Here is a 57,671-nt window from a genome sequence, read left to right on the forward strand (position 1 = left end):
CCGGCGCGCCCGCGACCGCCAGAACCGTACGCTCTCGCCGGTCGACGCACTCGGTGCCGTCCTCACCGGTTCGACCGAGATCGACGGCCGCCGTGTCGACGTCGAGGCAACCGGGTGGATGGCGCAGCTGCGCGACCGGCTCGCCGACCCCGAGGGCGGTACGCAGGAGATCGGACAGCCCGCCGCGCTGACGGCGACCCTGCGCGACTACCAGCTGCGCGGGCTGAACTGGCTGAACCGGATGACCTCCCTCGGTCTCGGCGGCTGCCTCGCCGACGACATGGGCCTGGGCAAGACCATCACCCTCATCGCCCTCCATCTGCATCGGCAGACCGACGCATCGGCCGCCGGTCCCACCCTCGTCGTATGTCCGACGTCGCTGATGGGGAACTGGCAGCGGGAGATCGAGCGGTTCGCCCCCGGCACGCCCGTGCGCCGGTTCCACGGCGCGTCCCGCAGTCTGGAGAACCTCGTCGCCGGCGAGTTCGTGCTCACCACCTACGGCACGATGCGGCTCGACGCGGCCCGGCTCGGGCAGACCGCGTGGGGCATGGTCGTCGCCGACGAGGCGCAGCACGTCAAGAACCCGTACTCCGCCACCGCCCGGCAGCTGCGCACCATCGGCGCCAAGGCCCGGGTTGCGCTCAGCGGGACACCCGTCGAGAACAATCTCTCCGAGCTGTGGGCGATCCTCGACTGGACGACACCGGGGCTCCTGGGACGGCTCGCCACTTTCCGCAGCCGTTACGCGCAGGCGGTGGAGGGCGGGAGCGATCCGGCTGCGGCCGGCCGACTCGCCGCGCTGGTACGGCCGTTCCTCCTGCGCCGGCGCAAGTCGGACCCCGGGATCGCACCCGAACTGCCCCCGAAGACCGAGACCGACCGGGCCGTGTCACTGACCGTCGAGCAGACCGGGCTGTACGAGGCGGTGGTGCGGGAGACCCTGGCGGCGATCTCCGAAGCCGACGGCATGGCGCGGCGCGGCCTGGTGGTGAAGCTGTTCACCGCTCTCAAGCAGGTCTGCAACCACCCGGCGCAGTACCTCAAGGAGGAGCAGCCCCGGATCGCGGGCCGTTCGGGCAAGTTGGAGCTGCTCGACGAACTGCTCGACACGATCCTGTCCGAGGATGCGTGCGTGCTGGTCTTCACCCAGTACGTCCAGATGGCGCGGTTGCTGGAGCGGCATCTTGCCGCGCGCGGTGTACGGACGCAGTTCCTGCACGGCGGCACGCCCGTCGCGGAGCGCGAGGCCATGGTGAACCGCTTCCAGGACGGTGAAGTCCCCGTCTTCCTGCTGTCGTTGAAGGCCGCGGGCACGGGGCTCAACCTCACCCGCGCCGGTCATGTCGTGCACTACGACCGCTGGTGGAACCCGGCTGTCGAGGCCCAGGCGACCGACCGCGCCTACCGCATCGGGCAGACACAGCCGGTGCAGGTGCACCGGATGATCACAGAGGGGACCATCGAGGACCGCATCGCCGAGATGCTGGCGCGCAAGCAGGAGCTGGCCGACGCGGTGCTCGGCTCCGGCGGCGAGGCCGCGCTGACGGAACTGACCGACGCCGAGCTGGCGGATCTGGTGGAGCTGCGAGGGGGCGCGCGATGAGCGTGGGGGACGACAACGAGCGGACGTTCGCGGCGCTGCCGCCCGAGCGCGGCCGCGGCTTCGCCTGTACGTGGTGGGGCCGGACCTGGCTCAAGGCACTGGAGGACACGGCGCTCGACTCCGGGCAGCTCAAGAAGGGCCGGCGGCACGCGCGTGAGGGTGCGGTCGGTGCCGTGTCGGTGCGCCCCGGACGGATCACCGCCGTCGTACGGGACCGGGACGGCACGGGGCAGCGCAGCGATGTGCTGCTCCAGGAGTTCGACGAGGCCGCCTGGGACCGGTTCCTGGACATGGCGGTCGACCGCGCCGGGCACATCGCGGCGCTGCTCGACCGGGAGATGCCGCCCGTCCTGGTGGAGGACGCCGCCGCCGCGGGTCTCGAACTCCTGCCCGGTATCGGCGACTTGGAGCCCGAGTGCACCTGTGGGGCCTGGGACCTGTGCCCGCACACCGCTGCCCTCTGCTATCAGGTGGCGAGGCTTCTCGACCAGGACCCGTTCGTCCTGCTGCTGATGCGGGGGCGCGGTGAGCGCCCGCTGCTGGACGAGCTCCAGGTACGGAGCATGGCGCGGGCTTCGGGCGACACACCCGAGGAGGACACCGAGCCGGCACCGGAAGGAGTGCGGGCCGACGAGGCGTTCGCGGCCGGAGGCATACTCCCGCCGCTACCCGCTCCCCCACCGCTGCCGGACGAGCCGGGTCAGCCGCCGTCCTTGGACACCGGGACGGAACCGCCGCCCGGCATCGACCCCGGCGCGCTGGAGTTCCTCGCCGCGGACACGGCCACCCGAGCCCTCCGGATGCTCGCCGAGGCACTCGCGCCGGATCATCGAAGTCCGGCGCTCGAAGAGACGTTGACGACCGAGCAGGACCTGGTGCGCCTCGCGTCGTCGGCGCCCGCAGGGGTGATCGCGTCCCGTCTCGCATCGGCCACCGTGCGGCAGCGCGCCGTTCTGGATCTGGCGGTGCGCGCCTGGCGCACGGGAGGCCCGGCCGCGCTGTCCGTGTTCGACGAGGAGTGGGACCCGGAGCCGGCGGATCTCGCCCGGGCGACGACACTGTTGGAAGAGGCCTGGGAGGAGCCGGATCGGCCCCGGTTGCGCGTGTCGGGACCGGGACGGTGGGTGGTGCCGGGCTCCGGTGCGCAGTTGCGTCTGGGACGTGACGGCCGCTGGTGGCCGTATCGCAAGGAGAGCGGCCGCTGGGCCCCCGCCGGGCCCGCGGACCACGATCCCGCTGCGGCGCTCGCGGGGGTGCTGGACCAGGCCGGGCCGCCCGGGCAGGGCTGAGCCGGGCGGCTCTCGCGCGCGGCCGAGGGTGGGGGGTGCGGCCGACCGCTCGTGGCCGAGCGCGGCAGCCCACCCGGCCGGGGAAGCTGAACAGACCAGTCCCGTACGGGCGATGGCGGTATGTCAGGCCGCGTTCATCCGGATGCCTCATGGCGTTCGGCGTGAACGCACACTCTGTCCGCTGTCAGTCGATCTGTAGGCCAGGAGGCCCGATGTCCCCGTCTGCGCATGTGTTGCCGCGTTCCGTACGCCGTTCCCTTGCCGCGGGGCTGCCCATCGCCCTCGTCGCGGCGATCGCCGTGGCCGGCACCGCCACGGGCGCGCCCGGTCACGCCGGCGGACACGGAACGGCTCCGCGCGTGACGGGCACCGCCGTGCTCGGGGACATCGCGCTGGGCCGGTTCAGCAATTCCCTGCTCAAGGGATCGGTCGTTGACGATCGCGGGTCGACCTGGGCGGGATCGGCAGCGACATCTTCCCCGCAGGCCGCGAGGGCGAGTTCTGGACGGTGACCGACCGCGGGCCCAACGGCCAGATCAAGATCGACGGCACGAAGCGCCGCACGTTCCCGGTGCCCGGGTTCGATCCGGCCATCGTGAAGGTGCGGGTGTCCGGCGACCGGGTGGAGGTGCTGACCGCATTGCCGATCACCACCTCGCGGGGCAGGGCCGTCACCGGTCTGCCGAACCAGCCGTCCCGCGACGAGGCCCCCTACACGTACGACGCGTCCACTCCGCTCTCGTACGACCCGAACGGCCTGGACACCGAGGGCATCGTCCGCGCGGCCGACGGCACCTTCTGGCTGGCCGACGAGTACGGGCCCTCGCTCGTCCATGTCTCGTCCCGCGGCCGGGTACTGGCGCGCTATGTGCCCAAGGGTCTGGGACTGCGGGGCGCCGGTTACCCGGTCATCGAGGCGCTGCCGTCCATCCTGCTCCAGCGCAAAACCAACCGTGGTTTCGAGGGGCTGGCCCAGCTGCCCGGCGGCGATCTCGTCCTCGCGGTGCACAGCCCGCTGTCCGTGCCGGACGAGGACGCGGGTGAGGCGTCGCGCAACGCCCGCCTGCTCCGCTTCTCGCCCATAAAGCGCGCAGTGACCGCCGAGTACGCCTACCGCTTCGACGCGGTGGACGTCGTCGACCCGGGTGAGGACGATCCCTCGGAGCTGAAGATCTCGTCGCTGGTCGCCCTCGGCCGCGACACTCTGCTCGTCCAGGAGCGCACGGATGCCTCGTCCCGGGCGCACCGTGTCACGTTGCCGCGCGGCGCGGGCATCCTCGGCAGCCGCTGGGACAGCGCCGCGACCTCCCCCTCCTACGAGCAGATCGAGGACCCGGCGGCAGCGGGGGTCCCGGTGCTGCGCAAGAGCCTGGTCGCGGACTTCGGCAAGGTCGCGGGTGTCCCCGGGAAGGTGGAGTGCATCGCCGTGACGGGCCGGAATACGCTCGCGCTCATCAACGACAACGACTTCGGCATGACGGACGGGCCCGAGGCCTTCGACGCTCAGGGCCGGCTGGTGGACAGCGGCATCGAGACGACCGTGACGTACGTGCGTCTGCCGCGCCCGCTGCACGGCTGAGCCCGCCCCATCGGGAGCCGCCCCTGCACTGAGCGGGGGTGGCTCCCGATGGTCAACGCCCCTTCCCCGTTTGGCCTTTGACCGCGCGCGACGTCTTCCGCCCCTCGCGCGGTGTCCGACCGTACTGTGCTCTCGCGGCCGGTCCGCGCCGGCCGGCGGACGGGAGAGTGGACGGAAGCACCGGACAATCAGCGACCCGCGGATCGTGACCGTGCGCCGGCGACTGGACGCCGTCGACGACCATGCCGCTGTTCGGGGCGCTCACCGCCACTCACGCCACGGTCACGTTTCAGGACCCACTGCCCGCGGTGGTGTGGATGCCCGGACCGTCGGCGTCGCGCCCGGTGCGGTCCGCACTGGTCCCGGACGCGCACGGCGGGACCATGGACGCGCCCGAGATGCGCGCCGGCGTCACCTGCCACCCGGTCTTCCACGTGCCCGGCGCGCTGCCGAGCCCGGGTGAACGGCACGCCCGGCGGGATAAGGGCGAGGCCAGCGGCGTGGCGGTCGAGTGCGCATGAACACGGTGGTCGTGGCCGCGCTGCCCAAGGGCGTGCCGACGCCCTGGCCGCGTATCGATTTCACACATCACGTCAACGTACTCCGCGCGCCCGCTCGAAGACGGGTTTCCGGATCTCCCGGTTGGACCTGGTCCAGCGGCCGGCCGGGGACTACGGACCGTGCCGGCCGGATGCGCACCACCTGGTCGACCAGTCGGGTGAGGCACCGCTCGCCGGTGTCTGCGACACCAACCACACCCGCGTCGCCGAGATCCGCAAGGAACGGCTGCCGGCAGGAGATCCTCAGGGCGGCCTCCACCCCTCACCTGCGGGAGGTCGCCCCGCACTGCCCCGCTTCTGACACCCCCACCAGGAGAGGCCCCATGGACCGTAGACACCTGCTCAAGGGCGCCGCGGCCGTCGCCGCCACCGGCGTCCTGCTGCCCGCGGCCCGCGCTCAGGCCGCCGACGATGACACCGACTTCCCCACCGCCGAGTGGCTCCCGGCGACGGCGTCCAACTTCACCCCGTCGAGCCGCCCTTCGTCGTACCCGGTGAACTTCGTCGTCGTCCACGTCACGCAGGAGACCTTCGGCGACACCATCGACATTTTCCAGGACTCGGCCCGGCAGGTCTCCGCCCACTACGTCGTGCGCTCCGCGGACGGCCATGTGGCGCAGTGCGTGCGGGAGCGGAACGTGGGCTGGCACGCGGGCAATTGGGACTACAACACCCGCAGCATCGGCATCGAGCACGAGGGCTGGGTCGACAGGCCGGAGTACTTCACCGACGTCCTCTACGAGCGGTCCGCGGCGCTCACCGCCTCCATCTGCGACCGCTACGGCATCCCCAAGGACCGCACGCACATCATCGGCCACCACGAGGTCCCCGGCTCCACGCACTCCGACCCCGGACCGCTCTGGGACTGGGGCCGCTACATCCGCCTCGTGAACTTCACCTGACGCCGGGACGCTTGTCGCGCCCCTCCGCCTGAGCCACGATGGGCCGGGGAGGCCGAGTTGAGCGACGCATGGGTGGCTCTCGAACCTGGCGCGGACCCGTCGGAGCGCATCGCCGCGCTGCGCAGGGCCTACGACGCCTATCTGACCGCGGGCCGTGTCGAGCGGCCCGTGCGATCCGTGGTGGCCGACTCCTGGAAGCGCTCGGCCCGGGCCCGTGTCAGCCCCGACGGCACGGCCGGCGTCGAGCTGGACGACGACGCCCTCACCGCCTGCCGCGAGGATCACCCGCTGGCCCGGGTCATGCCGCTGATGCGGGAGCTGATGGGCGCGTACGCCATGGACGGCGAACACCTCGTGGCCGTCTGCGACGCGCACGGACGGCTGCTGTGGGTCGAGGGTCCACCCACCACCCGGCGCAGGGCCGATCTGATGAACTTCGTGCCGGGCGCCCGTTGGGCCGAAGCCGTCGCCGGGACGAACGCCCCGGGCACGGCGATCACGCTCGACCGGCCGGTCCAGGTCTTCGCGGCCGAGCACTTCCGCCGTCCGGTCCAGGCCTGGACGTGCGCCGCGGCCCCGATCCACGATCCCGCGACCGGGCGGCTGCTCGGGGCGGTGGACATCACCGGCGGCGACCGGCTGGCGCACCCGCACAGCCTCGCGTTCGTCGGGGCCGTCGCGCGGGCGGCCGAGTCCCAGCTGGCACTTCTCGCCCCACCGCCGTCCGCGCAGAGCGTGCAGCTGTCGGCGCTGGGACGCGACGAGGCGCTCCTGGTGACGGGCGGGCGCAAGCTGCGGCTTAGCCGCCGGCACAGCGAGATCATGGTGCTGCTCGCCCACCGGCCGGAGGGTGTCGGCGGCGACGAACTGATGATCGAACTGTACGAGGACGAGTCGGTCACCCCCGTCACCCTCCGGGCGGAACTGTCCCGGCTGCGCGGACTGCTCGGTCCGGATCTGCTGCTCTCCCGGCCCTACCGGCTGGGCGTGCGCGTCGACGCGGACTTCGACGCGGTGGCCCGGCGGCTCGCCTCGGGTTCGGTGACCGGGGCGCTCACCGCGTACGCCGGTCCCTTGCTGCCGGCGTCCCAGTCGCCGGCGGTGGCGCGGCTGCGCCGGCGTCTGGAGGGTCAGCTGCGGGCCGCACTGATCGCCCGCGGCGATCCGGGCCTGCTCGCCGACTGGGCCTACAGCCCCTGGGGCGAGGACGATCTACCGGTGTGGCGGGCGCTGGCCGGCGCGCTCCCTTCGGCCCAGCGGCCGTCCGCCCTCGCACGCGTACAGGAACTGGACGCCTGGCAGCGGTCCTGACGAGAGCCGGGCCGACAGCCCTCGCTTACCCCGTCGGGCGCTGTTGCGCGACCGAATGACCGCTCCGTACTGCGAATCCCGCGCTACCTCCTTACTGTCGGTTGGAGCACCAAGGTCCGACCCCGCCGCGACGGGGTCGCCCGGCCGTTCGACCCGGAGGAGCACGCCATGCCGGAGCTTTTCATCGGCGGCAAGTGGACTGCCGCGCTCGACGGGCAGGTGCGTGAGATCCGCTGCCCCGCGGACGGCACCCTCGTCGCCACCGTCGACGAGGCCGGCCCGAAGGACGCGGCGGCGGCGATCGCCGCCGCCCGCGACGCCTTCGACCGGGGCCCGTGGCCCCACACCGCGGCCGCCGACCGCGGCAGGGTGCTGCTGCGCGTCGCCGACCTGCTGGAACGCGACAAGGACGCGTTCGCCCGAGCCGAGTCCCTGGACACCGGGAAGCGGCTCGTGGAGAGCGAGTACGACATGGACGACATCGCGAACTGCTTCCGGTACTTCGGCAACCTGACGGCCGCCGGGGGCGAGGACCGGATCGTCGACACGGGCAACCCGGAGGTGGACAGCCGGGTCGTGCACGAACCCGTCGGGGTGTGCACGCTGATCACGCCGTGGAACTATCCGCTGCTGCAGACCGCCTGGAAGGTCGCTCCCGCGCTCGGTGCGGGCAACACGTTCGTCCTCAAGCCCAGCGAGCTCACTCCGCACACCTGCATCATGCTGATGCGGCTGCTGACCGAGGCGGGAGTCCCCGCCGGCGCGGCCAACCTGATCCTCGGCGCCGGTCCCACGGCAGGTGCCCCGCTCAGCGAGGACCCGCGGGTGGACATGGTCTCGTTCACGGGCGGTCTGGTCACCGGGCGGCGCATCATGGCGGCCGCCGCACCCACGGTGAAAAAGGTCGCGCTCGAGCTGGGCGGCAAGAATCCCAACATCGTCTTCGAAGACGCCGACTTCGACGCTGCCGTCGACTACGCGGTCATGGCCATTTTCCTGCACTCCGGCCAGGTCTGCTCGGCCGGTGCCCGGCTGCTGGTCCAGGACGATCTGCACGACAGGTTCGTGGACGCGGTGGTGGCCCAGGCCAAGGAGATCAGGCTCGGTGGCCCCTTCGACCAGAACGCCCGTACCGGACCGTTGATCTCCGCCCAGCACCGTGACAAGGTCGAGGCCTACGTGGCGGCAGGTCTCGCCGAGGGCGCTGTGCTGCGCTGTGGCGGCAAGCGTCCCGACGACCCGGCGCTGCAGGACGGCTTCTACTATCTGCCGACCGTGCTGGACGAATGCGCTCCGGGCATGTCCGTCGTCCGTGACGAATCGTTCGGTCCGGTGCTGACCGTTGAGCGGTTCCACGACGAGGAGGAGGCGGTCGCCCTTGCCAACGACACTGTCTACGGCCTGACCGGCGCGGTCTGGTCGCAGGATGTCGGACGCGCCCACCGGGTGGCTTCCCGGGTGCGCGCCGGAACCGTGTGGATCAATGACTTCCATCCGTATGTTCCCCAGGCGGAATGGGGCGGGATGAAGCAGTCCGGCTTCGGCCGCGAGCTGGGCCCCGCGGGTCTCGCGGAGTACCAGGAGGCCAAGCACATCTGGCGCAACCTCAGCCCACGTCCCCAGCGGTGGTTCTCATGAGTGTTCATGACGGCAGCAAAGGTGGTGCCCAAGGCCAGGAGGACGACGAGGCGCTCGGCGCACTCGGCTACAAACCCGAGCTGAAGCGCACCCTCGGCAACTTCCACACCTTTGCGGCCGGCATCAGCTACATCTCGATCCTCACCGGCACCTTCCAGCTCTTCTACTTCGGTGTCTCCTTCGGCGGGCCGGCCTACTGGTGGTCGTGGCCGATGGTGTTCGTCGGGCAGCTGATGGTGGCCCTCTGTTTCTGCGAGCTGGCCGCCCGCTACCCGGTGGCAGGGTCCGTCTACAACTGGGCCAAGAGCATGGGCGGCCCGCACGTGGGCTGGCTCGGCGGCTGGATGATGATGACGGCCACCATGGTGACGCTCTCCGCCGTGGCCCTGGCGTACCAGATCACGCTGCCGCAGATCGACAGCTGGTTCCAGTTCGTGGGTGACGGCAGTGGCGAGAACGACGCGGCGGCCAACGCCGTCCTCCTCGGCACGGTGCTCATCCTGTTCTCCACCCTGGTCAACGCCTTCGGCGTCAAGCTCATGGCACGCATCAACTCGGCAGGGGTGTTCATCGAACTGGTCGCCGCCGTGGCGCTGATCATCTTTCTGGCGGCGCACATCACCCGCGGTCCGAGCACCGTGCTCACGGAGACCTACGGGCTCGGTCAGGGCCAGACGCTGGGATACTTCGGCGCGTTCCTGACGGCCTCACTGGCGTCGGCGTACGTGATGTACGGCTTCGACACCGCCTCGTCGCTGGGCGAGGAGTCGCACGACCCGAGCCGCAACGCACCCCGTGCGATCCTGCGCGCGCTGGTCGCCTCGTTCCTCATCGGCGGTCTGATCCTGCTGTTCGCCCTGATGGCGGTCCCCAACCTCGCGTCCAAGGAACTGTCCACGGCCGGACTGCAGTTCGTGGTCCTCGAGACGCTCGGTTCGACCATCGGCGAGATCTTCCTGTGGTGTGTGGTCGTCGCCATCACGGTCTGTGTGCTGGCGGTCCAGGCGGCCGGTATCCGGCTGATGTTCGCCATGGCGCGCGACAACAACCTCCCGGCGGGCACCCATCTCGCCAAGGTCAGCCCCCGCTTCAAGACGCCCGTGGTGCCTGCGGTGGTGATCGGCGTGGTGGGCGTGGTCATCCTGGTGATCAACATCAACCAGCCGCAGATCTTCTCGGTGATCACCAGCATCGCGATCATCATGATCTACGTGGCCTATCTCCTGGTCACCACACCGATGCTGATCAAGCGGCTGCGGGGCCGGTGGACCCCTGCCGAGGGCAAGTTCTCGCTCGGCAGGTTCGGTCTCCCCGTCAACCTCCTCGCGGTGCTGTGGGGTCTGGCCATGTCCATCAACCTGGCCTGGCCGCGCGCCGAGGTGTACAACGCCACCGGTCCGCAGCACTGGTACCTGCGGTGGGGTGCGTTCGTGTTCATCGGCATCGTCGGGCTCGGCGGCTTCGCCTACTACTGGTTCGTCCAGCGGCACCGCACCGGTGTCCTCGAGTCGCACCGTTACGTCGCGTCGACAGGCGCCGGTGAACCGCCCGTCCCCTCCGCCTGACTCTCCCCACGAACGACTTCTGGAGACGCCATGCCCGCACAGAGCCCCGACCAGGAGTTCGACTACGTGGTGGTCGGCGGCGGGACCGCTGGCGCCGTCATCGCCGCGCGCCTGTCCGAGGATCCGGACGTGAGCGTCTGTGTGCTGGAGGCGGGCCCCTCCGACGTCGGTGACGACAACATCCTGCGGCTCGACAAGTGGATGGCTCTGCTGGAGTCCGGATACGACTGGGACTATCCGATCGAGCCGCAGGAGAACGGCAACAGTTTCCTGCGGCACGCCAGGGCGAGGGTGCTCGGCGGCTGCTCCTCGCACAACTCCTGCATCGCGTTCTGGGCCCCGGCCGAAGATCTCGACGAGTGGGGTGCGATGGGCTGCACGGGCTGGAGCGCGAAGGACTGCTTCCCGCTCTACCAGCGACTGGAGAACAACGACGCCCCCGGTGACCACCACGGGCGCACGGGCCCGGTCGTCATCCGCACGGTGCCGCCGATGGACCCCTGCGGGGCGGCGTTGCTGGAGGCGTGTGCCGCCGCCGACATCCCGACCACGCCCTTCAACACCGGAAGCACCGTGGTGCGGGGCGCCCACTGGTTCCAGATCAACCGGCGTGAGGACGGCGTCCGTTCGTCCGCATCGGTGTCGTATCTGCACCCGGTCCTCGGCAAGCGGCCGAACCTCGACGTGCGTACGGGACTCCAGGCCAGGCGGCTGCTGTTCGGTGACGACGGCGGGTGCACCGGGGTGGAGTACCTGGAGCCCGACACCATCCACACCGGATCGCTCACGGCCCGGCGTGAGGTCGTCCTCTCCTGCGGCGCCATCGACTCGCCCAAGCTGCTGATGCTGTCCGGCATCGGCCCCGCAGGTCATCTTCGGGACGTGGGGATCGATGTGCGCGTCGACTCCCCCGGTGTCGGCTCCCACCTCCAGGACCACCCGGAGGGCGTGATCATGTGGGAGGCCAAGCAGCCCATGGTCGACCGGTCCACCCAGTGGTGGGAGATCGGAATCTTCACCAACACCCGGCCCGGCCTGGATCGGCCGGACCTGATGTTCCACTACGGCTCGGTGCCGTTCGACATGAACACCTACCGGCGGGGCTACCCCACCACCGACAACGCGTTCTGTCTGACGCCGAACGTGACCCGTGCCCGGTCGATGGGCACGGTCAGGCTGCGCACGCGCGACTTCCGGGACAAGCCCAGGGTGGACCCCCGCTACTTCACGGACGAGCACGACATCCGGGTGATGACCCACGGCCTGCGTCTCGCCCGCGAGATCGTCTCCCAGTCGCCCATGGCGGACTGGGCGGGCACGGAACTGGCCCCCGGTCCGGCGCTGCAGAGCGACGACGAACTGTTCTCCTACATCCGCGAGACACACAACACCGTCTACCACCCCGCCGGGACGGTGCGGATGGGCCCGGCCGACGACGCCGACTCCCCCCTGGACCCGCAACTGCGGGTGAAGGGCGTGCCGGGACTGCGCGTGGCCGACGCCTCGATCATGCCGTTCCTGACGACGGTCAATCCGTGCATCACGACCATGATGATCGGCGAGAAGTGCGCCGACATGATCAAGTCGGGCTGAGGCTCCGCCGCACGTCCCGTGCAACGTCCTCGCAACCTCCCGGCCCCTAGCCTCCCGTCAGGCGCCGCCCAAAGGCGGGCGGCACCCTCACCGGGAGGCCCTGGAGATGACCCGATACGCAAGCCCGGGCAGTGACGGCGCGATCGTCTCGTACCGCCCTCGCTACGACCACTGGATCGGCGGCCGCTACGTCCCGCCGGCCCGCGGCGAGTACTTCGAGAACCCGAGCCCCGTCGACGGCCGCCCGTTCACGGAGATGGCACGCGGCACCGCCGGCGACATCGAAGCCGCGCTGGACGCGGCACATGCCGCGGCGCCCGCGTGGGGCCGCACCTCGGCGGGCGACCGTGCGGGCATCCTGCTGAAGATCGCCGACCGTATGGAGGCGCATCTGGAGGAGCTGGCGGTCGCCGAGAGCTGGGAGAACGGCAAGCCGGTCCGCGAGACACTGGCCGCCGACATCCCCCTCGCCATTGACCACTTCCGCTACTTCGCCGGGGCGCTGCGCGCCCAGGAGGGGTCGCTGAGCGAACTCGACGACGACACCATCGCGTATCACTTCCACGAGCCGCTGGGCGTCGTCGGCCAGATCATCCCGTGGAACTTCCCGATACTGATGGCGACGTGGAAGCTCGCCCCCGCGCTGGCCGCCGGCAATGCCGTGGTCCTCAAGCCCGCCGAACAGACCCCGGCCTCGATCCACTTCTGGCTGAGCCTGGTCGCCGACCTGCTGCCGGACGGTGTCGTCAACATCGTCAACGGCTTCGGTGTGGAGGCGGGCAAGCCGCTCGCGTCCAGCCCGCGCGTCGCGAAGATCGCGTTCACCGGCGAGACCACGACGGGGCGGCTGATCATGCAGTATGCCTCCGAGAACATCAAGCCGGTCACGCTGGAACTCGGCGGCAAGTCGCCCAACATCTTCTTCGACGACGTCTGGGCGGCCGACGACGACCTGCGCGACAAGGCGCTCGAAGGCTTCACGATGTTCGCCCTCAACCAGGGCGAGGTCTGTACCTGCCCCTCGCGGGCACTCATCCAGCGCGGCCACTACAGCGAGTTCCTCGAAGCGGCTATCGCCCGCACCGAGATGATCGTGCCCGGCCACCCCCTGGACACCGACACGATGATCGGCGCCCAGGCCTCCAACGACCAGCTGCAGAAGATCCTTTCGTACCTCGACATCGGCCAACAGGAGGGCGCGAAGATCCTGACGGGCGGTCAGCGCATCGAGCACGACGGGGAACTGGCCGGCGGGTACTACGTCCAGCCGACGATCTTCGAGGGCGACAACCGTATGCGTGTCTTCCAGGAGGAGATCTTCGGCCCGGTCGTCGCTGTCACCTCCTTCTCGGACTTCGACGACGCGATCACGACCGCGAACGACACGCTGTACGGCCTGGGCGCTGGCGTGTGGACCCGCGACATCAACACGGCGTACCGGGCGGGCCGCGCCATCCAGGCGGGCCGGGTGTGGACGAACTGCTACCACGCGTACCCGGCACACGCGGCGTTCGGCGGCTACAAGCAGTCGGGGATCGGGCGGGAGAACCACCGGATGATGCTGGAGCACTACCAGCAGACGAAGAATCTGCTGGTGAGCTACTCGCCGAAGAAGCTGGGCTTCTTCTAGAAGCGCGAAGAGGGGCGCCTGACCAGGCGTGATGCCGGTCGGGCGCCCTTCGCGACACGCGGGTGAGCGGTAGGTCGGAGATACCTTGCTCGCGATATCTCCGACCGGAGTCTCCGACCGGAATCCCAGCTCCGACCAGCAGCTCCGGGCATGCCGGCATGCACTGATCCATTCCGGCGCGGGCGCGTCCCTTTGATCGACATCGCTGCCTTCCTGGTTTCACCGCGTGAGTCCGGTGGCAGGAAAAGAGATCATGAACCCCGTGCCGACCACGGGCTGCCTCACGTCCCTGGGGACGACGACGCAGCCGGCGGGCTCTGCTTCGGCCGCACCTGTCGTCAGCTTCCCACCGCGGCGCAGATGCGCCCGAGCAGTCCCGCTCGTCCGGTGTGCCGCACGATGACGCCGCCGCCACCCGGCCCGCAGCGCCTGGTCCTTGTAGCCGATCCCGGCGTGCCCTCAGAGGTCGCCCGGGCTCTGGCCCCCCGTCTGCCCCAACACCTCACCCGGACAGTGAGCAGCCGGGTCGAGTGGGTGGTGGACACCGTCACCGCTCCGCTGGTCGGTGCGGAGCAGGTCGGCGTCTCCGACATCGCGGACGCCATCGACCGCCACCTGCAAGGCATCGAGTGGGACATCGCCATCTTCGTCACGGACCTGCCGCGGCGAGCGAAGCTGTACCCGATCAGCGTGGAAGTCGACAGGGAACACCGTGCCGCAATGATCTCCCTGCCCGCCCTGGGGTCCCGCCGACTCCGTCGGCGGGTTCGGGAAGCGGTCGTGGACATCGTCCGGCAGCTCGTCACACAAGAAGACGCAGTGCAGCACTCGGAGGTCATCGGCCGCCCACCTCACGAGGCGGTCCCCAGCACCGATGCCGCTGCCGACACGACGAGACGCTACGTTGTGCCCGGTCTGCGGGGACACATTCGCCTCGTCGCCGGAATGGTCCGCGCCAACCGTCCCTGGCGGCTGTTCGGCTCCCTGTCACGCGGTATGGCCGGCGTGTTCGCCACGGCGACGGTGTTGTTCATGAATACCGCCACCTGGACTCTCGCCACCCAGCTGGGTGCCTGGCGGCAGGCTGTCATCATGGCGGTGGCGGCGCTGGCACTCACCGCATGGATCATCATCGACCACGGACTGTGGGAGCGGGCCGATGACCTGCCTGACCGCCACAATCCCCTCTACCCCTACAACCTGGTCACTCTGCTCACCATCGCGCTCGCGGTTGTCGTTCTGGCAGCTGTCCTTTTCGCGGTTCTGGTCGCCGTGTCGTTCCTGTTGCTGACCACACCCGCCCTCCAGAGATTCACCGGACGCCCGGCGGGTGCCGACGACTACGTCTCCCTGGCCTGGTTCATCACCTCCATCGCGATGGTCGGCGGTGCCTTCGGCACCAGCCTGGAAACCCACGACCAGGTACGTGACGCGGCCTACGGACAACGCCAGCGGGCACGTCAGCGGCAGCTCAAGGAGCGGTCGGAACGGACCGACGACGGCACGGACACGCCACCGAGCAGCCCTGGTCGGTGATGCCGACAGGCCGTGGCCGCTCAGGGCGGGCACACGTCGCCGTCCGGCGGGACGCGTCACCGGTGAGCGGCCCGGCTGCCGTCCGCCGCCCGTGCAGGTGCACGGCGGCATGCCCGATGCCCCTTGGCGACGCGGTCGGCCTCGACGCCACCGCGCCCACCTACGAGCGCGCGAAGCGGCGCCGGACGTCGGGGCGTTCCTTGAGCTTCTCCGGGTAACCCGGGCCCATCCGTGCGGACGTGTTCTCGGACCGCATCGGGTCGCCGCACGCGGAGCACACCACCTCGGGGTGGGCGTCGTGGCCGCACGTGTCGTGGTGGAGGGTGATGGGAACGCCCTCCTCGCCCGCGAGCCACCGATCCCCCCACCGCGCCATCGCGGCGAGGACCGGAAAGAAGTCGCGCCCCTTCTCGGTCAACAGGTACTCGTGACGAGGAGGCTCGCTCTCGTAGAGCCGTCTCTCCATCAGTCCCTCGTCCACCAGCCGGCGCAGGCGGTCGGCGAGTGTGTTGCGGGCGATGCCCAGTTCCTGCTGGAACTCGTCGAAGCGACGGCTTCCGTAGAAGGCCTCCCGCAGCAGCAGGGACGTCCAGGCGTCACCGAGGAGATCGACGGTGCGGGCGATCGAGCAGGGCCAGTTCGCGAAGGACTTGCGCGCGCTCATGACTCGTCGCCGACCTCATGAACCAGCTCGATCGCTCTGCCCAGGGTGGCCAGCCGCGCATCCAGGGTCTCACCGGCCGGATAGAGACGGACGGTGTCCACACCCGCGTCGCGCCACACACGCAGGCGTCGTCGCACCATGTCCTCCGTGCCGATCAGCGTCGTCGCCAGCACCATCTCGTCGGTGACCAGGCCGGCCGCGCCGTCACGGTCGCCGGTCTGCCAGCGCTCCCGTACCTCCGCGGCCACGTCCGCCCAGCCCTGGCGGCTGTAGGCGTGGTTGTAGAAGTTGGTCGACGCCGAGCCCATCCCGCCGAGACTGAAGGCCAGTTCCTTCTTGCGGTCGGCGACCATGGCACCGAGCGCCTCCTCGTCGGGAGCGAACGCCACTTCGGCGCCCTGGCAGACGTCGAACTCCGCGCGGCTGCGCCCGCTGCGGGCCAGCCCCTCGTCCAGCGGGGCGAAGTAGGCCTCGCCCGCGCCTTCGGGGACGAAGCTGGTGCCGAGCCATCCGTCCGCGATGCGCCCGGTCAGCCTGAGCATGGCGGGTGACAGGGCGGCCAGGTGGATCGGAATCCGGTGCTGGGCGCGCTGGGAGATCCGCATGGGGACGGCATCTCCGCCGGGGAGCGGGATCTGGAACTCGCTGCCGGTGTAGGAGACCTTGCCGCCTTCCATCACCTGCCGCACGATCTCCACGGTCTCGCGGACACGGGCCAGAGGGCGGGCGAACGGTACTCCGTGCAGGCCCTCCATGACCTGGGGGCCGGAGGGCCCGAGGCCGAGCAGGAACCGTCCGCCGGAGAGGTTGGACAGGGTGATGGCCGTCTGTGCGAGGGCGACCGGTGTCCGCGTACCGACCTGCATCACGGCGGAGCCGAGAAGCATCCGATCGGTGCGTGCCGCGTAGAAGCCCAGGGCGGATGGGGCGTCGGAGCCCCAGGCCTCGGCCACCCAGCAGATGTCGAGGCCGAGTTTCTCGGCCTCGACAACGAAATCCGTCTGGTCGGACCATTCGGCCCCACCGGCCGCCTCGATCGTGGTCGCGGTCCGCATCACGCCTCCGCCAGCTTCTTGATGTGCGCGAGGACACCGGTCATGTTGCGCTCGAACTCCCGCAGGCGTACGAAAACGATCTTCTGCTCCTTGTCGGGCATCGCGTCGATGGCGAAGGACAGTCCGGAGCGGCCGGGACCCATCTGCATCCACTGCGACAGTTCGGTCCCGCCGTCCTTCGGCTCCAGCCGGAAGCGCCAGACCGCGCTGGGATTCTCCGTGTCCCCGACGGCCCACGCGAAGACGCGCCCTCGGTCGTACTCGATCACCTGCGAGGTGGTTTCCCACTCTCCGAACGAATCGTGCTTGTTGCGGCCGACGAACCTGGCACCGAGGGCGGGCCGAGTGGCGCCGTCCAACCACTCGACCGACTGGAGCTCATCGCTCATGGTCGGCATCAGGGTCACATCCGAGACCAGTTCCCACACCCGGTCCGGTGGAGCGCCGACCCGGGCCCGTACCTCGACCGTTGGCTTGTCGGCGTAGCGCGCGCCTGTCCATTCCACGATGGTCCAGCCTCCTCGTCCGCGACGTTGAGGCATGGTTGCGTAACGAGACTCAGCACGTCAATGGGATCAACGGCGCTTGTTGCGCTGTGCTGTGGACCGCGATCCCCGTGGCCGGCTCCTACGGCCGCAAACCGTCGATCTCGATGTGAAGATGGCGGGGTCCGCGCAGGACGGCGTTGCGGCGGTAGGGCGGAGGGTCTTCCACCAGGCGGGGGTTGTCGAGTCTGCGGGCGAGTTCGGCCAGGGCGACCTGGGCCTCGAGGCGGGCCAGCGGAGCGCCGAAGCAGGCGTGGATACCGCTGCCGAGTCCGAGGTGCTCGATGTCCTTCCGGTCCGGGTCGAAGCGGTCGGGATTCTCGAAACGTTGCGGGTCACGATTGCCCGACGCCAGCACCAGCCACAGTGACGCGCCCTTGGGGATGGTGACACCGTGGACCTCGATGTCGGAGATCGGTGTGCGCTGCGGCAGCAACTGCACCGGCGGTTCGTAGCGCAGCAGTTCCTCCACGATCGGCACGGCCATGCGCGGCTCGTCCCGCAGTCGTTGAAGGACATCGGGGTGACGCAGCAGCGTGAGCATCCCGTTGGTGATCAGGTTGACCGTCGTCTCATGGCCTGCGATCAACAGCAGGGCCGCGGTGCTGAGCACCTCCATCGTCGACATGGGTCCGCCCGGTCCCACGTTGGTCACCAGCGCGGACAGCATGTCGTCGCGCGGCGACTTGCGCCGCTCCTCGATCAACCCGGCCAGATACATGCCCAGTTGCGTCTTGGCCTCCTCGGCGACACGGGCCTGCTCGGAGCGGTCCTCGCTCGGAGCGGGGTCCAGGCTGGCAGCGAGGGTGTCGGCCCAGGTGTGAAAGCGCGACTCGTCCTCGCGCGGCACCCCGAGGAGCCGGCAGATCACGGTGACGGGGAAGGGGTACGAGAACTGATCGACCAGATCCACACGGCCACCGTTCGCGAGCCCGTCGGTGAGACCGTCGATGAGACCGGAGACGATCTCCCCGAGTTCGGGGCGCATGTCCTCGACGCGCCGCGGGCTGTGCGGCGGCCCGAAGGGTCGGTTGGTCATGCCACGCAGCCGGTCGTGCTCCGGGGGGTCGAGCCGCAGGAAGCTGGGCGGCAGGCTCGTCTCCTCGGGCTGTTGCAGGTCGTCGGCCACAGACGCGGAGAGATTACGGGCCTCGGAGCTGATCCGTGGATCGTGCAGCAGGCCCAGGATGTCGTGGTAGGTACTGACGACGTACGGGCCGTCCTCGTCGTGGATGACCGGTGTCTTCCGGAGCTCCGCGTAAAGGGGGTAGGGGTCGGCGCGGTTGGCGTAATCGGTGATCTGCTGCAGGAGTGACGTCATCACGGGTCCTTGTGGGCGTGGGCGCCTGCCGGGGAGGCGTTGCCGGAGACGGTTCGGGCGGTGGAGTGGTCCGGCCTCCGGACGGACCCGTACCGGGGGTGCCGCGGGACGGCGTGCGATCCTCGTGCGGACGGCAGTTGCCGTGCGTCCGGCAGTGGTCGTACGTCCGCCCATGGGCGCACGGTCGGCAGTCGCCGTGCGGCGGGTACCAGCCACACGGCCGGTACTCGTCGTACGGCCGGTACTCGTCGTACGGCGTGCGGACGTCGGCCTGTTGCGGTCGTCATCATCGGCCGGGGGTGAAGACCATCCGCCGGTCGGCGGGCGAGTAGCCGCTGAGGGTGACGGTCGGCGTGTGGGAGGGCACGGAGGGGTCCGGGAAGTCCGCCGGGAGCGGGCGCTGCCCGTCGGTCCGCCTGTCCAGGGTCGCGAACGGCGGTGGGAAGGGCGCGGTCGACTCGATCAGCCGCTGGTAGAAGGGCAGCCATCGCGCGCTGTCGAAGGTCACTGCGCCGATGACGCGCCCCTGGTAGCCGTACACGCCGGTGAACCTGCGCTCGGCAAGCGCACCCTGGCTGATGAGGATCTCCTCGCCCATGGACGGCACCCCGACCGATTTGATGTTCACGCCGAACTGGGAGGACCAGAAGGCCGGCACCCACATGTGCGGGCGGCGGTCCGCGGCGGCGCTGATCATGTTGTGGGCGGCGGTTTCGGCCTGCGAGACGGCGTTGCCCCAGTGTTCCAGGGACAGGAACTGGTACCCGAACAGCGGATGCGGGGACCTCGCCACATCGCCGGCCACGAAGACGTCGTCGGTCACGATGCCCCGGATGTCGAAGGCTCGGCATCCGGCGTCGCACGCGATGCCACGGGGGCCCGCGCCCAGTCCTGATCCGGCCAGCCATTCGGTGTTGCGGGTGGCACCGAGCGAGACGACGACGATGTCCGCCTCGATCTCGCTGCCGTCGGACAGATGGGCGGCTCGCACGCGTCCCGCGGAGTCGCCCTCCAGCGAGGTGACCATGACGCCGGTGCGCAGATCCACGCCGTTCTCGCGCTGGAGCTGTGCGGCCACGTCGCCGATCACACCGCCGAGAGCGCCGACCAGGGGCGCGGCGGCGCGTTCCGCGACGGTGACCGGGATCTCGCGCTCGCGGCACGCGGACGCGATCTCCGAGCCGGTGAATCCCGCCCCGATCACGAGCACTCTGCGTGGTCCCTGAGAAAGCCGGCTATGGAGCCGGGCGGCGTCGTCGCAGGTGCGCAGGACGAAGACTCCGTCGAGCTCCGCCTCGCCCTCGACCGGCCACGGACGGGCACGCACACCGGTCGCGATCAGCAACCGGTCGTACGGCACCTCGTCGCCGTCGGCGAGCCGCACCCGCCGGGCCGCCATGTCGAGACCGGTGGCAGCGACCCCGAGGCGCCACTGCGCGTCCGGGTCCCGTCGCCGGGGAAGCGCGGTGCGATCGGCGGTCGCCTTCCCCAGCAGGACCTGCTTGGACAGAGGCGGCCGGTCGTACGGCTCGTACGGCTCATCGCCGATGAGGGTGAGGGACCCGGCGAAGCCCTCCTCCCGCAGCGTCTCCGCTGCCCTCAGACCGGCCAGTGACGCGCCGACGATCACGATCCGTCCTTCGCGCCTCAACCATTCCAGCTGGTGCTCACCGTCCATGGGACGCCTCCTCGGCCTGAGCGGGGGCAGCCGGTTCGTCCAGACCCTCGACGAGGATGGCCTGGACGGGGCACGCGGCTACGGCACGCGCGACGTGGTCCTTCTGCTCGGCGTCGGCCTGCGGGTTGTACAGCAGTCCCTCGTCGCCATGCAGGGTGAAGACGTCGGGTGCGAGGAACGCGCACTGCGCATATCCCTGGCAGCGGTTCAGATCGACGACAAGCCTCATCAAAGGGCGCCCTTCCAGTGGTTCCGAGCCCAGCTTGCGGCTGCTGTCCGGTTGTCGCGAGCACAGAGGGCCAGAAGCGTCATGGGTCCACCGACACCGGGATCGGGGTCATGGTGAGGGAGCGGGTGCGGTGGGCCGGGGACGCAGACTGCCCACGAGGATGTGCAGGCTGACGATCAGTGCCCACAGCGGGAAGACCAGCTCCGACCAGGCGATGCTGTCCGTCACGAAGAGCAGCGTCAGGGCGACGAGATAGCCCAGGATCGACAGCCATCGGGGAAGGACGCCGAGCTGGTGCCCGATGGAGGAGGTCGCCAGGGTGAACACCGCTGCCATGCGCATCGAGTAGGTCGTCAGCAGGCCGAACGTGAAGTGCAGACCGAAGGACTGCAGTTGCGAGCCGGATGCGGTCCCGGGCGCACTCGCCGCCGCCAGCAGGCCTCCGGCTGCCGCCGCCGCGCCGAAGAGGGTCGCCACGAAGAGCAGACCGCTGCCCAGGAAGACGGTGGAGACGAACTTGTCCTCGGCGTCCCCGATGCGTGCGCGGACGGTGCCCATGAACCAGAGGAAGAAGATGCCCGCGAACGGGATGATGCCGAGGGCCGTCTGCACCGTCTCCCGCCGTGAGGCGTCGGAGATCCACGCCTTGCTCACATCGTCCAGGTCCTCGGGCAGCGTCAGACGCATCAGAACGATGGCGGTGCCGAGCAACAGAGCGAAGACGACGCCCACCACGCCCGCGGCGCGCGGAGTACGCAGCGCCTGATGTCGTTTCTCCATGGGCGCCGCACGCTCCCTCTCCGCGTCCGTGATCGCCCGCCATAGGGGCGGACCTCTCCCAACAGGAAAGGGTCAGCATGCGTGGCGGGGCCACTCCGGGGGGTGCGGGAGAGTGACGGGTGGTCGGGTAGGGGCCGTCTCCCGCGTCGCGGCCCGGTGGCTGGGGCGGCGGGTGCCTGCGGGCGTGGTGATGGTGAGCAGCAAGCCGCGACCGGGAGGCCCGGCCGCGGCTTGCTGCTCGACATTCCGGGTGTCGCGGAGGGGCGCCGCACGGGCTGCCCTGGGCCGCTGTGTCAGCAGCCCGGAGTACGGTCCGCCTGGTCAGGCCGGACGGCGACCGCGCCGAGCACGACGACCTTTCGTCCCGCGCTCGGCCGACCGCAGGACTGTGGCCGGTGCAGAAGTGGTTCGGTGCGACCCTGTTCCGCATGAACCGGCCGCTGCCGCATCGGGTCCCGCCACAGCAGGTCGACGGCCGAGCACGTCAGCCCCGGCATCTGACGGAACGCCACGAGACGCGCTCCAACGGTCGCCTCCGTCACGCCTGACCAGACGCACCACCGCCGTGGTCGGCAGGGTCGACGGGGTCGTGCCAACGGCTGCTACTTCCGTGGGCGCGATCGCGCCGCACGTCGACAGCCCACAGGATCGCGCCGAACACCACGAGGACCGCGGCGAAAGCGCCGACCACAACCCACATTTCAGCACTCATGAGGCCAGCGTTCCCTGAAGATCACGGCGGTAGTGCGGACTTGAGCAAGCTCAGAGGTGATCGTGCCCATCCTTGCCGCCCGTGTCGCGTCCCTCCCGGGCCGGGTGGCGGCCGTTGAGGAGCTGGGGCAGCGACACCGTTCACGACTGGTTCGTCGAGCTGGTCACGGACCTGGATCATCCGACATGAACTCTCAGGCCGGCTGTCCGCCCAAGCCCATCATCGGGCCGGCGGCGTGTTACGGGGCAGCCGGACTCCCGCTTCTTCCGACGCTGCGGCGGCATCAGCTACAGCAACGGCCAGTCGCTGGGCGACCCCTCGTCTCCCGTGCAGATGCCGTGTTCGGTCGTGGGAGACCGGCCCATCCCGGCGCGGGCGATGCCCCAGGTCGTCGCCAGGGTCGGCATCGACCTCGATCCGGTCGATGTCACCGACGTGGACGAGGCCCGATGGCTGCATGCCTGTCTGGCGCCGGATCAGCCGGAGCAGGCCGCGAGGCTGGAAGCGGAGACGGCGTTGGCGGTGACAGTCCCTCCGTCGCTGCTGCGCGGTGACGCCGTCGAGGTGATGTCTGAAGCCTTCGCGCGTGTGCCCGCAGACGCCTTGCCTGTTGTCACCACCACCTGGGCGCTCTCGCGCTTCTCGCTCGAGAGCCGCCTGCGCTTTCTGCACCGGCTCGATGAGGCTGCGTCCGGCCGGGCGGTGGCGTGGGTGTCGGCGGAGGGCGTCGGTGTCGCGCCGACGATCCCCACGCTCGGGGACCGCCGTGCCTCCGGCCACAGCATCATCGGCCTGGCGGTGTTCGACGGTCGGGTCTGCGCGCCGAGGCCGTCGGGCGCTGCTGGTCGCAGGGCCGGTTGATGGCGTGGCTGGCGGACTCCTGAGGCAGCGCCCCGATCGCCGCCTCGGAGGGCTCACGGGTCCGGGAGTCGGGGAGAAGTCGAGCAGCGTGGTGATGCCGCCGTCGACGGGGCGGGGCCGCCGGCCTGGTGCCGGTGTCCATGCCCCCCGGGCCGGTGTACGGTCGCGTACCCGGCGAGCGTGCCATGACGTAGCCGGACCGTACGGCCGCACGCGCGTCAACCGTGCAGGGCGCCCGGGGCGGCGGCTTCCAGGTCGGCGATGCTGCCCGACATGATCGTGCGCACATGCTCGGTGATGTGCTCCGCGGGCCAGTCCCACCAGGCCACCGCCAACATCCGGGCGATGTCCTGCTCTTCGTAGCGGGTGCGGATGAGGCGGGCCGGGTTGCCGCCGACGATGCCGTAGTCGGGCACGTCGCCCGTGACGACGGCGCCGGAGGCGATGATCGCGCCGTGTCCGATGTGCACGCCGGGCATGACCATCGTGCTGTTGCCGAACCAGACGTCATTGCCGACGACGGTGTCCCCTCGGTTCGGCAGACCCGTGAGCAGGTCGAAGTGCTCGGCCCAGGACCCGCCCATGGTGGGGAAGGGGAACGTCGAGGGGCCGTCCATCCGGTGGTTGGCGCCGTTCATGATGAACCGCACTCCCGTGCCCAGCGCGCAGAACTTGCCGATGATCAGCTTCTCCGGCCCGTAGTGGTAGAGCACATTGCGCGTCTCGAAGGCTGTCGGATCGTCCGGGTCGTCGTAGTAGGAGTACTCCCCGACCTCGATCAGTGGGGACTTCACCAGTGGCTTGAGCAGCACCACCCGCGGCTGTTCGGGCATCGGATGGAGGACCGTCGGGTCGGCAGGCACGGGCATGGCGGGCGGTTCCTTCGGAGTTGCGTGTCGGTGTCCCGCCCCATGATCGCCGTACCGGGCCGGCCGGGGTACGGATTTACACCCCCCGCTACGCACAGCGACTACCCGTCGGAGCGGCCGGGCTCCTCGTCCTGGGTCGTTGCGGGCTTCGTGGGTGCTGACGAGACGTGAGTGCCGCGCCGGCCGACCGACCGGGCCGCCTCCTGCGCGGCACCATGCACGACCGTCACGCCTATAGCGCCTGTCACTCCGTTGTCGAACACCGAGTGTGAGCGGACGGCTATTTTCGGTCAGAGGTGCGATTCGTCGTGCCCTGGGCCGGATCCACCCGGGATCGGCCATACGTTCCGGGCAGCGATCGTCCCGCCCAGGCACCCTCATGTGATGCATTCATCCGGGCGTTCCCCTCATCTGGCGAAGAATTTGCCGTTCCGGTGAAGGAAGTGACAAAGAATCGACCGAAAGTGACGTTTCCGTTTTGACGGGTGATCGGCCTGGCGGTGAAGGTCTGCCGCATGGCCCCCTCACCCCCCGTCGCCTCCAGCGGTCTGCTGGGTATGCGCGACTTCCGTCTCCTGCTCGCCGGCGCGGCCGCCGGACAGGTCGGCGCTCACGTCACCCTAGTCGCGCTGCCGTTGGTGGCCGTTCTCGTGCTCAAGGCGCCGGCGTTCGAGGTGGGGCTGCTCACCGCGGCCGAGACAGCCGCGTTTCTGTTGATCGGGCTGCCCGCGGGCGCCTGGGTCGACCGGATGCGCAAGCTGCCGCTGATGATCCGGGCCGATGTGGTGCGCGCCGCCGCCATGGCCAGTGTGCCGCTGGCGGCCGTGGCCGACGTCCTGACGATGGCGCAGCTGTACGTCGTGGCGCTGGTCACCGGAGCGGCGACGGTGTTCTTCGACGTGGCCCACCAGAGCTATCTGCCCCAACTGCTCCCCAAGGAACAGCTCATGGCGGGCAACGGAGCCCTGGAGACCGTCCGCTCGTCGGCCCAGGTCGCGGGGCCGGGGCTCGGTGGCGGGCTCGTCCAGCTGGTGGGCGCGCATCTGGCGATCGTGGCCGACGCGATCGGCTACGCCGTGTCCGCACTCTTCCTGATGGCCATGAAGCGGCCGCCGGAGCCCCGGCCCGAGCCCGTGCCGGGGGCCTCCTTGCGCGCGGACATCGGAGAGGGCCTGCGTTTCGTGCTCGGCCACCCCCTGTTGCGGGTCATCGCCGCCACCACCGGTCTCGGCAACTTCTTCACGGCGATACTGATGGCCACTCAGACCGTGTTCCTGGTGCGGGTGGTGGGTCTGGAGCCCGCCTCCGTCGGACTGATGCTCTCCGTGTCCGCCGCGGGCGGACTCCTCGGCGCGATCACTGCGGGCGCCCTGGCCGGCCGCCTCGGCCAGGCCCGCATCATCTGGCTCTCCGCGCTGGCGACCGGTCCGTTCGCGCTGCTGTGGCCGCTGTCCGGCCACGGCGCCTCCGCAGTGCTGTTCGCCGTCGGCTCGGGTGTCGTCTCCTTCGGTGCGGTCGTCTACAACGTCGCCCAGGTCAGCTTCCGGCAGACACTCTGCCCGCCCCGGCTTCTCGGCCGTATGAACGCCACCCTGCGCTTCCTCGTGTGGGGCACCCTCCCGCTCGGCGCCGTGGTGGGCGGTGCCGTCGCGGGCTCGTTCGGCGCGCGCGCCGCGCTGTGGGTCTGCGCCCTCGGATTCCTCCTCGTACCGATTCCGCTGCTCTGCTCCCCCCTGCGCCGGATGCGCGATCTGCCGGCTCCGCCCGAGGACGTGGACGACCCTGGCGCGAGCGGCCACGGCAGCGGTGCCGAACCCGTCACCGTCGCCTGACGCTCACCCCGTTGCCCGCGCCCACCACTTGTCGCCGCCGTCCCACCCGAGCGTCATCGGGTGGGTCGCGCGCGCGTCCACGCCCGAGAGGATCACGTGCACACCAGCATCACCGGCCAGTACCTGGCCCGCTTCCGACGTATCGCCGACGCCGACACGGGGGCCGGACTGCTGCCCGTCACCGGGGCGCAGCGGCGCTTCGTCCTGGTGCGGGCCATGGACCCCGCCGGACGGCCGGACACCGTCCCGATGTTCTTCGCCTTCCCCCGCGGCACCGTGGACCCGGTGCGGCTGAGGGAGGCGGCGAACCACCTGGCGGCCCGTCACCCGGTGCTGCGTGCCCGTCCCGAGGTGATCCGTGGCACTCCGGCGCTGCGACTCGAAGCGGCGGACGTCCCCGTGGAGCGCGTACGGCCCGTGCCGGAGGAGACCTCGGCCGACGCGCTGCGCCGGGCGGTGTCCGCGTGGAGTGCGGACGGATCTCCGATGCGGCTGTATCTGACCGATGACGAACAGGCCGACGAGGAGATCCTCGGCATCGTGCTCGACCACATCGCCTGCGACGGTCAGTCGCTGGCACGCGTCGTCGACGACCTGGGCGACACCTACCGCGACGCACTGGGGCCGAATGACCTCGCACCCGCCGACGCCGAGGCGGAACTGGCGGCGTACCGCGAGGCGGTCCAGCTCCAGCTGGACGCCGAGCAGCGCGGCGGTGCACCGGCCGCGCTGGAGTACTGGGGCGACCGGCTGCGTGCGGTCCACGAACGCGCGCCTCTGCCCCGGCCCCGGGACCCGGCGCCCGGCGTACTGCCCACCGGGGCGGCCGAGTTGCGGCGTAGTGCCCCGGCAGGTGGCGTACCGTTCCCCGCGCTGCTCGACGCCTGCCGAGCGACGGCTCGTGCCTTGTACGGGCCCGGCCATGTGCCGCCGGTCGGGTATCCGTGGGGCGGGCGCCCGGCAGCCGCGGCTCAGGTGCTGGGCTGCTTCCTCAACACCGTCGTCTTCCCCGCCCGAACGCACGACGCGCCGCAACTCCCGGAGAACGGCGGGTCGGAGGCGACAGCCACCGCCTGGTGGGACGACCTGGACCGGGCGGACACCCCGTTCGACGAGGTGGTGCACGCCGCCCGGTCGGCGGGCTCCCGGTGGACCGGACGGCTGGACGGACTGCTGACCGTGGACGACGCCCGGCGGCGTCCTCCGCTGACCCTCGGCGGGGTACCCGGCCGCGAGGTCCACGTCGACGGACGCCCGGTGCGCGCGCCGTTCGCCGTGTCGCTCACGCAGGGGCCGGAACTGCACATCCGCATGGTGTGGGACCGCTCGGTGCTGGACGACGAAGCGGCCGAGGACGGGTTCACCGCCTTCTGCCGGGCGCTGCCGGCACCGGACACCACCCTCTGAACCATCTGCCCGGACCTCGACGGCGGCGGCAGCAGCACCGCACCGCCGGCGCGAGACCACAGCACAACACCACAGCCCGGCACGGCAGCTCCGCGCGATCCGCGGACCGGCCGACGACCTACGGGCAGGGAGCGCAACCGTTCCCGGCCCGCATCCGTATCACCCGACCCGACAACCTCAGGGATCGCCCATGCTTCCCCTCTCCTCCTCCCAGGAGATCGTCTGGCTGCACGAACAAGTGCAGCCCGGCAGCCGCGCCTACAACTTCACCGCCTCACTCGACCTGTGGGGAACCCTGGACACCGACGCACTGCGCCACGGCCTCGCCGCGGCCCTCGAACGTCACCCCGGGCTCCGTCTGGAACTCGTCGCCGTGCCCGGCGCGATGCCCGGCCAGCAGGTGGCCGACAGCTGCGCGCCGCGTCTGCACACCGTGGATCTGACCGGTGAGGCCGACCCCGAGGCCGCGTTCCTCGAGTTGCTGCGCACCGAGGCCGAGACCCCGCTCGACACCTTCGAGGCTCCGCTGCTGCGCTGGACGCTGGTCCGCCTCGCCGACGACCAGCACCGGCTCATCCATGTCGAGCACCATCTGATCCACGACGGTCACTCGTTCGCGATCCTGCTGGCCGACGTGTTCACGGTCTACCGTGCCCGCGTCCTCGGTGAGCCCGTCGTCCTGCCTCCCGCGTCGTCGTACGCGGACCATGTACGGGCCCGGACCGACGACGCCCTGACCGCGGAGCGGCAGCAGAGCCTCGCCTTCTGGGCCGACGAACTGCGCGACGCCTCCCACGACATGCCGCTGCCGGGCCTCGCTCGTCCCGGCGCACGGCGCAGGCACCACGGCGGACAGCTGAGGCAGTCGATCGGCGCCGACCTCGCCCAGCGGCTGCGCGGGCACGCCCGCGAGCGGGGACTCACCCCGTTCTCCACCCTGCTCGGCCTCTTCGCGGAGCTTCTGCGCCGCCACAGCGGCCGCTCCCAGATGGTCGTCGGCACCGCGGTGGGCAACCGCCCCCGCGGATACGAGGACGCCGTGGGCATGTTCGTCAACACGATCCCGCTGCGGCTCCGCCTGGACCCGCGGGCTCCGGCCGAGGACACCATGGACGAGGTGACCGACACCCTGATCCGTGCTCTGCCGCATCAGGATGTGCCCGTCCAGGAGCTGACCCGTGCGCTCGGGATGCACACCTCCGGCGCCGACAACCCGCTGTTCAGCGTGATGTTCAGCGCGCACGACGCCTCTCTGCCCGAGATCGACGTACCGGGTCTGGACATCACCCTGTTCGAAGGGTTCAACACCGGCACCACCCGTTTCGACCTCGATGTGGTGCTGCTCCCCGACGACCGGCGCGGCGTCAGCCTCCGCCACGGCGCGCCCGGTATGACCCTGGTCTGGGACTACGACGCGGACCTGTTCGGCGAGGAGGTCGCCACGCTGCTAGCGGACCGCTTCCTGGACCTGCTGCGCGCCTACCTCGACGCCCCCGCCACGGTCCTCGCCGACCTCGCTCTGCCCGCAACTTCCGTGGAAGAGGCAGCAGTTGCGGACGTGAACGACGCGGACCCGCTCGACCCGGCGGCCGCTCACGACGCCTCGCTGCCCGCCCTGCTGATCGGCGCGCGCCGGCTCACCTACGGCGACCTCGATGAGCGGGTCTCCTCCCTCGCCCGGCGTATGCGCGCCGCCGGGGTGACTGCCGGACAGCCGGTCGCCGCCGTCCTGCCGCGCGGCGCCGCGTCCGTCGTGGCGCTGCTGGCCTGTCTGCGGACCGGAGCCGTGTACTGCCCGCTCTCGCCGTCCGACCCGGCGTCGCGGCTCGAGCTGTTGCTCGACCGGCTGGGACCCGCCCTGGTCCTCACGACCGCCGATGGGGGAAGCTCCCTGCCGGCGCACCTTCCCAGCGCGGACATCGACGCGGACTCGTTCCCCGCCGCGCGCCCGGCCGAGGTGGTCCCGGGAGCGGCGTACATCATCCACACCTCCGGCTCGACCGGCATACCCAAGCCCGTCGCCGTGGGCCGGGCGGCCCTGGAGAACCATCTGATGGGCGCCGCACGGCGGTTCGGCCTGACGGTCGGGGACCGGGCGCTGCTGTTCGCGCAGCCGTCGTTCGATGTCGCGCTGGAGGAAGTGCTGCCGTCGCTGTACGCGGGCGCGTGCCTCGTCGTACCGGACCGCGAGGTGCCGACCGGCACCGAGCTCGCCGAACTGCTCGCCGCCGCGCGCGTCACCGTGGCCAACCTGCCGACCAGCTACTTCCTCGCCGTGCGGGAGGAGTTGCGGCCCGTGCTGCGCGAGCGACGCTGGTCGCCGCGACTGCTGGTCCTCGGCGGCGAGCGCATCCCGGCGGACGCGCTGGACGGCTTCCTGGCCGACACCGATGCCACCGTGCTCAACGTCTACGGAGTCACCGAGGCCGCGATCAGCTCGACGGTGCACGAGATCACCCGCGACGGGCTGGTGAAGGGCGCGGAGGTGCCTCTCGGCACCGAGCTGCCCGGCGAGCGGATCCATGTCCTGGACTCGGCTCTGCGGCCCCTGCCGTCCGGTGCGGTCGGTGAACTGGCCATCGCCGGCGCCGGTCTGGCCGAAGGCTATGTCGGCAAACCGGACGCCACCGCCGCCCGCTTCGTCCACGTCGACGCACTGGGCGGCGAGCGGGTCTACCTCACCGGCGACCTCGGTTACCGGGACCGCGACGGTCTGCTGCACTTCCTCGGCCGGCGCGACCACCAGATCAAGCTGCGCGGCTACCGCATCGAACTGGAGGAGGTGGAGGCTGCAGCGTCGGCCGTACTCGGCGGCCGCTCCTGCGCCGTCGTCCTGGACCGGTCGGCCTCCGGCGGACCGCGGCTGGTCGGCTTCGTGGAGAGCCTCGACCCGCACGAACCGTGGGACGAGCAGGCCCTGCACGTCGAACTCGGCCGGCGTCTGCCCGCCGCGCTCGTCCCGGGCCGCTGGGCGCGACTGGACGCGATGCCCACGCTCGCGGGCGGGAAGCCCCATCGTACGGAACTGACCCGTCTGGCAGCCGGGTTGGAGCAGGTCGCACCGGCAGAGGAGATCACGGAGCCGGCCATGAGCCCGGCGGCGTTCACCGATCCGACGCTCGCGCTGCTCGCGGAGGGCTGGCGCGAGGTGCTCGGCCACGACCGCTTCCGCGAGTCCACCCACTTCTTCCGGGCCGGAGGTCACTCGCTGCTGGCCGCCCAGCTCGCGGCCTGGCTGGAGCCGCGGATCGGCACACGGCCGCCGATGCGACTGCTCTTCCAGAACCCCGTACTCGCCGACCAGGCCCGAGCCCTCGAGCCGCTCGTCCCGACGGCCGTACCCGTCCCCGCCGCCGCGACCGCACCGAAGGAGTCCTGATGACCGACATGCTGACCGACACCGCCACGGCCTCGCCGCTGACGAACGCCCCCGCGGCGGCACCGAGCGTCATGCACGGGCGCCCCCTGCCCGCCTCCGCCGCGACCGGGGTGTTCTCCCGGTACGAGGAGTGGGTGCGCCGCAGCCCCGAGGCACCCGCGGTGGTCGACGGGACGCGCACCTGGAGCTATCGGGAACTGGACGCGGCGGCCGACGAGACCGTTCGCGCACTGGCCGGGCGCGTGCGCGCCGGCGATCTGGTCGGTGTCTGCCTCGACCGCTCCGCCGGACTGGTCGTCACGGCGATCGCTCTGGCGCGGATGGGCGCTGTCTATCTTCCGCTGGGACCGCGTCCGGGCGAGCGCCGGATCCAGGCGGTCACCGAGGACGTCGAGGTCGCCTGTCTGATCGGCGATCCCGCACTGCTGCCGGAACGCCACCGGGCGGACGAGCGGATCACTCTGCCGCTGCCCGATGAGGGAACGAACGCCGCACCGACCACGGTCGCGGCGTTCGCCCCGCCCGCCGCGGGAGCGCGGCCCGCCCTGCCGGAGTCCTTCTACGCCGTGCTGACCTCCGGATCGACCGGCCGGCCGAAGGCGGTCGCCGTCGCCGAGCCCGCACTGTCCGCTCTGCTGGACTGGTATCGCGCCGAGACGGAACTCGCTCCCGGGGACCGTCAGTCCCTGCTGATCGGCGCCGCCTTCGACCCGCATGTCATGGAGCTGTGGGCGGGACTGACATCCGGCGCCGCCCTGGTGCCCGCGCCCGACGCGGTCCGCTGGGATCCCGCCGAGCTCACGTCGTGGTGGCGCGACGCCGCCGTGACGGTGTCCGTCGCGGCGACGCCGATGGCCGAGCCGGTGCTGAACCGGCCCTGGCCGCAGGACCTGCCGCTGCGCCACCTCGTCGTCGGCGGCGACCGGATGCGCCGGCGCCCGGGCGCGGACGTCACGGCGACCGTGCACAACGCGTACGGCCCTGCCGAGGCCACCGTGGTCACCACCACGCACGCCATGCGCTCCGACGACGACGTGCGGGACGAGGCCCCGCCGTCGATCGGCACCCCGATCCCCGGCGCCACGGTCCTCGTCACCGATGAAGAGGGCCGCATCGCGCCTCGCGGCACGGCGGGCGAGCTGTGCATCGGCGGTGACTGCCTCGCGCTCGGCTATCTGGACCCCGAGCTGACGGCCCGCCGGTTCACCGCACCGCCCGCGGGGATCGACCCGGAGCGCACACGGCGCGTGTACCGCACCGGGGACCGGGTGCGCATGCTCGACGACGGGACGCTGGAGTTCCTGGGCCGTCTCGACGACCAGGTGAAGATCAGCGGCGTGCGGATCGAGCCCGCCGAGGTGGAGGCCGCGCTGGAGCAGGACCCGGCGGTACGCAGGGCGGTCGTCACCGCGCCCCGTTCCGCCGACGGGACCGCCCGCCTGGTGGCCTTCGTCGTCGCCACCGCCGCCGCCCCTGCCCCGGACGCGCTCCTGAGCGCGGTGCGTGCCTGGCTGCCCGAACAGGCCGTGCCCTCGTCCGTGCGCATCGTGGACGCCTTCCCCCTCGACGCCAACGGCAAGGTCGACCGGGCCGCGCTGCTGTGTACGGCGTCCGAGCCCGCCGGACACGTCGCCGACGACGGCTCGGACGACGGCGGTTCGGACGACGGCGCGACGGACAGCGAGCGTCTCGTCCTGCGTCTGGTGCGCGATCTCCTGGACTCCCCCGGGGCCGGTCTCGGCGACGACTTCGCCGCGGCCGGCGGCACCTCCCTCGTGGCGTCCCGGCTGCTGGCCGCGATCGAGAAGGAGACCGGCGTCCGTCTGCGCGCACCGGAACTGCTGCGTCAGCCGGACCTGCGAGCGGTGGCCGCGGTGCTGGACAAGCGCCGCGCCGCCACGACGGCGGTGGTCTGAGATGTCGACCGTCCTCACTCACGCCCGCACCCACGCCCACGGCCCGAACTCCCCGGAGGAACACCTCGTGTCCGCCGACTCCGTGTCCGCCGCTTCCGCCGCGGGCCTGCCCGCGCTCGTGGCGCGGCACGCCGAGGAGACCCCGCACGCCCTGGCCGTGATGGACGGCGACACCACGCTGACGTATGCGCAGTTGGTCACCTCGGCGCGCTGTCTGGCGGCCCATCTGCGCGCGCACGACGTGAGACCCGGTGACCGGGTGGGCCTACTCGTGCCGCGCTCCGCCAGAACCGTGGTCGCCCAACTCGCCCTGTGGTGGGCCGGCGCGGCCTGTGTGCCGCTCGATCCGGCCCACCCCCGCCCCCGTACGGACGCCATGCTCGCGGATGCCGGGGTGACCTTGACCGTCGGCGACAGCAAGCTGCTCGAAGCGCTCGACACGGCCGGTCCCACCCTTGCCCTGCCCGACGAACCGCTGCTGACGGGCGAGGAGTCGGCCCTCGCCTCTCACGCCCCGCACGCGGCGGCGCTCGTCCTGTTCACCTCCGGATCCACCGGACTGCCCAAGGGCGTCACCGTCACCCACGGCGGTATCGCGGGTCTGGTCACCGCCCCTGCGTATGTGACCGTCACGGCACGCGACCGGGTGCTGTTCCACTCCCCCGCCACCTTCGACGCCTCGACGTTCGAGGTGTGGTCGGCGCTGGCCAACGGCGCGGCGGTCGTGGTGTGCACCGTCGAGCGGCCCTCCTTCGAGGACCTGGCGCAGCAGGTGGAACGGCACGGTGTGAGCGTGGCGTTCTTCACCACGGCGCTGTTCCACCAGCTGGCAGCGCGGCGTTCGCGCCTGTTCTCGCAACTCCGTACGGTCGTGGTGGGCGGCGAGGCGATGTCCTCCCAGCACGCCCGCGCGGTGCTGCGCGCCTTCCCCTGGCTGGAGTTGGTCAACGGCTACGGCCCGACCGAGACCACGACGTTCGCCACGGCCCACCGGGTGACGGACGCGGACTGCGACGGCCCGGTGCCCATCGGCCGCCCGATCGCGGGTGCGGTCACCCATGTCCTGGACGCGGACGGGCAGCCGGTCGCAGCCGGCGAGCACGGCGAACTGTGGATCGGCGGCAGCCGGTTGGCGAGCGGATACGCCGGGCGCCCGGAGCTGACGGCGGAGCGGTTCGTGGACCATGCGTCCCTGGGACGGCTCTACCGCACCGGCGACGTGGTCTCGGCCCGTCCGGACGGACTGCTGGACTTCCACGGCCGCGCCGACGACCAGGTCAAGGTCCGCGGATTCCGTATCGAGCCCGGCGAGATCGAGCACATCCTGCGTGCACAGCCGGAGGTGGACGACGCCTCGGTGACCGTGCGCCGACCGGCCGAGGACGACGCACGCCTGGCCGCCTTCGTCGTCGCCGCGCCCGGCCCGGTGCCCGGTGCCGAGACGCTGAGGACCCGCCTCGCCGAGCGGCTGCCCGCCCATCTGGTCCCCGACGAACTGAGCTTCGTGGAGCGGCTGCCGCTGACCGTCTCCGGCAAGGTGGACCGCCGCGCCCTCACCGCTCTGCACAGCGCTCCCGCCGACGGCGGCACGATCGAGCCGCTGAGCCCGTTGCAGCAGGCGGTCGCCGAGGTGTGGAGCCGCAGCCTCGGCTGCGAGGTGAACCGGCCGGACGCCGACTTCCTCGCCCTCGGCGGGCACTCGCTGCTGGCTCTCGTCGTCACCGACGATCTGCGCGAGGAGCTCGGGGTGAAGCTGTCCCTGCCCGACTTCTTCGCCGCGCCCACGGTGGCCGGACACGCAGCGCTGGTGGAACGCGCGCTGCTGGCCGACCACAGCGACCTCCACCCCGACACGTCCGAGGACGACACCCATGGCCACTGACATGACGCCGAGTTCCGCCGCGCTCCAGGAGGAGCTGCTGCGCCGGGCACGTGCCCGCGCCGGCAGCCGCCCGGCCGCTCCCGCGCCCTCCGCGGTCCGCGAGCCGTCACCCGCGCCGCTCTCGCACGCCCAGCGGCGTATGTGGCTGATGGACCGTCTCGGCCAGGGCGGTTCGCTGTACAGCGTGCCGTTCGCCACCCGGCTGCGCGGTCCGCTCGACGTCGACGCGCTGGCCGTAGCGCTCACCGGGCTCGTCCGCCGTCACCACATCCTGCGCACCCGTTACGGGCAGCAGGGCGACGAGGCCTACCAGGAGGTGCTCGCCGCGCCCGACGCGATGGAGGTCGTCGTGGTGGAGAGCGACGGCGACGGCCTCCCTGTCCTCACCGAGGAAGCCCGCCGTCCGTTCGACCTGTCCGCCGGTCCGCTGCCACGCGCCCTCGTGGTACGGCACGGCCCGCAGGACCACACCGTGATGCTGACGTTCCATCACATCTCCATCGACGGCGGTTCGCTGGAGACCGTCGCCGACGAGCTGTCCCAGCTGTACGCCGAGGCAGTGGACAAACGCCCGCACACACGGCCCGACCCGCCGCAGTACGCGGACTTCACCCGCCGGGAACACGTGGCGGCCGAGCGTCTCGGCGAGGGCCTGGACCACTGGGTGCGCCGCCTCGCGGGAGCGACACCCGTACGGCTGCCCCGGCCCGCGCACGTCCCTGGCGGGCGGGCCGCCGTCGCCCGGACCACGGCCCTGGACGCCCACGTCCTGCCGGCGCTGCGCGAGATCGGCCGACAGCACCGGGCGACCCTGTTCACCGTCGCCCTCGCCGCCTCGTTCGCGGCACTGCACCGGCTGACCGGCGAGGACGACCTGGTCATCGGCTGCGCCGGCACCCACCGCGAAGGCGCGGCCATGCGGAACCTCGTCGGACTGTGCGTCAACACGCTTCCGATCCGGGTGAGCCTCTCCGGCGACCCGGACTTCGGGACGCTCGTCGCGCGCGTACGGGACGCGCTGCTGGAGGCACAGCAGCACCGGGACGTGCCGTTCGACCTGATCCTGGAGCGGCTCGGTGCCGGCGCGCGGGGCGCCGACGGTACGGCACTGGTACGGGTGTCCGCCGACGTCCTGCGGGAGCCCACCGCGCTCCGGCTGCCCGGGACGGTCGCCGAGCCGGTCGACATCGGGCTCGGCGAGGCGAAGTTCGACCTGTCGTTCGGGCTCGTGGACTCCGACTCCCCGGCCTGCATCGTCCAGTTCGGACAGTCGGCGCTGGATCCCGCCGCGGGAGAGCGGCTGGCGGACGACTTCCGCGCCCTGCTGTCGGCGGTCGCGGCCGAACCGGGTCTGACGCTCACGCGGCTCGGCGGTGGTCCGCGCACGATCGTGGCAGACGACTGTCATCCGGCCGAGGCCCATCTGCGCGCGGACGCCCGGATCGCCGACGCCGCCGTACCCCTACCGGCCGCCGGCCCGCTGATCGCCTACGCGGTGCTCAGGGAAACCGGTGGCCCCTCCCCCGCGCAACTGCGCTCACACCTCCGTGCGGCCCTGCCGCGGGAGAGTGTTCCTGCCGTGGTGACACTGCTGGACGCGATGCCGCGGACCGCGGACGGCTCGCTGGACACGGCGCGCCTGCCCGGCGCGGCCGCGGCACCCGTGCCGCAGGGGCCCCGTGCGCACGCGGTGACTGCGGCCTTCGCCGAACTCCTGGGCCGCGTTCCGGCGCCGGACGACGACTTCTTCGTCCTCGGTGGGCACTCGCTGGTCGCCGTGCAACTGGCCGAGCGGCTGCGTACCGGGCTCAGGCTGCCGGTGACCGGGCTCGATGTGATGCAGTGCCGGACGCCGCGAGCGCTGGCCGCGCTGCTGGACGAGCGGGAGAGCGAGCGGGCGGCCGTCGTCGCCACCGCCGCGCCGGCGGCCGGCAGGCGTCGGGTCCGGGAGGGCACGGTGCTGGTGACGGGCGGTACCGGCGGTGTCGGCGCCTTCGTCCTGCGTGAACTGGCCGCGCGGGGACGGCCCGTGCTCGCCCTGGCCCGGCCCGAGTCCGCGCACCTGGTCGCCGGCGAGGGTGTCGAGGTCGTCGAGGGCGATCTGACCGACCTGGAGGGCCTGCGCGCCGCGGTGGAGAGCGCCGATGCGGTGATCCACGCCGCGTGCACCTTCACCCGTCCCGAGGTGGACGTGGCCGCGATGGAGGCGATGGTCGAGGCCTGGAGCCGCGGACCGTTCGTGTTCGTCAGCAGCGTGGACGCCTACGGGCAGCCCGCGGACCGGCAGGTGGCCGAGGACGCGGCCTCGCAGCAACCGCTGAGCGCGTACGGCCAGGCGAAAGTCGACTGCGAACAGCTGCTGTTGCGCGCCGCCGGCACCGAGGGCCGCGGCGGCGCGAGCGTGGTCCGCTCGCCGATCGTGTGGGGCCCGCACGACCGCCTGCGTGACCAACTGCGCTGGGGAGCCACCGGAATGCTCTACCAGGCGGCACTCGCCGGAGACCCGATCCAGGTGCCCGGCCCCGGCGCCGGGGGCCACGACTGGTACGGCGCGCCCTGGGTCCACGCGTCCGCGCTGGCCCGCGCGGTGACCGAGTGCCTGGACACACCGGTCCACGGCACGGCGAACGCGGTGAGCGGCCACGTCGGGTGGGCGGACCTGGCGGCCGAGCTGAGCCGGCGACTCGGGGGCGACAGCGAGATCAGCCTCGTCGACCGGGTGCATCCGGACCTCGACCACCGCTGGCACTACCGGTCCGACCGACTGGCCGCCTCCCTGGCCGAACGCCCGGGCGAGGACTGGCAGTCGGTGCTCGCCGCGATGATCGAGGGTCCTGGCCGGGAGCGGGCGTGACGGTGGGGTGAGGACCGGGGCGCCTGCCGGGGGGCAGGCGCCCCATCATCGAAGCGGTCGCCGACGCCTCCCGGTCCACGGGTCGCCGACGCTTCACTGGCCGCGCACCACCGCAGCCACGGACGCCCTGCCCTGAGCGGCGCGGGCCTTCGGGCCACCTCCACGGTGACAGGGGCGGGCTTCGTCGCACGGTCGTTGCGGCCATGGCTGACGGTGTCCCACCGGTGACACGAGGGAGCGGCCGTTTCCGTACGGGGATCGGGGACGCGACGCTGCCCGTCGTCGCAGCGGCCTACGTGGCACGGGTGTGCGTCCTGCTCGACGCCGGGACACACACGGTCCACGTGGTCTCCGATGGGCGCGGCCTCGGCGGCTGCCGGGCGCTCGTCGATCGCCCGTGCGGCGCGTCGCCGACGCAGCCCCCTTGCGACGCCCGTCAACTACGGAGTGTCCCCATGTACTTGGAGAACTTCTCCAGGCCGTCGATGTTCCTCGGTCCACTGATGCCCTCGTTGTAGTCGAGGATGAAGAAGTTGTTCTTCTTGACCGCGGGCAGTTCCCTCGTGTGCGGGGACTTCTTCAGAAAGTCGATCTTCTTCTGGGCGGGCAGGTCGCCGTAGTCGAGGATCATGATGACCTCGGGTTCGGCCTCGGCGACCGCCTCCCAGTTCACCTGGGTCCAGCGTTGGTCGAGTCCGTCGAAGATGTTCCTGGCGCCCGCGGTCCTGATGATGTCGTTGGGCGGGACCTGGTTGCCCGCGGTGAAGGGCTGATCGGTGCCCGAGTCGTAGAGGAAGACCGGCACCGGGTCACCCTGGGGCGCCTGTGCCGCGACCGCCTCGACGCGGCGCTTCAGGCCGGCGACGACCTTGTCCGCCCTGTCCTCGACCCGGAAGATCCGGCCCAGTCGGTCGAGGTCGGTGTAGAGGCCCTCGAACGGGGTGACCTTCTCGGGGTATTTGGGATAGTTGAAGCAGCTCTCGGTGTGCATGAAGCTCTGGATCCCGAGCTTGTCCAGGATCTCCGGGGTGATGCCCCGCTCGTCCTTGAAGCCGGAGTTCCAGCCCGCCACGACGAAGTCGGACTTGGCCTCCACCACCAGTTCCTTGTTGAGGAGGTCGTCGCTGAGCATCTTCACCTTGGCGTACTCGGACGCCCAGGGGGACTCGCTCACCGGCGGGTTCGCCGGCGGCATTACATAGCCGTGCACATGCTCGGTCAGGCCGAGGCTGAACAGCTTGTCGGCGCTGCCGCCCTCGTAGGCGACAGCGCGCTTCGGGATCGTGTACGCGACCGGCTCACCGCAGCGCTTCACGGTGGCCTTCTCGGACGCCTGGGTGTCCGTCCCGACCTCGGCGCCGCAGCCGCTGAGCAGCAGGACGGCGGCGAGCGCGGATCCGAGGGCGGTGCCGCGGGACGCCGCGCCGGACGATCGATTCTTACGCATCACGTGGATGTGCCTTTCGCAAGGATGGGTTGAGCGAATACAGCAGTTGGGGAGCGCCCGTGAGCGGGTGGGGGACGACGCTGGCCTCGACACCGAACACCTCGTCGACGAGTTCCGGGGTCAGCACATGGGCGGGCGAGCCCGCTGTCACCAGCCGTCCTTCGGAGAGGACGCCGAGGTGATCGCAGGCCGCCGCGGCCAGGTTGAGGTCGTGCAGGACGATGAGGACGGTGAGTCCTGAGCCGCGCAGGAGCGAGAGCAGCTCGACCTGATGGCGTACGTCGAGGTGGTTGGTCGGCTCGTCCAGTACGAGGATCTTCGGTTCCTGGACGAGGGCACGGGCCAGCAGGACACGCTGACGCTCCCCGCCCGACAGCGTGAGGACCCCGCGCCCGGCGAGATGCCGGATGTCGAGCCGGTCCATCGCCGCCTCGCACAGCTCCCGTTCCCGTCGGCCGAGTGCCTGATTGCCCTGGAGGTGGGGCGTGCGCCCCAGGGCGACGAGTTCCTCGACCGTGAAGTCGAGGTCGACGTCGCCGTCCTGGGTCATGGCGGCGACGGTCTGGGCGCTGCGGCGCATCGCGAGACGGGAGAGATCGTCCCCGCCCACCCACACCGTGCCCGAACTGGGGCGAAGCGCCCGGTACACACAGCGCAGTGCGGTGGACTTGCCGCTCCCGTTCGGGCCGACGAGGCCCACGACCCGGCCGCTGTCCACCCGGAGCGAGAGGTCGCGCACCAGGCTCCTGCCGTCGGTCACCACCGAGAGCCCGTCCAGTGTCAGATCCATCTCAGCGGCCCCCGAACACATAGCTCTTGCGACGCATCAGCACGATGAACACCGGCACCCCGACCAGTGCGGTGATGACGCCCAGCGGCAGCTCACGGGGTGCCACGAGCGTCCGCGACACCAGGTCGACCCACACCATGAAGATCGCCCCCGCCAGGGGGGCGACCGCCAGGACGCGGGCGTGGGAGGCCCCGACGACCATGCGCACCACATGCGGCATGACCAGTCCGACGAAGGCGATGGCGCCGCTGACGGCGACCATCACACCCGTCATGAGTGAGACGATCACGAGCAGGCCCTTGCGATGCCGGTCGGGGCTGATCCCGAGGCTCGCGGCCGTCTCGTCCCCGAGGGCGAGGACGTCCAGCGCCCGGCCGTACCGGTGGAGCACGACCAGGCCGGGCAGGACAGCGACGCAGACGACTGGCAGCGAGCCCCAGCTGGCGGCGCCGAAACTGCCCATCGTCCAGTGGAGGATCATGCTGGTCGCCTCACTGTCCGGGGCGGCGTAGATGATCACGCTCATCACCGCCTGGAAGCCGAGCGACATGGCCACTCCGGTCAGGACCAGGCGCAGCGGCGAGAGCGTGCCCCGGCTGGAGGCGGCGGCATGGACCAGGACCGCCGCGGCCAGGGCACCGATGAAGGCTCCGGCGGACACCGCGTAGATGCCGAGCGCCGCCAGGCCGCCGGTGACCGTGACGCCGACGGCGCCGACGGACGCCCCCGAGGAGACGCCGAGGACGAAGGGGTCGGCGAGGGCGTTGCGCACCAGGGCCTGGATGGCGACGCCGACCGCACTCAGCCCCGCGCCCACGAGGGCCGCGGTCAGCACCCGTGGCGTACGGATCTGCCAGATGATCTGATACGTCGTCACCTCGTCCGCCCCGATGTGTCCGCCGCTGAGAGCCGCCCACAGATAACGGGCGGTCTCCCCCGGTGTGATCACCGCGGATCCCACACCGATGGCCACGACGACGGACAGGAGGAGGACGGCGAACAGGACGAGGCAGGCCGCCAACAGGCCCTGGGGCGAGGCGAGCCGGCCCTTGAGCCCCGCCGCGGGCGCGGAGGGTGGGACGTCTGCCGACCCCGTTTCGCCGGCGTCGACCGGCGGTGAGGAGATCGCGGGCGGAGGCATGGAGCCGGCCTTCACTTTCGGTAGGAGGAGATGGTCGGGAGAAGGGCCGCGGTCTGTGGCGGCCGGCGGTCGGTACGAGCCGGGGGCTCGTCGGCTACGCGGAGTCGGCCGCCCCCTGCTCCCGTTCGTGGGCGCCCTGGCGGGACACCACGACGGCCGCGCCGAGCGCCGCGACGACGAGCGCGCCGAAGGCCGCGGCGACACCGGGGTAGCCCGCCAGGCCGAGGCCGGCGCCGCCCAGGGCCGCGCCGACGAAGACTCCGAGGCTCTGGCCCGCGGCGTTGACGCTCAGGGCCGATCCGCGCAGCGAGCCGCAGCGCCGTACCAGGAGGCTTACGGCGCAGGCGGCCACGACGGCATGGCTCGCCGCGTGCAGAGATGTCAACACGAGTGCGAGCGGCAGCCAGTGGGTGAAGTAGAAGCCGACGACCGACACCAGCGCACCGACAAGGCCGATGGCCAGCAGGCGTTCGGTACTGATCCGGGGTTCGGCGGAGTTCGTGATCCGCCCGGTGAGGAGGTTGCTCACGAAGTACGACGCGCCGCTCAGCGTCCAGACGAAGGCGAAGAGACCGGGGTCCAGCCGGAAGCGGTCGTCGTAGAAGGCCGCCAGATAGGCGAGGTAGCCCATGAACACAGCGGTGCGGAACAGGGAGATGAGCAGGAGGGGCACCGCTCCGCGAACCGCGCCGAGTGCCTTGAACGAGGCAAGGTAGCTCAGGCGTTGCTCGTTCCCGCCCTCCTCGGCCTTCCTCGTATCGGACCGCACGAAGAAGACGACGGCGAGCAGAACCGAGGCCGCGGTCACGGCGAGGAGGTCTCCCTGCCAGCCCCACAGGAGAGCGGGCAGGGCCACGACCGGCGCTGCGAGCATGGCGGTCATCGACTGCACCGCCGTGACCAGGGTCGCCGCCCGGCCGGCCGCCTTGCCCGTACCGAAGCGGTCGGCGGCCGCCGCGGTGAGGGCCGGGTTCAGTACGGACGTACTCGCGCCGACGAGCAGACAGAACACGGCCAGCAGCACGAAGTCCCCGCTCGCGCCGAGCGCCGACGAGACGCCGAGAGCGACGAGTCCGCCCGCGGCCGCCCACTCCTTGCGCACCCGGTCGATGAAGGGCGCGAGCGCGGTGCCCACCAACAGTGCGGCCAGGCCTCCGAGTCCGCGCAGTCCGCCCATCGCGGCGACGCTGCTCCCCGCCTCGTCGGCGATCGGCACCAGGTAGGTGCTGAAGATGGTGAACGGCAGCAGGCCGACGGCCGAGGCGAGCAAAACGGGCCACAGTGCGCGGGCCATCATCACATCGCCCGGCAGCGGCTCCTCCTCCGTCTCGCGGTCCGTCGCGGACTTCTTGGCGCCGGTGGTCACGAGCCGTCCCCATCCGTGACCACCGGCTTGTCGGCGCGGTAGCGGTACATGGGCGTCGGATCGGCGCTGAACTGCGAGAAGGGGAAGGGTTCGGCATTCAGGGCGGTGACTCCGCCGGACAGGAACGCACGCGCCACGGCACTGCCCGTCTGCGCGTAGACGACCAGGGGAACGCCCTGCTCGCGGCAGTGCTCGAGGATCAGGTCGAACGTGCCGTTGCTCAGGGTCATACCGGTGGCCACGACGGCGTCGGCTTCGGCCAGCACCTCGGTCATGTCGTCGCCGACCCGGTCGCCCCACTGGGTGGTGCGCAGATTGAGGTCGCAGGGGAGGCAGACACCTCCGCGGTCGCGTATCGCCGCGACGAGCGGATTGACCACCCCGATGAGGGCCACCTTCGCGCCCGGTTCGATGTCGAGGAGGCCGGCGATGGAGGCGTCGCGGGCCCGCGCACGGATCTCCGGCGTCCCGGCCGGCAGGGTGACCGGTTCGGCTTCGGCCGCGTCGCGGTGCGGCCGCACGTGGGAGAGGTAGGCGTCGAGGGCGGCGACGCGGACCGGGGCCGACTCGTGGTGCAGCAGCTTGTCGAGGGTGTGGCCGGAGGCGTTCTCGCAAAAGTCGGGGGCGAGTTCCCCGGCTTCGAAGGAGCAGGCGCCGAAGGTGTGCCCGACCCGGAGCACGAGGTAGTGGTTGTGGTAGGTGACCTCGCCCCCGGCGAGCCGGGTGGTGTGGTAGAGCCAGAAGGCGCTGGTGACGGCCAGATTCCTGGGGTCGGGACCGTGGGCGCCCGACAGTACGGCGTCGGTCAGTTCCGCGACCGTCTGCGGCATGGGGTGTGACATCTCGGGTTCTCTCGTCGGGTTGTACGTGCTGTTGTGCGGGGAGTTCGGCGCAGTAGCGAGTCGGCGTGCTCAACTCCCCTGCGACAGGCGGAGGTCGGACCAGGACGTCGTCGACCAGGGGTGGCTGAGCTCGTCGAGTGAGGTGATCTCGTGCGGCTTGAGGGTGTCGAGGTCCGGGGCTTCGGCGTGCCTGGCGTAGGCGCTCTCCACGTAGCGGTGGCCCGTGTCGGCCGCGATGAAGACATAGGTGCGGGAAGCGTCCCTGCTGCGTTCCCAGCGAGTGGTGAGGTACGCGGCACCGGCGGAGAGACCGGCGAAGATGCCGCTGCTCCGCAGGAGTTCGACCGCACCGGAAAGCGCGCAGTCGAAGTTGACCCAGTGGATCCTGTCGTAGAGCTCGTGCCGGACGTTCTGGAACGGGATGGCACTGCCGATCCCCGCAATGATCATGTCCGGGTCCGACACGTGCTCCGCCCCGAACGTGACGCTGCCGAAGGGCTGCACACCGACGAGCGACACGTCCCGGCCGGCCTCGCGCAGATACGTGGCGATCGCGCCGGTCGAGGCTCCCGAACCCACACCGCCCACCAGGGCCAGGGGGCCCTCGGGGACCTCCCGGGCGATCGTGTCGGCCACGTCGCGGTACCCGAGGTAGTGGATGGAGTCGTGGTACTGCCGCATCCAGTGGTACGAGGGGTTCGCCTCCAGGATCTCGGCGATGCGCCGCACCCGGAGTTCCTGGTCGAGACGCAGGTTCGTGGACGGCCGCACCTGTTCCAGCGTGACGCCGAGGATCTCCAACTGCGTGCGGAGGGTGCGGTCCACCGTCGTGGATCCCACGATGTGGCACTTCATTCCGTAGCGGTGACAGGCCAGCGCCAGCGCCTGTGCGTAGATGCCGCTGGAGCTGTCGACGAGCGTGTCACCGGGTTCGACGGCACCCGACTCCAGGAGATGGCGGACCGCCCCCAGGGCCGAGTAGATCTTCATCGTCTCGAACCGCAGACAGATCACGTCCGGCCGCAGCGAGATGAGATCGGGTTTCTTGATCGCTTCAGCTATGTGTGTGTGCATGCCCGTCTTCCTGTCAGCCGCCCCTGTGCCGGAGCCGCTTGAGGAGGTAGGTCTGAACGGTGTCGGTGTCCCCGGCGCCTGGTGACGACAGGATCGAGCCGAGAGCATCACACTGATTGAAAATGATTGTCAAGACAGATTGCAGCTACTGGACCCGAACTTGCCCCACGGCACTGGGCTCAGATAGAAACGATTATCACATTCATCTGAGGCGCCACCAGGAGAGGAGTCCCGTGAAGCCGACCCAGGAGGCCGGGGCACGACGATGCCCGCCACGCGCGCAACCGCCGGGAGAGGCGACGGGCAGCGGAGTGGGGACCGCCTTCGGGACCTTCGGCGAGCTGCTCCAAGGTGTGCTGCCGGAGAAGGACGGGGACTTCCTCGTCACGCTGCCCGTCGCGCGCTGGACGAGGGCGACCTTCCGCCCGGATCCGCACATGAGCGAGGTGGTGGTCCGGCCCGCCCGTAAGCGGAAGGCGCTGCGGCTGGCACGCACCATCGTCGAGCAGGCCTCGCGGACCGGCGGAGCGCCGACCGGCGGGGTACTGACCGTCAACAGCGTCATCCCGGAGGGCAAAGGGCTGGCCAGCTCCTCGGCCGACCTGGTGGCGACCGCGCGGGCCGTGGGACAGGCCCTGGGCATCACGATGCCCGCCGCCCGGATCGAGCGGCTCCTGGCGTCCATCGAGCCCACCGACGGCGTCCTCTACCCGGGCATCGTCGCCTTCCACCACCGCAGCGTGCGCCTGCGCGCCGTCCTCGGGTCCCTGCCGGCCATGACCGTGGTGGGGATCGACGAGGGCGGAGCGGTCGACACCGTCGACTTCAACCGCATCCCCAAGCCGTTCACGTCAGCGGACCGGCACGAGTACGCGCGCCTGCTGGACCGGCTCGCCGGCGCCATACGCACCGGCGACCTCGCGGAGGCCGGCCGGGTCGCCACGCGCAGCGCGCTGATGAACCAATCCCTGCGGCACAAAAGGTCGTTGGAGCGCATGCGCGAGATCTGCCGCGAAGTCGGCGGACTGGGCGTCGCCGTAGGGCACAGCGGCACGACGCTGGGAGTTCTGCTGGACGCCACGGACCCCGCATGCCCGCACCGAGCCACTGCCGCGGCGCAGGCATGCACGGAGCTGGCGGGAGGCGTCTCGGTCTACCGGACCCTCAGCTTTCCGAACACGCTCGCCACGGAGCCGAGCCTTCCCCGTCCCCGCGTGAACGCCGTACCCGCGTGAACCTCGCCCTTGCGTGATGACCGCACCTGCGTGAGACCGACACCTGTGCGGCCCGGTAAGACCCTGTGCCCGCTGACCCACCCCCGGCAATGCCCTGAGCTGCACTTTTCCCGCCGGACACCTTTCGCGCGCGCCCGCGCGAGGCGGGACGGCATCCCATCGCGCGCGGATCACCGCCGTCCGTTCTACTCTGATTTTTGGACAATTCGGGCAGTCGACGGCCGGTTCCGTACCGGCGGGAAGTAGGCTCCCAATGGCTGGGCGATTCAAGAGATCAGCACTGGTCGGCGAACTGTCGGCCGAGTTCGCCGGCACGATGATCCTCATCCTCTTCGGCTGCGGCGTCGTGGCCCAAGTCGTCGCGGGTGGAGCACTCACCGATCCCGCGGGCGGCCTCGGCGACCACGACAGCATCGCCTGGGCGTGGGGCCTCGGCGTCACCCTCGGTGTCTACGTCGCGGCAAGATTGAGTGGTGCCCACATCAACCCCGCGGTGACCCTGGCGCTGGCGGTGTTCAAGGGTTTCCCGTGGAGCAAGGTGGCCCCCTACGCCCTGGCGCAGTTGGCAGGCGCCTTCGTGGGGGCCCTGCTGGTGCGCTGGAACTACACCGAGGCACTGGCGAAGGCCGACCCCACCCACACCATCAAGACACAGGGCGTCTTCTCCACCCTGCCGGCCAACGGCAATCCGAACCTGCCGGTCAGCGAATGGGGTGCGCTGCGTGACCAGATCATCGGCACCGCGATCCTCCTGCTGCTGATCCTGGCCATCACGGACCTGCTGAACACGCCCCCGGGCGCCAACCTGGCGCCGTTCATCATCGGCCTGGTCGTCGTCGCGATCGGCATGGCCTGGGGCACCAACGCCGGTTATGCGATCAATCCCGCGCGTGACCTCGGTCCTCGCCTGGCGAGCTTCTTCACCGGGTACGGGGGAGCGTGGCGAGATCAGTACGGGAATCTGTACTTCTGGGTGCCCATCATCGGGCCACTGATCGGCGGCCTCATCGGAGCGTTCCTCTACAAGTTCCTCGTCGGCCGGTTCCTGCCGACGGCCGAGCCGGAACCCCCCGGACGCGTTCCGACCCCGGAAGGCTGACCGAGTCCTCCGCGCACCCTGCGGAGGCACAACCCCGGCCCATCCGACAGGAGAGGCGGCACAGCCATGGCGGACTTCGTCGGCGCGGTGGATCAGGGAACCACCAGCACCCGTTTCATGATCTTCGACCACGCCGGTAACGAAGTGGCGAAGCATCAACTGGAGCACGCCCAGATCCTGCCCCGTTCCGGGTGGGTCGAGCACGACCCCGTGGAGATCTGGGAACGCACCAACTCGGTGATCCAGAACGCCCTCCGGCACGGCAACCTGTCGCCGGCAGACCTGGCGGCGGTCGGTATCACCAACCAGCGGGAGACGACCGTCGTCTGGGACCCGCGCAACGGCCGCCCCTACTACAACGCCATCGTCTGGCAGGACACCCGCACCGACTCCATCGCCGCCGCACTGGAGCGTTCGGGCAAGGGTGACGTCATCCGCCGCAAGGCGGGTCTGCCGCCCGCGACGTACTTCTCCGGCGGCAAGATCCAGTGGATCCTGGAGAACGTCGACGGCGTCCGTGAAGCCGCGGAGCAGGGAAATGCCTTGTTCGGCAATACGGACGCCTGGGTGCTGTGGAACCTCACGGGCGGCCCCGACGGCGGCATCCACGCCACGGACGTGACCAACGCCAGCCGCACCATGCTGATGAACCTGGAGACGCTGGACTGGGACGACGAACTGCTGGGATTCTTCGACATCCCGCGGTCGATGCTGCCGAGCATCAAGCCGTCCTCCAGCGCGGACGCCTACGGCGAGACACGTACCTCCCGGCCGCTGCGCGCCGCCATCCCGATCGCCGGCGTGCTCGGCGACCAGCAGGCGGCGACTGTCGGCCAGGTCTGTTACGCGCCGGGCGAGGCCAAGAACACCTACGGCACCGGCAACTTCCTGGTGCTGAACACGGGTACGGAGCTGGTGCGTTCCGAGCACGGCCTTCTCACCACGGTGGCCTACCAGTTCGGCGACAGTCCTGCGGTCTACGCCCTGGAGGGCTCGATCGCGGTCACCGGTTCCGCGGTCCAGTGGCTGCGCGACCAGATGAAGATCATCAAGACGGCCGCCGAGAGCGAGACACTGGCGCGCACGGTCGAGGACAACGGCGGGATGTACTTCGTCCCCGCCTTCTCCGGTCTGTTCGCCCCGTACTGGCGTTCCGACGCCCGCGGCGCGATCGTCGGCCTCGCCCGGTACAACGACAACGGCCATCTGGCGCGGGCCACGCTCGAAGCCATCTGCTACCAGAGCCGTGACGTGGTGGAGGCCATGGAGCAGGACTCCGGCGTCCACCTCGACGTGCTCAAGGTCGACGGCGGTGTGACCGCCAACGACCTGTGCATGCAGATCCAGGCCGACGTCCTCGGCGTTCCGGTCAGCCGGCCGGTCGTCGCCGAGACCACCGCGCTCGGCGCCGCCTACGCGGCCGGCCTGGCCACGGGATTCTGGCGCGACACCGACGAACTGCGCACCCACTGGCAGGAGTCGAAGCGCTGGGAGCCGCAGTGGTCCGAGGACCAGCGTGCGGAGGGCTACGCGGGCTGGAAAAAGGCCGTGGAGCGCACGCTGGACTGGGCCAAGGTCGAGTAGACCCACCCCCCGGCGGGTGCGCGTGCACCACTGACGGCCCTCGGACGGGCCGTCAGTGGCCCTCGGGCACCCGCTCCAGCACGAAGACGGGGATCTCCCGGTCCGTCTTCTTCTGGTAGTCCGCGTAGTCGGGATAGGCCTCGACCGCGCGGGCCCACCACACGGCCTTCTCCTCGCCGGTCACCTCACGGGCCCTCATGTCCTGGCGCACGGCACCGTCCTGGAGCTCGACCCGGGGGTCGGCGACCACGTTGTGGTACCAGACAGGGTGCTTCGGCGCCCCGCCCAGCGACGCGACCACGGCGTAATCGCCCTCGTGCTCCACCCGCATCAGCGGGGACTTGCGGATCTTGCCGCTCTTGGCACCGCGGGTGGTCAGGATGATGACCGGCATCCCCCGCATCGTCGTGCCCTTGGAGCCGCCGGAGCTCTCGAAGAGCTCCACCTGGTCACGCACCCACTTCTCCGGGCTCGGCTCGTACTCACCCTCAAGAGGCATGGCATCCATCCCGTCGTCGGCAGAGGTCTCGTGGCAGTTGTTCAACACACCGGGCGCCCGGGAGCATCCCGGATGCGGGCGGCGCGGGGCGGCAAGGGGTTCATCAGGGTCAGCCGGATCGTCAGGGGACGATGGAGTCGACGTAACCGCCGTCGACCCTGACGGCCGCGCCGGTGGTCGCCGACGCCTGCGGGGAGCTGAGGTAGACGACCAGATTGGCGATCTCCTCGGGCTCGATCAGCCGCCCCAGCAAGGACTGTGGACGGTGCAGCCGCATGAACTCGCGCTGCGCCTGGTCCCAGGGTCCGTCCTTGCCCACCAGGTCGTACACGAAGTCCTCCACACCCGGAGTGTGGGTGGGCCCCGCGATGACGGAGTTCACCGTGACGCCGGTGCCCGAGGCGTCCTTGGCGAAGCCGCGTGAGACGGCCAGCAGGGCCGTCTTGGACATGCCGTAGTGGATCATCTCGACCGGGACCACGATCGCCGAGTCGCTGGCGATGTTCAGGACACGGCCCCAGCCGCGCTGCTTCATCCCGGGCAGATAGGCACGGATGAGGCGCACGGCGCTGAGGACGTTGGTCTCGAAGTACTCGCGCCACTGGTCGTCGGTGATGTCCAGGGCGTCGGCGGGTCCGAAGATGCCGAGGTTGTTGACGAGGATATCGGCGTCGGGGACGGCCTCGCCCAGCAGCCCGGCTCCCTCCTCCGAGGTCAGGTCGCAGGTCACGGTCGCCACGTCGGCCGCCGGCACCGCCTCGATCAGGCTGCCCGCGGCCTGCCGCAGACGCTCTTCGCCCCGCCCGGTGAGAACCGTTCTCGCACCCGCCCGCGCAAGGCCCGTGGCGATGGCGAGTCCGATGCCCTGGGACGATCCGGTGACGACCGCCGTCCGGCTGCTCAGATCAATGTGCACGCGTCGCACGCTCTCATATCTCCGCAGAGCGGATCGGCTTCGCCACGCGCGGGAATCCGCGCCGGCCTCGTCCCCGCCGCACGGTACGAGACCGACGCGGATCGCCGCGTGCGGAGACGTCAGATACGGCCACCGGTCGCCCGGGTCACGGGGCCGAAACCGCGTCGTGCGCTGCGCCGGCCGACCGCGAAGGCAGCGGCGCCCACCGCGACGGCGCTCGCGCCACCGCCCGCGACGAGCAGGGTGCGGGCCTTCATGAACAGCCAGGCCGTGCCGGCTGCCGCGCCCACCGCCTTCGTCGCCGTACCGGCCGCACTCCCCACCGTCTTGGAGGCCGACTCCAGAGTCGTGGTGACCGACTTCCCGGCGCCGGCGAGTGCCGACGCCGTGGCGTTCCGCGCCTCGTTCGCACCTTCCGACGCGGCGTCCGCGGCGCGGGACGAAGCCTGCTTGGCCCGCCCGCCCGCAGCTCGGGCGGCATTGACGTGTTCGTTCTTCGACGCTGTGGTTACTCGCTTGTTCGATTCAGTCATGGGGCTCGGGTAACCCCGTATCGGCGCCGAAAACCGATGTCCGTCATCCGGCTGTCGTGCCCGGTACACCTTCCTGTGCGCCCCGTCGGCGGGGCGCACAGGAAGGGGGCGGACCGGTGATCCGGTCCGCCCCCTTCCTGACACTGACTCAGGTCAACGTCTGCGGCTGCGCGTCGACCAGCTGCTTCCTATCCCGGCCACCTGAAGACCCAGCAGCATCAGGCCGATGAGCATGATGTTGGTGGCGGTGAACGTGTCGTTCGTCGAGATCTCCGCCGCGTTGATGAGGAACGCGATGAAGAACAGCACAGCTGCTGCGATGCCAAGCATGGAGGTTCTCCCCTCGAATCGGTGAGGACCGTGTGCCCCGCGCGGCGGAAAAGAGACCTGTTTCCCGTCAGGTGCGCCGCGCCGGTGAGACGACGAAGGAAAGGACCAGCGCGGCCGCCACCAGAGCCGCCGGCAATCCGGCGGCCGCGGGCCGGGCCTGAGTGAGCATGAGCCCGCCCAGCGCCGCGCCGGCCATCAGGACGACGACGAGGGCGGCGTTGTCCCACCGGAGCCGGCCGGTGGTCATGAGGCTCGTCAGCGCACCCGTCAGAGCGCCGGTGAGGTAGGTCGTCGACAGTCCAGGGGCCCCGGCGGCGCGCACGGCCCCGCCCTGCACGCCCATCGCCGCGGACATGACGGTGAGCAGAGCGAGCCTCCCGCCGCTGTGCGGGGCGCCGCCCCACAGGGCCCAGGCGAGGGTCGCACCGCACAGGAGCACGGTCTCCACGAGCAGCGCGCAGCGGGCACCGGTCCACCGTTTCCCGGTGCGGCGCACGGTGATGCGGCTCCCGAGGAGCACGCCGCAGACGTAGCCCGCGATCGCCAGCAGCGAGTGGCCGGCCAGCGGGAGCTCCCAGCTTCCGACGGAGAGTCCGAGGAGGGCCAGGTTCGCCGTCATGACGCTGGTGAAGACGCCCCCGAGGGCGAGGAAGCTGATGGCGTCGACCGCGCCGGTCGCCAGGGTCAGGAGCAGCACCGGGGCCGAGGCGAACGGATGGTGCGGCTGGCTGAGCCACGGGTCCGTGTCGTGTGACATCCGACGGCTCCCGGCTCGTCAGCCGCTTGCGCGGTCCGCCGGACGGCGGAGCAGATAGACGCCGGCGGATCCGGCGAGCAGCACCATGCAGCAGATGAAGACCAGTCCGGCGTCCTCCAGGCCGAGTGGTTCGGCGAGGACGCCGATGCCGATGACGGGAATCGAGATGCCCGTGTAGGCGACCACGAACAGAGAGGAGATGACACCTGCCCGGTGCTCGCGGGGAGCCGCGCCCGCCACCGAGGCGACGGCGCCTCGGAGCGCGAGCCCCTGGCCCGCTCCCCCGACCAGCGCGCTGAGGACCACGAGCACCAGCAGGTCCCAGACCAGGGCGCCGGCCAGCAGGGCCAGTCCGGCGATGAGCGTGAAACAGCCGGCCGGCAGGGCCCGGGCCACACCCAGCCGGGGCACCAGCAACTGCCCGACGGTGGAGGCGAAGAAGGCCAGGAAGACGATGAACCCGACGACCGCGTGGTTCTCCACGCCGAGGCTCTGTGCCAGGAACGCGGGGCTGACGGAGGTGAACACGCCGAGCAGGGAGAAGCCGACGAAAGCGGCGAGGCCGGCCGGTACGAACAGGGCGCGCACCTGGGGCGGCAGGCTGGGCCACCGCGGGCGGACGACACGCAATGGCTTCGGCTCACGCACCGTCTCGGGGAGGAACCAGAGCACCACGAACGAGACCGCGACCAGGGCGAGATGGACGACGAAGGTGAGCTTCAGGGGCCAGGGCGCGTACTCGGCGAGCAGTCCCGCCAGCAGGGGACCGCAGCCCAGACCGCCCATGTTGGCCGCGGTCGAGGCGAACGCGGCTCTGCCTTCCTTGCCCGGCGGTGCGCATTCCATGACGAACGCGGTCGCGGCACCGGTGAACAAGCCGGCGGAGAGCCCCGACAGGAGCCGGCCGAGGAAGAGCAGGGGCAGTCCGCTCTCGCCCAGGAAGCACGCCGCGCTGAGGGCGGCGAGGACGAGGCCGGCCAGCAGGACCGGTCGGCGGCCGACGGTGTCGGAGATGTTGCCCGCGACCAGGAGGACTCCGATGACGCCGAAGGCGTAGACGGCGAAGACGACCGTCACGATCAGCTCGGAGAACCCGATCTCCTCCTGGTAGAGGCCGTAGAGCGGGGTGGGGAGTGTGGTTCCCGCCATGCACACCGCGAAGATCCCCGCGGCCCGGAGGTAGCCGCCGCGGCGCAGGTCCGGCTGCGTGTTCATGCGATCACTCACAGGGTGAACGGTAGGGGGCGAAGGGCGGCCGGGCATGTCCGGGGCGGCCGTGCGGCGGTTCTGTCAGGCGGAGCGGGTGCGACGGCTGCGCCGAGGCCGTCCCCGTGGTGGCTCGGTCAGGGACCCGTGGTGGCTCCGTCAGGAATGCGTGCGGGCGCGGGCGATGAGGAGGGCGACGTCGTCGTGGTCCCCCGGCTGCCGCAGCGTCTGCAGCAGCACCTCGCAGGTCGCGTCCAGGGATCGTTCGGGCGCGCCGAGGAGCGACAGGAGGAGATCGAGCCGGACGTCGATGGCCTCGTCCCGGGTCTCCACCAGACCGTCGGTGTAGAGGACGAGCTCGTCGCCCGGCCGCAGGTCGAACGTGGTGGTGCGGTAGGGGAAGCCGCCGACGCCGAGCGGTACGCCGGTGGGAAGGTCGAGCAGTTCGGGCGACCGGCCGGGGCGGGCCAGCACCGGCGGCAGATGTCCGGCGGTGGAGATGAGGCACTGGGCCTGGTGAGGGTCGTAGACCGCGTACACGCAGGTGGTGATGGTCTGGCCCATCCGGTCGGTGATGCGGTCGAGATGGCGCAGCACCTCGTCGGGTGCGAGGTCGAGTTCGGCCAGGGTACGGGTGGCGGTGCGGAGCTGGCCCATGGTGACGGCGGCGTTGATTCCGCTGCCCATCACATCGCCGACGACGAGCGCGGTCTTCTCCCCGCTCAGCGGGATGACGTCGAACCAGTCGCCGCCCACCTCGCTGGCGGCCTGCGCGGGCTCGTAGCGGTTGGCGATCTCCAGGCCGGGCTGGTCCGACGGCTGCTGCGGGAGCAGGCTGCGCTGGAGGGTGAGCGCCGTGTTCCGCACCTGCCGGTGCCAGCGTGCGTTGTCGATGCAGACCGCGGCCCGCGCGGCCAGCTCGCCCGCGAGGAGTTCATCGTCGTCGTTGAACGGTTCCGGGTTGCGGGTGCGCTTGAGGTCGAGGGCGCCGAGGACCTCGCCGCGGGCGATCAGGGGCACGGCCATGTAGGAGTGCACACCCGCGGCGGCCAGCAGTTCGGCTGCTTCGGGACTGCGGGCGATCCGCCGCAGGTCGTCCTCGTCCACGTGGGACACCCGGACCGGGCGGCCGGTGTTCACACAGTGGGTGACCAGCCGGTCGACGTCGTAGCGGGCGACCTCGCCCGGCTGGTCGGCGGCGCGTATGGCGTCGGTGGAGAAGGCGGCGGCCACGGCGAGAGCGCGGAAGGTCGCGGGGCCGCTGTGCACCACGACGCCCGAGCGGCCGTTCAGAGCGCTGTCGAGTACGTCCACCGCCGCCACGTCGGCCAGATCGGGCACCGAGACCTCGGCGAGCTCCCGCGCGGTCCGGTCGAGGTCGAGCGTGGTGCCGATCCGCATGGAGGCATCGGCCACCAGAGTGAGGCGCCGGCGGGCGGCGGCCACCTCACTCGTGGCGCGATGACGCTCGGTGACGTCCACGACGGACACGGCGAGGCCGAGCACACGCCCGTTCGAGGACTCCAGCCGGTAGAAGGAGACGGACCAGGCGTGCTGGTGGTCGGGGTCAGCGGGGGTGTGTCCCACGGACTCGCGGTCGAGGATGGGGACACCCGTGGCGAGTACCTGGTGCATGTCGCTCTCTATGGCCACGGTGTCCAGGAACGGCAGGGCGTCACCGACGTGCCGTCCCACATGCTCGTGGGCGGCGAGACCGTTGATGCGCTCCAGGGCCGGATTCACGGTGATGTACCGCAGCTCCGAGTCGACGACGGCGAGGCCGATCGGGGACTGGGCGATGAGCCGGGTCGACAGCGCGAGGTCCCGCTCCACCTGCCGCAACGTGGACTGCTCGGTGGCCAGCCCCAGCGCGTAGAGGTGCTTGCGGTCGTCCTCCAGCCGCATGTTGCGGAATTCCACGAGCAGGGACGTGCCGTCCTTGTGACGTACGGGGAAGACCCCCGCCCAGTTCCCCTCGCCACCCATGACCTCGGCAAACAGCCGTTGCACCAGTTCGTGGTGCTGCTCGTGGACCATGACCCGGGCGGCGGGCCGGCCCAGGGCCTCCTCGGCGCTGTAGCCGAAAAGCTTCTCGGCCTGCGGGCTCCACAGCGCGATCCTGCCCTCGGCGTCCAGCATGATGGCGGCGACGTTCAGGACATCCATCAGGCCGCCGGACTCGGACGCCATGCTCCCGGGGCGCACAGCCCCCTCCGCCGGGCCAGGGGAAGGCTCCGCAGCGCGCATCCCACGACCTCCGTCCGCCTGTCGTCACCTCTTGAGGCGCTCTGTACCCACTCCGGGCCTCGGCATCAGTGTGCCCCTCCAGGGGCCCTCCCATCGTCCCTCCGGCCAGGCGGAGGCCGCATCCGGCAGGCGCTCCCCCGCCGGGCGGGAGAGGATCACCAACGATGCAGGCGCGGACCATCCTGCACCAGTGATGTGGCCGGATTCCACAGGTATGACAACCCCGGATGCCGTCCGAGGGATCAGCCGGGCGCTCTGCAACGGGATTGCAACCTCCCCCGTGCTTCGCTCGGCGCATGACCGAGACCCCGCGCGTGGAGCTGACCCCGCCCGCCGCCGATCTGCTGCGGCGGCTGCGCGCCGTACACGGACCGCTGATGTTTCACCAGTCGGGCGGCTGCTGCGACGGCAGCGCCCCCATGTGCTACCCGCGAGGCGAGTTCCGTACGGGGTCCTCCGACATCCTTCTCGCGGACCTTCGGGTGGAGGGCGTCGACGAGGACATCTCGTTCTGGATCTCCAGGAGCCAGTACGAACGGTGGAGCCACACACGGCTCGTCGTCGATGTCGTCGAGGGCCGCGGCAGCGGATTCTCGCTGGAGGCCCCGGAGGGGGTGCGGTTCCTTATCCGGTCACATCTCGTCGGCGCCTGACCGGCCGGGCACGCCGGGCCGGTCAGGGCCGCAGACTGCTGACGACCTCGGCGGTGGCGGCGACGCCTTCGCTGATGGTCGGCGCCATGCTCGTGCCCGCGAGGAAGAAGCCGAGCAGGCAGCACACGATCGCGTGCGAGAGCTTGAGTCCGCCGTTGCGCAGAAAGATCACCGCGAGGACCACCAGAAGCAGTACGACCGAAATCGACACAGCCATCGTCAACCTCCTCCGCCGCGCCGGATCCGCGGCATTCGGCCGTCAGTCTGGCGCAGCGGAGGGCCCGTACGGCCGACTGGCGTGTCCGCCGTACGGGTGCAGTCTGCGGGAGTGTCCGGCTATCGGCCGCGCCTGCGCAGAAAGGTTTCGAGACCCGCCAGATCGTCCGAGTTCAGGTGGTCGACGCCGGCGGCGAGCAGCTCGGACCAGACGGCGTCGCGGGCGGGGCCGGGCACATCGGGTGTGGCCCAGAAGCGGACCCGCCGGCCGCGGTCGTGGGCCGCGGAGACGAGCGTGTGCAGCGTGGCGCGTTCGGCCGCGGGGAACGGGCCCACACCCTGCCAGGTGAAGCTCGACGTCCAGTTGCCGGAGATCAGCGGGATGAAGGAGGCGGGCACTGCGGTGGCGAGGTCGTCGAGCCGGCCGTCGTAGAACGCGTACCGCTGCCGCTGGGCCTCCATCGGCACGCGCGCCGCGCGGTCGCCGGAGACGACCGGGGTGACGGCGCCGGGGCGGACCCGGCCGTGCGCGTAGCCCGTCAGCATCCGGCTGTAGCGGCGCAGCTGGCGGTCGAGTTCGAGGTAGCAGGCGACGCCGTCGGTCTTGATGTCGACGAGCAGCTGCACCGGCTTGTCGTCACCGCGGTACACCGAGCCGTGGTTGGCCCGCACGCGCGCCAGCAGCGGGTCGAGGTAGAGCGAGCGCAGGGTGCGGGTGGGGTCGAGCTCCTCCGGGGTGTGCGCGACGAGCAGCTCGCCGTTCACCAGGAAGATGTCGGCCTCCAGGCTGGTGAATCCGTGCGACAGGGCGTCGTGGAGCGGCCGTTCGTGCAGATAGTCGTTGTGGGCGTGCGCCTGCCGCAGCGGCCGCGGGCGGTGCTGCCCGCCCCGGTTCTCGGCCGCCTGCGCGGCGGTGGGTACGGCGACGGCGCCGGCCAGCGCGGCGGCGAGGGTCGTGACGGCTCTGCGACGGGTGGTCAGCACAGTGGTGCCTCCGGGCTCGTGGGGTCGGGAGGGACACTCGAGTATCAGCCCGGCCCGCCGCTGATAGGCAGTGCTGCACCAAGAGTTCGGCCACCCGTCACCTGGTGCTGGTGCCGGGGCGCACCCGCCTGGCGTGGCTCAGCGGGTCCAGGCCTCGGACCAGTGCACTGTCCGGTCGCACCAGTGCTCCAGCAGAGTCCGGTCGTGACCGACGGCGAGCAGGCCGGCGCTCTGCTCACGGCGGTAGTCCTCGACGACCGCGACCAGCGCGGCCGTTGTCGAGGCGTCGAGCATGGCGGTCATCTCGTCGCAGATCAGCCAGCGCGGTTCGAGCACCAACGCACGGGCGAGGCAGGCGCGTTGCAGCTGCCCGTCGCTGACCTCGTGCGGACGGCGGCCCAGCAGTTCCCCGGTGAGTCCCACCCGGTCGGCCAGTTCCCCGGTCCGCCGGGCGGCCTCCTCACGTCTGCCGGTCGCCCGCAGCGGTTCGGCGATCAGATCGCGCAGCGGCAGCCGGGGGTCGGCGGAGAGCCTCGGCTGCTGGAAGACCACGCCGATCGCGGTGCGCTGGGCCCGCGGGGCGGTGTGCCGCCAGCCGCGGGCGGGCTCGCCGTCGATGACGACGCGGCCGCCGTAGGGCCGGTGGAGCAGTGCGGCCACGCGGGCGAGGGTGGACTTGCCGCAGCCGCTGGGGCCGAGGAGGCCGACCGCCTCACCGGGCGCGAGGGTGAGTGAGGCGTCGCGTACGACGGGGCGGCCGCGGTCGTACCCGGCGGTGATCTCCTGCAGTTCAAACACGGGCGGGCTCCCGGTCGTCGGGGGCGTTCACGGGGTGGTGGCACGCGACTCCCGCGCCGAGGAGGGGCTGCGTCCCGCAGCGTTCGCTCACGCGCTCGCAGCGCGCGGCGAAAGCGCACCCGGGCGGCAGGTCGCCCAGCTCCGGCGGCAGCCCGTGGATCGGGACGAAGTCCCGTTCGGGGAGCGCCGCGAGCAGTCCTCGGGCGTACGGGTGGCGGGGGCCGGTGCTGCCGAAGAAGGCGTCGGCGCGCGCGAGTTCGACGATCCGCCCGGCGTACATCACGGCGACCCGGTCGGCGATCCGTTCCGCCGCCGCCAGATCGTGGGTGATCATCAGCAGGGCCCGGCCCTCGTCGGTGTGGCGGCGGAGTTCGTCGGCCGTGCGGTTCACCAGATCGCGGTCGAGCCCGGTGGTCGGCTCGTCGGCGAGGAGCAGGGGCGCGTCGCCGACGAGCGCGAGCGCGGTCGCGGCCCGCTGGGCGAGGCCGCCGGACAGCTCGTGCGGGTAGCGGTCGAGGTGGCCGGCCGGAAAGGCGGCCCGTTCGGCCGCGACGACGGCGCTCTCGCGCAGCTCGCCGCGCGGTGTGCTGGTGAGCGCGCGCACGGTCTCCGACATCTGCGCTCCGACGGTACGAACCGGGGTGAGATGGGCGGCCGGGCTCTGCGGTACGAGGCCTATCCTGCGCCCGCGCACCGTGCGGGCGAGGGTCCGCTCGTCGGCGCCGAGGAGTTCGATTCCGTCGACGGTCGCGGTGCCGGCG

At 71.1% G+C, this 57,671-nt stretch carries 48 protein-coding genes and 1 pseudogene (2 of these 49 cut by a window edge); 23 read left to right on the forward strand and 26 right to left on the reverse strand.

What is annotated here, in order from left to right; translation table 11 throughout:
• The 12 genes and pseudogenes from ABTX78_RS21905 to ABTX78_RS21960 all read left to right on the forward strand — a co-directional run.
• Positions 1–1,606: the 3' portion of an SCO1167/SCO6262 family helicase gene (locus ABTX78_RS21905; protein ID WP_502993930.1), read on the forward strand. It extends 1,226 nt beyond the left edge of the window; the window shows 1,606 of its 2,832 coding nt (coding positions 1,227–2,832); its start codon lies off the left edge, out of view; it ends in the stop codon at positions 1,604–1,606.
• Positions 1,603–2,895, forward strand: coding sequence for an SWIM zinc finger family protein (locus tag ABTX78_RS21910; RefSeq protein WP_352208461.1), 1,293 nt, complete (start codon positions 1,603–1,605; stop codon positions 2,893–2,895). Before ABTX78_RS21905 ends, ABTX78_RS21910 begins: the two co-directional genes overlap by 4 nt.
• 212 nt (positions 2,896–3,107) lie before the next feature.
• Positions 3,108–4,474 (forward strand): annotated as a pseudogene (locus ABTX78_RS21915) (esterase-like activity of phytase family protein).
• 242 nt (positions 4,475–4,716) lie between these two features.
• Complete coding sequence (locus ABTX78_RS21920; protein ID WP_352208462.1) at positions 4,717–4,995, forward strand: hypothetical protein; 279 nt, start codon at positions 4,717–4,719, stop codon at positions 4,993–4,995.
• A gap of 121 nt (positions 4,996–5,116) precedes the next feature.
• Complete coding sequence (locus ABTX78_RS21925; RefSeq protein ID WP_352208463.1) at positions 5,117–5,335, forward strand: hypothetical protein; 219 nt, start codon at positions 5,117–5,119, stop codon at positions 5,333–5,335.
• A 22-nt stretch (positions 5,336–5,357) separates the two neighbouring features.
• On the forward strand, positions 5,358–5,936 hold the full coding sequence (locus tag ABTX78_RS21930; RefSeq protein ID WP_352208464.1) for an N-acetylmuramoyl-L-alanine amidase: 579 nt from the start codon (positions 5,358–5,360) through the stop codon (positions 5,934–5,936).
• Positions 5,937–5,993: 57 nt separating this feature from the next.
• Positions 5,994–7,247: a GAF domain-containing protein gene (locus ABTX78_RS21935; protein WP_352208465.1), complete on the forward strand. Its 1,254-nt coding sequence runs from the start codon at positions 5,994–5,996 to the stop codon at positions 7,245–7,247.
• Between the two features lie 168 nt (positions 7,248–7,415).
• Entirely contained in the window at positions 7,416–8,885 is a 1,470-nt protein-coding gene (locus tag ABTX78_RS21940) for an aldehyde dehydrogenase family protein (protein ID WP_313942641.1), read from the forward strand.
• Positions 8,882–10,450, forward strand: a complete 1,569-nt coding sequence (locus ABTX78_RS21945) for an APC family permease (RefSeq protein ID WP_352208466.1) — start codon at positions 8,882–8,884, stop codon at positions 10,448–10,450. Before ABTX78_RS21940 ends, ABTX78_RS21945 begins: the two co-directional genes overlap by 4 nt.
• Positions 10,451–10,480: 30 nt before the next feature.
• Positions 10,481–12,043: a GMC family oxidoreductase gene (locus tag ABTX78_RS21950; RefSeq protein ID WP_352208467.1), complete on the forward strand. Its 1,563-nt coding sequence runs from the start codon at positions 10,481–10,483 to the stop codon at positions 12,041–12,043.
• A gap of 106 nt (positions 12,044–12,149) precedes the next feature.
• On the forward strand, positions 12,150–13,673 hold the full coding sequence (exaC, locus tag ABTX78_RS21955; RefSeq protein ID WP_352208468.1) for an acetaldehyde dehydrogenase ExaC: 1,524 nt from the start codon (positions 12,150–12,152) through the stop codon (positions 13,671–13,673).
• A 513-nt stretch (positions 13,674–14,186) separates the two neighbouring features.
• On the forward strand, positions 14,187–15,209 hold the full coding sequence (locus ABTX78_RS21960) for a hypothetical protein (RefSeq protein ID WP_352208469.1): 1,023 nt from the start codon (positions 14,187–14,189) through the stop codon (positions 15,207–15,209).
• Between the two features lie 160 nt (positions 15,210–15,369).
• Here ABTX78_RS21960 and ABTX78_RS21965 read toward each other — a convergent pair whose 3' ends face one another.
• From ABTX78_RS21965 to ABTX78_RS22000, 8 genes are all read right to left on the reverse strand, one after another.
• On the reverse strand, positions 15,370–15,873 hold the full coding sequence (locus tag ABTX78_RS21965) for a winged helix-turn-helix transcriptional regulator (RefSeq protein WP_352208470.1): 504 nt from the start codon (positions 15,871–15,873) through the stop codon (positions 15,370–15,372).
• A complete protein-coding gene (locus tag ABTX78_RS21970; protein WP_352208471.1) occupies positions 15,870–16,928 on the reverse strand; it encodes an LLM class flavin-dependent oxidoreductase in 1,059 nt (352 codons plus the stop codon). Before ABTX78_RS21970 ends, ABTX78_RS21965 begins: the two co-directional genes overlap by 4 nt.
• Complete coding sequence (locus ABTX78_RS21975) at positions 16,928–17,434, reverse strand: SRPBCC family protein (RefSeq protein WP_352208472.1); 507 nt, start codon at positions 17,432–17,434, stop codon at positions 16,928–16,930. Before ABTX78_RS21975 ends, ABTX78_RS21970 begins: the two co-directional genes overlap by 1 nt.
• Before the next feature lie 121 nt (positions 17,435–17,555).
• The gene (locus ABTX78_RS21980) at positions 17,556–18,794 is read right to left on the reverse strand and encodes a cytochrome P450 (RefSeq protein ID WP_352208473.1); all 1,239 of its coding nucleotides are present in this window, start codon (positions 18,792–18,794) and stop codon (positions 17,556–17,558) included.
• A gap of 286 nt (positions 18,795–19,080) precedes the next feature.
• Entirely contained in the window at positions 19,081–20,472 is a 1,392-nt protein-coding gene (locus tag ABTX78_RS21985; protein ID WP_352208474.1) for an NAD(P)/FAD-dependent oxidoreductase, read from the reverse strand.
• Positions 20,462–20,701 (reverse strand): ferredoxin, encoded by a 240-nt coding sequence (locus ABTX78_RS21990; RefSeq protein WP_352208475.1) that lies wholly within the window; start codon positions 20,699–20,701, stop codon positions 20,462–20,464. Before ABTX78_RS21990 ends, ABTX78_RS21985 begins: the two co-directional genes overlap by 11 nt.
• Before the next feature lie 108 nt (positions 20,702–20,809).
• Positions 20,810–21,481, reverse strand: a complete 672-nt coding sequence (locus tag ABTX78_RS21995; RefSeq protein WP_352208476.1) for a hypothetical protein — start codon at positions 21,479–21,481, stop codon at positions 20,810–20,812.
• 538 nt (positions 21,482–22,019) lie between these two features.
• On the reverse strand, positions 22,020–22,193 hold the full coding sequence (locus tag ABTX78_RS22000; RefSeq protein ID WP_352208477.1) for a hypothetical protein: 174 nt from the start codon (positions 22,191–22,193) through the stop codon (positions 22,020–22,022).
• 282 nt (positions 22,194–22,475) lie between these two features.
• On the opposite strand from ABTX78_RS22000, the gene ABTX78_RS22005 reads away from it, so the two are divergent.
• Positions 22,476–23,054, forward strand: coding sequence for a DUF2332 family protein (locus ABTX78_RS22005; RefSeq protein ID WP_352208576.1), 579 nt, complete (start codon positions 22,476–22,478; stop codon positions 23,052–23,054).
• 218 nt (positions 23,055–23,272) lie between these two features.
• On the opposite strand, the gene ABTX78_RS22010 is transcribed toward ABTX78_RS22005, so the two are convergent.
• Entirely contained in the window at positions 23,273–23,923 is a 651-nt protein-coding gene (locus ABTX78_RS22010) for a CatB-related O-acetyltransferase (RefSeq protein WP_352208478.1), read from the reverse strand.
• Positions 23,924–24,438: 515 nt separating this feature from the next.
• On the opposite strand from ABTX78_RS22010, the gene ABTX78_RS22015 reads away from it, so the two are divergent.
• The 6 genes from ABTX78_RS22015 to ABTX78_RS22040 all read left to right on the forward strand — a co-directional run bounded on the left by ABTX78_RS22015 (position 24,439) and on the right by ABTX78_RS22040 (position 37,193).
• Entirely contained in the window at positions 24,439–25,755 is a 1,317-nt protein-coding gene (locus ABTX78_RS22015) for an MFS transporter (RefSeq protein ID WP_352208479.1), read from the forward strand.
• Positions 25,756–25,851: 96 nt separating this feature from the next.
• On the forward strand, positions 25,852–27,162 hold the full coding sequence (locus tag ABTX78_RS22020) for a condensation domain-containing protein (protein ID WP_352208480.1): 1,311 nt from the start codon (positions 25,852–25,854) through the stop codon (positions 27,160–27,162).
• Between the two features lie 190 nt (positions 27,163–27,352).
• Entirely contained in the window at positions 27,353–30,541 is a 3,189-nt protein-coding gene (locus ABTX78_RS22025) for a non-ribosomal peptide synthetase (protein ID WP_352208481.1), read from the forward strand.
• Positions 30,541–32,457: a non-ribosomal peptide synthetase gene (locus ABTX78_RS22030; protein ID WP_352208482.1), complete on the forward strand. Its 1,917-nt coding sequence runs from the start codon at positions 30,541–30,543 to the stop codon at positions 32,455–32,457. Before ABTX78_RS22025 ends, ABTX78_RS22030 begins: the two co-directional genes overlap by 1 nt.
• A 67-nt stretch (positions 32,458–32,524) precedes the next feature.
• Complete coding sequence (locus ABTX78_RS22035; protein WP_352208483.1) at positions 32,525–34,339, forward strand: amino acid adenylation domain-containing protein; 1,815 nt, start codon at positions 32,525–32,527, stop codon at positions 34,337–34,339.
• Positions 34,329–37,193 (forward strand): condensation domain-containing protein, encoded by a 2,865-nt coding sequence (locus ABTX78_RS22040; protein ID WP_352208484.1) that lies wholly within the window; start codon positions 34,329–34,331, stop codon positions 37,191–37,193. The genes ABTX78_RS22035 and ABTX78_RS22040 overlap by 11 nt, the downstream gene beginning before the upstream one ends.
• Before the next feature lie 436 nt (positions 37,194–37,629).
• Here ABTX78_RS22040 and ABTX78_RS22045 read toward each other — a convergent pair whose 3' ends face one another.
• From ABTX78_RS22045 to ABTX78_RS22070, 6 genes are all read right to left on the reverse strand, one after another.
• A complete protein-coding gene (locus tag ABTX78_RS22045) occupies positions 37,630–38,640 on the reverse strand; it encodes an ABC transporter substrate-binding protein (RefSeq protein ID WP_352208485.1) in 1,011 nt (336 codons plus the stop codon).
• Complete coding sequence (locus ABTX78_RS22050) at positions 38,633–39,430, reverse strand: ABC transporter ATP-binding protein (RefSeq protein WP_352208486.1); 798 nt, start codon at positions 39,428–39,430, stop codon at positions 38,633–38,635. The genes ABTX78_RS22045 and ABTX78_RS22050 overlap by 8 nt, the downstream gene beginning before the upstream one ends.
• A gap of 1 nt (position 39,431) precedes the next feature.
• Positions 39,432–40,451, reverse strand: a complete 1,020-nt coding sequence (locus ABTX78_RS22055) for a FecCD family ABC transporter permease (protein ID WP_352208577.1) — start codon at positions 40,449–40,451, stop codon at positions 39,432–39,434.
• Between the two features lie 214 nt (positions 40,452–40,665).
• Complete coding sequence (locus ABTX78_RS22060; RefSeq protein ID WP_352208487.1) at positions 40,666–41,937, reverse strand: MFS transporter; 1,272 nt, start codon at positions 41,935–41,937, stop codon at positions 40,666–40,668.
• On the reverse strand, positions 41,934–42,779 hold the full coding sequence (locus ABTX78_RS22065) for a Rossmann-like domain-containing protein (RefSeq protein ID WP_352208488.1): 846 nt from the start codon (positions 42,777–42,779) through the stop codon (positions 41,934–41,936). Before ABTX78_RS22065 ends, ABTX78_RS22060 begins: the two co-directional genes overlap by 4 nt.
• 69 nt (positions 42,780–42,848) lie before the next feature.
• Entirely contained in the window at positions 42,849–43,853 is a 1,005-nt protein-coding gene (locus ABTX78_RS22070; protein WP_352208489.1) for a pyridoxal-phosphate dependent enzyme, read from the reverse strand.
• A 311-nt stretch (positions 43,854–44,164) separates the two neighbouring features.
• On the opposite strand from ABTX78_RS22070, the gene ABTX78_RS22075 reads away from it, so the two are divergent.
• From ABTX78_RS22075 to glpK, 3 genes are all read left to right on the forward strand, one after another.
• On the forward strand, positions 44,165–45,088 hold the full coding sequence (locus ABTX78_RS22075) for a GHMP family kinase ATP-binding protein (RefSeq protein WP_502993931.1): 924 nt from the start codon (positions 44,165–44,167) through the stop codon (positions 45,086–45,088).
• 253 nt (positions 45,089–45,341) lie between these two features.
• A complete protein-coding gene (locus tag ABTX78_RS22080) occupies positions 45,342–46,187 on the forward strand; it encodes an MIP/aquaporin family protein (protein ID WP_352208491.1) in 846 nt (281 codons plus the stop codon).
• A 66-nt stretch (positions 46,188–46,253) separates the two neighbouring features.
• Positions 46,254–47,771, forward strand: coding sequence for a glycerol kinase GlpK (gene glpK / locus ABTX78_RS22085; RefSeq protein WP_352208492.1), 1,518 nt, complete (start codon positions 46,254–46,256; stop codon positions 47,769–47,771).
• A gap of 52 nt (positions 47,772–47,823) precedes the next feature.
• Here the strand turns inward: glpK and ABTX78_RS22090 are convergent, their stop codons facing one another.
• The 7 genes from ABTX78_RS22090 to ABTX78_RS22120 all read right to left on the reverse strand — a co-directional run bounded on the left by ABTX78_RS22090 (position 47,824) and on the right by ABTX78_RS22120 (position 54,202).
• Positions 47,824–48,270: a nitroreductase family deazaflavin-dependent oxidoreductase gene (locus ABTX78_RS22090; RefSeq protein ID WP_352208493.1), complete on the reverse strand. Its 447-nt coding sequence runs from the start codon at positions 48,268–48,270 to the stop codon at positions 47,824–47,826.
• Between the two features lie 121 nt (positions 48,271–48,391).
• Positions 48,392–49,186, reverse strand: a complete 795-nt coding sequence (locus tag ABTX78_RS22095) for an SDR family NAD(P)-dependent oxidoreductase (protein ID WP_352208494.1) — start codon at positions 49,184–49,186, stop codon at positions 48,392–48,394.
• Between the two features lie 119 nt (positions 49,187–49,305).
• Entirely contained in the window at positions 49,306–49,719 is a 414-nt protein-coding gene (locus tag ABTX78_RS22100; protein WP_352208495.1) for a hypothetical protein, read from the reverse strand.
• 153 nt (positions 49,720–49,872) lie between these two features.
• Positions 49,873–50,049: a hypothetical protein gene (locus tag ABTX78_RS22105; protein WP_313942684.1), complete on the reverse strand. Its 177-nt coding sequence runs from the start codon at positions 50,047–50,049 to the stop codon at positions 49,873–49,875.
• Positions 50,050–50,116: 67 nt separating this feature from the next.
• On the reverse strand, positions 50,117–50,806 hold the full coding sequence (locus tag ABTX78_RS22110; protein WP_352208496.1) for a YoaK family protein: 690 nt from the start codon (positions 50,804–50,806) through the stop codon (positions 50,117–50,119).
• 18 nt (positions 50,807–50,824) lie between these two features.
• Complete coding sequence (locus tag ABTX78_RS22115) at positions 50,825–52,021, reverse strand: MFS transporter (RefSeq protein ID WP_352208578.1); 1,197 nt, start codon at positions 52,019–52,021, stop codon at positions 50,825–50,827.
• A 150-nt stretch (positions 52,022–52,171) separates the two neighbouring features.
• On the reverse strand, positions 52,172–54,202 hold the full coding sequence (locus tag ABTX78_RS22120) for a SpoIIE family protein phosphatase (protein WP_352208497.1): 2,031 nt from the start codon (positions 54,200–54,202) through the stop codon (positions 52,172–52,174).
• 353 nt (positions 54,203–54,555) lie between these two features.
• Between ABTX78_RS22120 and ABTX78_RS22125 the strand changes: the two genes are divergently transcribed.
• On the forward strand, positions 54,556–54,912 hold the full coding sequence (locus tag ABTX78_RS22125) for a DUF779 domain-containing protein (RefSeq protein WP_352208498.1): 357 nt from the start codon (positions 54,556–54,558) through the stop codon (positions 54,910–54,912).
• 22 nt (positions 54,913–54,934) lie between these two features.
• Here ABTX78_RS22125 and ABTX78_RS22130 read toward each other — a convergent pair whose 3' ends face one another.
• The 4 genes from ABTX78_RS22130 to ABTX78_RS22145 all read right to left on the reverse strand — a co-directional run.
• On the reverse strand, positions 54,935–55,129 hold the full coding sequence (locus tag ABTX78_RS22130; RefSeq protein ID WP_313942687.1) for a hypothetical protein: 195 nt from the start codon (positions 55,127–55,129) through the stop codon (positions 54,935–54,937).
• 119 nt (positions 55,130–55,248) lie between these two features.
• Entirely contained in the window at positions 55,249–56,112 is an 864-nt protein-coding gene (locus tag ABTX78_RS22135) for a phosphatidylinositol-specific phospholipase C/glycerophosphodiester phosphodiesterase family protein (RefSeq protein WP_352208499.1), read from the reverse strand.
• 138 nt (positions 56,113–56,250) lie between these two features.
• The gene (locus ABTX78_RS22140; protein WP_352208500.1) at positions 56,251–56,910 is read right to left on the reverse strand and encodes an ABC transporter ATP-binding protein; all 660 of its coding nucleotides are present in this window, start codon (positions 56,908–56,910) and stop codon (positions 56,251–56,253) included.
• On the reverse strand, positions 56,903–57,671 hold the 3' portion of the coding sequence (locus ABTX78_RS22145) for an ABC transporter ATP-binding protein (RefSeq protein WP_352208579.1). It continues 149 nt past the right edge of the window; 769 of the gene's 918 nt are visible here — the last part of the coding sequence; its start codon lies beyond the right edge, outside the window; the stop codon is at positions 56,903–56,905. Before ABTX78_RS22145 ends, ABTX78_RS22140 begins: the two co-directional genes overlap by 8 nt.

Origin of the sequence: Streptomyces sp. NPDC096193, assembly GCF_040302905.1 — a bacterium.
Classification (GTDB): Bacteria; Actinomycetota; Actinomycetes; order Streptomycetales; family Streptomycetaceae; genus Streptomyces.

Excerpts from the sequence above, each read along its gene's own strand:
- ABTX78_RS22125 (WP_352208498.1), top strand. The coding sequence starts at position 54,556 with ATGACCGAGACCCCGCGCGTGGAGCTGACCCCGCCCGCCGCCGATCTG.
- ABTX78_RS22030 (WP_352208482.1), top strand. The coding sequence starts at position 30,541 with ATGACCGACATGCTGACCGACACCGCCACGGCCTCGCCGCTGACGAAC.
- ABTX78_RS22130 (WP_313942687.1), bottom strand. The coding sequence starts at position 55,129 with ATGGCTGTGTCGATTTCGGTCGTACTGCTTCTGGTGGTCCTCGCGGTG.
- ABTX78_RS22110 (WP_352208496.1), bottom strand. The coding sequence starts at position 50,806 with ATGTCACACGACACGGACCCGTGGCTCAGCCAGCCGCACCATCCGTTC.
- ABTX78_RS22015 (WP_352208479.1), top strand. The coding sequence starts at position 24,439 with ATGGCCCCCTCACCCCCCGTCGCCTCCAGCGGTCTGCTGGGTATGCGC.
- ABTX78_RS22090 (WP_352208493.1), bottom strand. The coding sequence starts at position 48,270 with ATGCCTCTTGAGGGTGAGTACGAGCCGAGCCCGGAGAAGTGGGTGCGT.
- ABTX78_RS21950 (WP_352208467.1), top strand. The coding sequence starts at position 10,481 with ATGCCCGCACAGAGCCCCGACCAGGAGTTCGACTACGTGGTGGTCGGC.
- ABTX78_RS22025 (WP_352208481.1), top strand. The coding sequence starts at position 27,353 with ATGCTTCCCCTCTCCTCCTCCCAGGAGATCGTCTGGCTGCACGAACAA.
- ABTX78_RS22010 (WP_352208478.1), bottom strand. The coding sequence starts at position 23,923 with ATGCCCGTGCCTGCCGACCCGACGGTCCTCCATCCGATGCCCGAACAG.
- ABTX78_RS22100 (WP_352208495.1), bottom strand. The coding sequence starts at position 49,719 with ATGACTGAATCGAACAAGCGAGTAACCACAGCGTCGAAGAACGAACAC.
- ABTX78_RS21970 (WP_352208471.1), bottom strand. The coding sequence starts at position 16,928 with ATGCGGACCGCGACCACGATCGAGGCGGCCGGTGGGGCCGAATGGTCC.
- exaC (WP_352208468.1), top strand. The coding sequence starts at position 12,150 with ATGACCCGATACGCAAGCCCGGGCAGTGACGGCGCGATCGTCTCGTAC.
- ABTX78_RS22000 (WP_352208477.1), bottom strand. The coding sequence starts at position 22,193 with ATGAGTGCTGAAATGTGGGTTGTGGTCGGCGCTTTCGCCGCGGTCCTC.
- ABTX78_RS21985 (WP_352208474.1), bottom strand. The coding sequence starts at position 20,472 with ATGGACGGTGAGCACCAGCTGGAATGGTTGAGGCGCGAAGGACGGATC.
- ABTX78_RS21930 (WP_352208464.1), top strand. The coding sequence starts at position 5,358 with ATGGACCGTAGACACCTGCTCAAGGGCGCCGCGGCCGTCGCCGCCACC.
- glpK (WP_352208492.1), top strand. The coding sequence starts at position 46,254 with ATGGCGGACTTCGTCGGCGCGGTGGATCAGGGAACCACCAGCACCCGT.
- ABTX78_RS21940 (WP_313942641.1), top strand. The coding sequence starts at position 7,416 with ATGCCGGAGCTTTTCATCGGCGGCAAGTGGACTGCCGCGCTCGACGGG.
- ABTX78_RS21995 (WP_352208476.1), bottom strand. The coding sequence starts at position 21,481 with ATGGAGAAACGACATCAGGCGCTGCGTACTCCGCGCGCCGCGGGCGTG.
- ABTX78_RS21965 (WP_352208470.1), bottom strand. The coding sequence starts at position 15,873 with ATGAGCGCGCGCAAGTCCTTCGCGAACTGGCCCTGCTCGATCGCCCGC.
- ABTX78_RS22045 (WP_352208485.1), bottom strand. The coding sequence starts at position 38,640 with ATGCGTAAGAATCGATCGTCCGGCGCGGCGTCCCGCGGCACCGCCCTC.
- ABTX78_RS21980 (WP_352208473.1), bottom strand. The coding sequence starts at position 18,794 with ATGACGTCACTCCTGCAGCAGATCACCGATTACGCCAACCGCGCCGAC.
- ABTX78_RS22070 (WP_352208489.1), bottom strand. The coding sequence starts at position 43,853 with ATGCACACACACATAGCTGAAGCGATCAAGAAACCCGATCTCATCTCG.
- ABTX78_RS22065 (WP_352208488.1), bottom strand. The coding sequence starts at position 42,779 with ATGTCACACCCCATGCCGCAGACGGTCGCGGAACTGACCGACGCCGTA.
- ABTX78_RS22080 (WP_352208491.1), top strand. The coding sequence starts at position 45,342 with ATGGCTGGGCGATTCAAGAGATCAGCACTGGTCGGCGAACTGTCGGCC.
- ABTX78_RS21910 (WP_352208461.1), top strand. The coding sequence starts at position 1,603 with ATGAGCGTGGGGGACGACAACGAGCGGACGTTCGCGGCGCTGCCGCCC.
- ABTX78_RS22120 (WP_352208497.1), bottom strand. The coding sequence starts at position 54,202 with ATGGCGTCCGAGTCCGGCGGCCTGATGGATGTCCTGAACGTCGCCGCC.
- ABTX78_RS21945 (WP_352208466.1), top strand. The coding sequence starts at position 8,882 with ATGAGTGTTCATGACGGCAGCAAAGGTGGTGCCCAAGGCCAGGAGGAC.
- ABTX78_RS22115 (WP_352208578.1), bottom strand. The coding sequence starts at position 52,021 with ATGAACACGCAGCCGGACCTGCGCCGCGGCGGCTACCTCCGGGCCGCG.
- ABTX78_RS22105 (WP_313942684.1), bottom strand. The coding sequence starts at position 50,049 with ATGCTTGGCATCGCAGCAGCTGTGCTGTTCTTCATCGCGTTCCTCATC.
- ABTX78_RS22040 (WP_352208484.1), top strand. The coding sequence starts at position 34,329 with ATGGCCACTGACATGACGCCGAGTTCCGCCGCGCTCCAGGAGGAGCTG.
- ABTX78_RS21920 (WP_352208462.1), top strand. The coding sequence starts at position 4,717 with ATGCCGCTGTTCGGGGCGCTCACCGCCACTCACGCCACGGTCACGTTT.
- ABTX78_RS21990 (WP_352208475.1), bottom strand. The coding sequence starts at position 20,701 with ATGAGGCTTGTCGTCGATCTGAACCGCTGCCAGGGATATGCGCAGTGC.
- ABTX78_RS22050 (WP_352208486.1), bottom strand. The coding sequence starts at position 39,430 with ATGGATCTGACACTGGACGGGCTCTCGGTGGTGACCGACGGCAGGAGC.